Consider the following 56744-nt stretch of genomic DNA (forward strand, 5'->3'; position numbering starts at 1 on the left):
ATCGCGCGGCGGCGACTGATCGGGGTGGGCCACGACCCGGCCGTCGGGGACTCCGGCGGGTCGTACGTCCCGGCCACCGCCGTCCAGCATCGGCACACCCACGGCGACGGCGACCACGGCCGCGGCGGACGCGGCGACCCCGGCGATCCGGCGGGTACGACGCCTGCGGCGCAGCACGAACACCCGGTCCGCGAGGTTCGCGGCCGCGGGCTGCGCCTGTCCCGCCATCTCCTTCAGGGAGTCGCGTACCAGTTCCTCGACGTTCACGGACGCACCTCCACGGGCGAGAAGTCACGGGACGGCCGCTGGTCGTTGCCGTCCGGGCCGAACGAGGCCAGCTCGGGCGCGAGCGCACGCAGCCGGGCCAGGGAGCGGTGGGTGGTGGACCGTACGGTGCCGACGGAGCAGCCCAGCAGCCGGGCCACGTCCGCCTCGGGCAGGTCCTCGAAGTAACGCAGCACCAGCACGGTGCGCTGGCGGGCGGTGAGCCGGGACAGCGCGGTACGCAGCACGAGCCGCAGCTCGGCGGTGCCGGACGCGTCCGGGGCCGCGGCGGCCTCCGGCAGCTCGGCGACCGTGACCTCCCGGCGGCGCCACTTCAGCCGCCAGCGGCTGACCTGCTGCCGGTAGAGGATCCGCCGGACATAGGCCTCCGGCTCGTCGATCCGCTGCCACCGCCCGGCCGCCTTGACCAGCGCGTTCTGCAGCAGATCCTCGGCCGCGTGCTGGTCCCCGCCACTGAGCAGGACGGCCGTCTTCAGCAGCGCCGAGGACCTACCGGCCACGAACTGTCGAAAACTCTCCTGCGCTTGGGCATCCATCGTCACCTTCTCTTCCCCCGGGCCGACCTGCTGTCCGGGCCCTGTACCCCAAGTGACGTGCGGGACGGCCCGCCGCTATGCCTGCCCATGACAAAAAAATTCCGCAGCTCGCACGCCCGCGCCGCCCTACCGTGCCCCCGTGACCCGCCCCCTGCTGTTCCTGGATGTCGACGGCCCCCTGAACCCGTACGCGGCCAAGCCGGAACGCCGCCCCGCGGGCTGTACGACGATCCGGGCGTCCGTGCGCCCGGGCCGCCCCCTGCGCGTCTGGCTGAACCCGTCCCACGGCCCGGCGCTGCTGTCGCTCGGCTATGAGCTGTGCTGGGCGACGACGTGGATGGCGGAGGCCAACCGCTGGATCGCGCCGGTCGTCGGGCTGCCCGAGCTGCCGTACGTCGACTTCGGGGACAGCCTCTTCGTCGAGCGGCCGGACGATGGGGGTCCCCCCGCTCGAGCGAAGCCGAGAGTGGGGGAGCACTGGAAGACCGAGGCAATCGTGGCGTACGCGGCGGGTCGCCCCCAGCAGGACTTCGCGGCGCTGGCAGACGCCCTGGGTGGGCTCGTGACACGGCTGTGACAGTCGGCGGACAGCGCCATGACGTTATCGACCCAAACTCGAAGAAAGAGGGCGAAAAGCCGATATCGGACATTTGCCCACTGCTTCCGAGGACGCGAGCAGCGACGACCCAGTCGACCGCCTAAGGATCTCCCATGAGCCTCACCCTCACCACGGCGACCACCGAAGCCCCGGCCCCCGAGCTGGCTCCGCGTGAGCGGGAGACCCTGCGGCACATCGCCGCCGGCCGCACCTACCTGCAGACCGCCCGCCACATGGGACTCTCCAAGCACACGGTCGACGCCTACCTGCGCCGCATCCGCGCCAAGCTCAACATCAACAGCACGGCCGAGCTGACCCGGCTGGCCATCTCCATGGGCCTGTGACAGAGAGGGGAAACGAACGCAACGGCGGCCGCACACGCGGCCGCCGTTGATCGTCTGCGTCGCTAGACTCAGTTGTGGCTGTGCAGGATGTCGTTCAGACCGCCCCACACCGCGTTGTTCGGACGGGCCTCGACGACACCGGTGACCGAGTTGCGGCGGAAGAGGATGTTGGAGGCGCCGTTCAGCTCACGGGCCTTGACGATCTGGCCGTCGGGCATCGTCACCCGGGTGCCCGCGGTGACGTACAGGCCGGCCTCGATCACGCACTCGTCGCCGAGCGCGATGCCGACACCCGCCTCGGCACCGATCAGGCAGCGCTCACCGATGGAGATGATCACGTTGCCGCCACCGGACAGCGTGCCCATGGTGGACGCGCCGCCGCCGATGTCCGAGCCGTCGCCGACCACGACACCCGCGGAGATACGGCCCTCGACCATGGAGGTACCGAGCGTGCCGGCGTTGAAGTTCACGAAGCCCTCGTGCATGACCGTGGTGCCCGCGGCGAGGTGCGCGCCGAGGCGGACCCGGTCGGCGTCGGCGATCCGCACGCCCTTGGGGGCGACGAAGTCGGTCATCCGCGGGAACTTGTCGATCGAGGTGACCTGGAGGTGCAGACCCTCGGCACGGGCGTTCAGCCGCACCTTCTCGACGTCGTCCACGGCGACCGGGCCGAGCGAGGTCCAGGCCACGTTGGCGAGGTGCCCGAAGATGCCGTCCAGGTTCTGGCCGTGCGGCTTGACCAGGCGGTGCGAGAGCAGGTGGAGGCGCAGGTAGACGTCGTGCGCGTCGAGCGGCTTGTCGTCGAGGGAGGCGATGACCGTACGGACCGCGACCACCTCGACACCCCGGCGGGCGTCCGGGCCGACCGCCGCGGTGGCGCCGCTGCCGAGCAGCTCGGCGGCCTGCTCGGCGGAGAGCCGCTCGGTGCCGGCGGGGCCGGGCTCCACGGCCAGCTCGGGGGCCGGGAACCAGGTGTCGAGAACGGTGCCGTCGGAGGCGAGAGTGGCGAGACCGGCGGCGACGGCGCCGGTGGTACGGGAAGCAGTGTCGGTCATGAAGGAAACCTAACGCGGGGGAGGGCGTGGGAGCGAACCCGCGCGGGGGGCGTCTCAGGTGCCGGGCGCGGGTTCAGGGGATCACCCGAGCCAGCACGCCGCGCGCGTACTCCTCGTCGTAGGAACCGCCCGTCAGCAGCACCTGCAGACAGATGCCGTCCATCAGCGCGAGCAGGGCCCGGGCCGTCACCGGATCGGTGTGTTCGGCGAGCCGCGCGGCCGTCTCCTCGGTCCACTGGGCGGCGACGGGGCGCAGGGCGGGGCGCCTGAGGGCCGCGAGATACAGCTCGTACTCCAGCTCGACACCCGGCCGGTCCCCGCCCAGCCACTCGCCGAGGATCCGGGCGAGGCCCGCCGCCAGGTCGCCGTGGGCGTCCGCCAGCACCCCGCTGGCGTCGAGCACCCCGGCGAAGCCCTCGTTGGCCTGGTACAGGGCGGCCACCAGGAGGTCGTCCAGGGTGGCGAAGTGATAGGTCGTGGAGCCGAGCGGCACGTCCGCCTCGGCGGCGACGGTGCGGTGACTCAGCCCGGCGATGCCCTTCTCCCCCACGACCCGGATCGCCGCGTCGATGATCCGCTGGCGCCGCTCGGGGTCGTAACGGCGGGGCATCAGTGCGCCCCGCCCAGGTTCAGCACCACCACTCCCCCGACGATCAGCAGGATCCCGGTGACCTTGGCCGCGCTCAGCCCCTCCCCGAACAGCACCAGGCCGATGACGGCGATGGTCGCGGTGCCCACCCCGGCCCAGATCGCGTACGCCGTGCCGATCGACACGCTCTTCAGCGTCTGGGCGAGCAGTGCGAAGGAGACGACGTAGCCCAGCGCCGTCACGAGCGAGGGCCAGAGCCTGCTGAACCCCTCGCTGTACTTCATCGCCGTCGTGGCGGCGACCTCGGCGGCGATGGCGCCGGCGAGCAACAGGTATCCCATGAGGACAAGCGTACACAACGTTATGTACGACCGTACACAACAGGAAAGTTTCAGTTTCACAGAAACCGCTCGCTACACCACCCCGCTCCACTAATGTGCAGCCCCTCGGCACCACTTCGGCTTCACACGTCACTCACCTCACCCACACAACCCCCGGCCGCCGCCCCGGGCGGCGGTGGAGAACCGTATGCCTGAGAACACCCCCCACTCCCCGCAACGCCAGCCCTGGGAGAACGGCTGGACCCCGGACACCTCCCGGGCTCCCGGCACCCGAAGACTCTGGCTGGCCGGCGCACTTGCCGTGGCCACGATCGCAGCCTGTGTGACGGCGATAGCCGTCAACGACAGGACCCACGACCAGCAGGCCACCCCGCCCGCGACCGGAGCACCCACGGACAACGGCCCCGGCCTGCTCTCCTTCGCCTCCCCTTCGACGAGTACGACCGCTCCGCCGAAGGGCAGCACGAGCATGACCTCGCCGACCCCCTCCAGCACCGCGTCCCCCACGCCCACCCACACGGCCGACGCGAAGCCCACCCCCGCCAAGTCCCCGGCTCACCACGGAAGTTCCCGGAAGCCGGCCGCCGACCGGCGCTCGATCCAGTCCCTGAACTACCCCGACCGCTACTGGCACGTCGTCGGCGACTACGTGAAGCTCGACCCGGTCGACTCCCCCTCCGCCCGCCGCGCCGCCACCTTCACCCTGGTCAAGGGCCTGTCGGACGCCCGCTGTTACTCCTTCGCCACGGCCGACGGCGACTACCTCCGCCACCGCAACTTCGTCCTGCGCGCCGAACACGACGACGGCTCCCGCCTGTTCCGCCAGGACGCCACGTTCTGCCCCCGCACCTCCTCCGTCACCGGCGCGACCATGCTGGAGTCGGCCAACTACCCCGGCCGCTTCCTGCGCCACCAGAACTTCCAGCTGGAGCTGGACCCGTACCAGAACACGGACCTGTACCGGGCGGACTCGGCGTTCCGGCTGGTGGACGGGCTCGCCTGAGCCGACGAAGCCGGACACACGAAGCCGGACACACGGAAGCGGCGGCACCCGTCAGGTGCCGCCGCTTCACGTACGCGGATGTCTCAGACGTTGAACCCGAGCGCCCGAAGCTGCTCCCGGCCGTCGTCCGTGATCTTGTCGGGGCCCCACGGGGGCATCCAGACCCAGTTGATGCGGAGTTCGCTGACCAGGCCGTCCGTGGCGGACTTGGCCTGGTCCTCGATGACGTCCGTCAGCGGGCAGGCGGCGGAGGTCAGGGTCATGTCGATCGTCGCGATGTTCGCGTCGTCGATGTGGATGCCGTAGATCAGCCCGAGGTTGACCACGTCGATGCCCAGCTCGGGGTCGACGACGTCGTACAGCGCCTCGCGGAGTTCCTCCTCCGAGGCCGGCTTCATCTCAACGGTCTCGCTCATGCCGTCTTCCTTTCGGCGTCGGCCCCGCCCAGGGCCTGGGCCGTCGCGTCCTTCCACGCCATCCAGCTGAGGAGGGCGCACTTGACCCGGGCCGGGTACTTGGAGACACCGGCGAACGCGACCGCGTCCTCCAGCACCTCCTCCATCGCGTCGTCCGGCTCGATCCGGCCCTTGGACTGCATCAGCTCCAGGAAGGTCTCCTGGATCTTCTGCGCCTCGGCCAGTTCCTTGCCGACGAGGAGTTCGTTCAGCACGGAGGCCGAGGCCTGGCTGATGGAGCAGCCCTGGCCCTCGTACGAGACGTCCTCGATGGTCGTGCCGTCGTACTTCACTCGGAGGGTGATCTCGTCGCCGCACGTCGGGTTCACGTGGTGCACCTCGGCGTCGCCATCCCGGAGACCACGCCCGTGCGGGTTCTTGTAGTGGTCCAGGATGACTTCCTGGTACATGGAGTCCAGCTTCACGGTTTCAGCTCACGCCTCTCAGCCGAAGAAGTTCCGTACGTGCTCCAAGCCGTCGACCAGTGCGTCGATCTCGGCCGGCGTGGAGTACAGATAGAACGACGCTCGCGTGGTCGCAGGAATTCCGTAGCGGAGGCAGACGGGCCGCGCGCAGTGGTGGCCGACGCGGACCGCGATGCCCTGCTCGTCGAGGACCTGGCCCACGTCGTGCGGGTGGATGTCCCCGAGGGTGAAGGAGATCGCGGCGCCGCGGTCCTCGGCCGTGGTCGGGCCGATGATCCTCAGGTCCGGGACCTCCGCCAGGCGCTTGACCGCGTACTCCGTGAGCGCGTGCTCGTGGGCGAGGATCCTGTCCATGCCGATCGAGTTCAGGTAGTCGATCGCGGCGCCCAGGCCGACGGCCTGCGCGATCGGGGGCGTACCCGCCTCGAACTTGTGGGGCGCGGGAGCGTAGGTCGAGGAGTGCATCGACACCGTCTCGATCATCTCGCCGCCGCCCAGGAACGGAGGCAGGTCCTCCAGCAGCTCCTGGCGGCCCCAGAGGACGCCGATGCCGGTCGGGCCGCACATCTTGTGGCCGGTGAAGGCCACGAAGTCGGCCTGCAGGGCCTGCACGTCCAGCGGCATGTGCGGGGCGGCCTGCGAGGCGTCGATGCACACCAGCGCACCGACCTCCTGCGCCCGGCGCACTATCGCCTCGACCGGGTTGATCGTGCCCAGGATGTTCGACACCAGCACGAAGGAGACGATCTTCGTCTTCTCGGTGATGATCTCGTCGATGTTGGAGAGGTCGAGACGGCCGTCGTCGGTGAGGCCGAACCACTTCAGCTTCGCGCCCGTGCGCTGCGCCAGCAGCTGCCACGGCACGATGTTGGAGTGGTGCTCCATCTCCGTGATGACGATCTCGGTCTCGTGGTCCACCCGGTAGGGCTCGTCGGCCCAGCCCAGCATGTTCGCCACGAGGTTCAGCGACTCGGAGGCGTTCTTGGTGAAGATCACCTCGTCGCGGCTCGGCGCGTTGATGAACGCGGCGACCTTGTCACGCGCGCCCTCGTACAGCGCCGTGGCCTCCTCGGCGAGCACATGCACACCGCGGTGGACGTTGGCGTTGTAGCGCTCGTAGTACTCGCTCAGGGCGTCCAGCACCTGGCGCGGCTTCTGCGAGGTCGCCGCGTTGTCCAGGTACACGAGCTTCTTGCCGTCGTGGATCAGTCGGTCCAGGACGGGGAAGTCCTTGCGGATCGCCTCGGTGTCGAGGAGGCCCGGCAGCTGTGTCACTCGGATGCGCCACCCTTCGTGTACGACTCGTAGCCCTCGTCCTCCAGCTTGTCGGCGAGCTCGGCACCGCCGGACTCGACGATCCGGCCCGCGGAGAAGACGTGGACGTAGTCGGGCTTGATGTAGCGCAGGATGCGCGTGTAGTGCGTGATCAGCAGGGTGCCGACCTCGCCGGTCTCACGGACGCGGTTGACGCCCTCGGAGACGATGCGGAGCGCGTCGACGTCCAGACCGGAGTCGGTCTCGTCGAGGATCGCGACCTTCGGCTTGAGCAGCTCGAGCTGGAGGATCTCGTGGCGCTTCTTCTCACCGCCGGAGAAGCCCTCGTTGACGTTGCGCTCGGCGAAGGCCGGGTCCATGTTGAGGCGCTCCATGGCCTCCTTGACCTCCTTCACCCAGGTACGCAGCTTGGGGGCCTCGCCGCGGATGGCGGTGGCGGAGGTGCGCAGGAAGTTGGAGACCGAGACGCCGGGGACCTCGACCGGGTACTGCATCGCCAGGAACAGGCCCGCGCGGGCGCGCTCGTCGACGGACATCTCCAGGACGTCCTCGCCGTCGAGCAGCACGGTGCCGCCGGTGATCGTGTACTTCGGGTGACCCGCGAGCGAGTAGGCGAGGGTCGACTTGCCGGAGCCGTTGGGGCCCATGATGGCGTGCGTCTCGCCCTGCTTCACGGTGAGGTCGACGCCCTTGAGGATCTCCTTCGTGGCGTTGTCGGCCTCGACGGTGACGTGCAGGTCTCGGATTTCAAGCGTTGCCATGGGTGCCTCAGGACTCCTGGGTGAGGGAGACGAGAACGTCGTCCCCTTCGATCTTTACGGGGTAAACGGGGACGGGGCGCGTCGCGGGGAGGCCGGACGGCTTGCCGGTGCGGAGGTCGAAGCTGGAGCCGTGCAGCCAGCACTCGATCTGACAGTCCTCCACCTCGCCCTCGGAGAGCGAGACGTTCGCGTGGGAGCAGATGTCGTGGATCGCGAAGACCTCGCCCTCGGTCTGCACGATGGACACGGGCGTGCCGTCGAGTTCCACCCGCTTCGGGGTGTCCTCCTCCAGCTCGCTCAGCCCACAGGCGCGTACGAAGGTCATGCGACCGAAGCCTCCAGCTCCTGCTCGATCTTCGCGAGCAGGCGCTCCTCGATGTCCGTGACACCGATCTGCTGGACCAGCTCGGCGAAGAAGCCACGGACGACGAGACGGCGGGCCTCGTACTCCGGGATGCCGCGGGCCATCAGGTAGAAGAGCTGCTCGTCGTCGAAGCGGCCGGTCGCGGAGGCGTGGCCGGCGCCGACGATCTCGCCGGTCTCGATCTCCAGGTTCGGCACCGAGTCGACCCGCGCGCCGTCCGTGAGGACCAGGTTGCGGTTCATCTCGTACGTGTCCGTGCCCTCGGCCTTGGCCTCGATGAGCACGTCGCCGATCCACACCGCGTGCGCGTCGTCGCCCTGGAGCGCGCCCTTGTAGGCGACATTCGACTTGCAGTGCGGAGTGTTGTGGGTGACCAGCAGGCGGTGTTCCTGGTGCTGCCCGGCGTCCGTGAAGTACAGGCCGAAGAGCTCGGCCTCGCCGCCCGTGCCGGCGTACGTCACGCGCGGGTGCAGACGGACGAGGTCGCCGCCGAAGGTGACCACGAACGACTTGAAGGTGGCGTCCCGGCCGATCAGCGCGTTGTGCTGGCCGACGTGCACGGCCTTGTCGTCCCAGTCCTGGACGGAGACGACGGTCAGCTTGGCGCCGTCGCCCAGGATGTAGTCGACGTTGGCGGCGAGCACCGCGTCACCGGTGTGGTCGATGACGACGACGGCCTCGGCGAAGGCACCCAGTTCGATGACCTGGTGGCCGAAGGCGACCCCGCCCGCACCGTGCACGGCGATGCGGATCGGCTCGGTGAGCACCGTCTCCTTGGGGACGGTGACCACGCCGGCCTGCTCGAACGCCGAGTACGCCTGGGCGGCCACGCGGTCCACCGGGGTGCCCGCCTTGCCGACGCGCGCGTCGTCGCGGCCGACGGTCTCGACGGTGACGCCCTCGGGGGCCTCGACGGTGACCTTCACGCCCTCGCCGTTGGCGACGGCGGTGCCGTCGTGCAGCCCGCGCAGGCGCTCCAGCGGGGTGAACCGCCACTCCTCCTCGCGGCCGTGCGGGACCGGGAAGTCCGCGACGTCGTAGGACGGGGGCGCGCTCATGCGCGTGGCGACGGTCGACTCGGCGGCCACCGCGATCTGGCCGGCGGTGGTGGAGCCCACCGGGATGTTCTGAGCCTCAGCCATGGCTGTCGTAGTGCTCGCTTTCTGAGTAAGACGTGTGCTGACCGATGGGGCTGGCTTAGCCGACCGCGCCTTCCATCTGCAGCTCGATCAGCCGGTTGAGCTCAAGGGCGTACTCCATCGGGAGCTCCTTGGCGATCGGCTCGACGAAGCCGCGCACGATCATCGCCATCGCCTCGAACTCGGTCATGCCCCGGCTCATCAGGTAGAAGAGCTGGTCGTCGCTGACCTTGGAGACGGTCGCCTCGTGGCCCATGGACACGTCGTCCTCGCGGACGTCCACGTACGGGTACGTGTCGGAGCGGGAGATGGTGTCGACGAGCAGCGCGTCGCACAGCACGTTCGACTTGGAGCCATGGGCGCCCTCGCCGATCTCGACGAGACCGCGGTAGGACGTACGACCGCCACCGCGCGCCACCGACTTGGAGACGATGTTGGACGAGGTGTTCGGCGCCATGTGGACCATCTTGGAGCCGGCGTCCTGGTGCTGCCCCTCGCCCGCGAAGGCGATGGAGAGGGTCTCGCCCTTGGCGTGCTCGCCCATCAGGTAGACGGCCGGGTACTTCATCGTCACCTTGGAGCCGATGTTGCCGTCGATCCACTCCATGGTCGCGCCCTCGTAGGCCACGGCGCGCTTGGTGACCAGGTTGTAGACGTTGTTCGACCAGTTCTGGATGGTCGTGTAGCGGCAGCGGGCGTTCTTCTTGACGATGATCTCGACCACGGCGCTGTGCAGCGAGTCCGACTTGTAGATCGGGGCCGTACAACCCTCGACGTAGTGCACGTAGGCACCCTCGTCGACGATGATCAGGGTCCGCTCGAACTGGCCCATGTTCTCCGTGTTGATCCGGAAGTAGGCCTGGAGCGGGATCTCCACGTGGACGCCCGGCGGGACGTAGATGAAGGAGCCGCCCGACCACACGGCGGTGTTCAGCGACGCGAACTTGTTGTCACCGACCGGGATGACCGTGCCGAAGTACTCCTTGAAGAGCTCCGGGTGCTCCTTCAGCGCGGTGTCGGTGTCGAGGAAGATGACGCCCTGCTCCTCCAGGTCCTCGCGGATCTGGTGGTAGACGACCTCCGACTCGTACTGGGCGGCGACACCGGCGACGAGGCGCTGCTTCTCGGCCTCCGGGATGCCCAGCTTGTCGTAGGTGTTCTTGATGTCCTCGGGCAGGTCCTCCCAGGACTCCGCCTGCTTCTCCGTGGAGCGCACGAAGTACTTGATGTTGTCGAAGTCGATGCCCGACAGGTCCGAGCCCCAGTTCGGCATGGGCTTCTTCTCGAAGAGGCGCAGGCCCTTGAGGCGGAGCTTGGTCATCCACTCCGGCTCGGACTTCTTCCCCGAGATGTCCCGGACCACGTCCTCGTTCAGACCACGCTTCGCAGAGGCGCCGGCCTCGTCGGAGTCGGCCCAACCGTATTCGTACTTGCCCAGACCCTCGAGTTCGGGGTGGGCAGTCTCCGTGGGGAGAGTCATGCGGGGTTCCTCCCGGCCGTGCTAGCAGATGCGTTGTCGCTGGTCTTGGAAATCTTGGGGATGAACGTCGTGCAGACGCCGTCGCCGTGCGCGATGGTCGCCAGTCGCTGGACGTGGGTCCCCAGCAGCTCGGCGAAGATCTCCGTCTCCGCCTCGCACAGCTGCGGGAACTGTTCCGCCACGTGGGCGACCGGGCAGTGGTGCTGGCACAGCTGTTCGCCGACCGGTGCGCTACGCGCCGTAGCAGCGTACCCGTCCACGCTCAGGGCCTTGGCCAGCGCTTCGGTGCGCTCGTCGGGGCTGACGCTCTCGATCGCCTTGCGGTACGCGCCCGCCTGGGCGGCGATCCGGGCGCGGGCGAAAGCGGCGACCGCGTCGGCCCCGCCCTCCCGCTCGGCGATCCAGCGCAGGGCGTCCGCGGCGAGCTTGTCGTACGACTGGTCGAAGGCGTCCCGGCCGCAGTCCGTCAGCGCGAAGACCTTGGCCGGACGGCCACGCGTGCGCGTGCCGTACACCCGCTGCTCGCGCGCCTCGACGACGTCGTCCGCGACCAGCGCGTCCAGATGCCGTCGTACGGCCGCCGGGGTCAGGCCCAGGCGTCCGGCGAGTTCGGTGACGGTCGACGGGCCGTGGTCCAGGATGGACCGCGCGACCCGGTTGCGCGTCGAGCGCTCCCCAGTCGCGAGCTCCTCCTGAGGGGAACCCACCGGGGTCTCCCGAGCCTCGCCGACGTTTTTCACAACGCCATTGTTGCGTAATTCTTCGGAGCCTGACAAGCGCCGTCGGGATCATCAGGCGGTGCCCTGCGTCACTTAGGCATACCTAATCTGACCTGCGGAAATGATCTTCTGATCGATCATTCGGCGGTGGTCCGCCGATCGTCCGACCTGGGCCGGGACCGCAAAACGGTGGCGTCTTCCACGCCCGTCGGGAAGACTCCCGAACCATGTCCACACCCCCTCCGACCGGCCCTCTTGTCACTCGCGACACGGTCTCCACGCAGCTGCGGCTGCTGGGTGTCGAGACCGGCGAGATCCTCCTCGTACATTCCTCGCTGAGTTCCCTCGGCTGGGTCAACGGAGGCGCCGTCGCCGTCGTCCAGGGACTCCTCGACGCGCTCGGCCCCTCCGGCACGCTCGTCGTGCCCACCCAGACCGGCGGCCTGTCCGACCCGGCCGTGTGGGGCAGCCCTCCGGTGCCCGAGGAGTGGTGGGACCGGATCCGGGCCACGATGCCCGGCTACGACCCCCTGATCACCCCGTCGCGCGGGGTCGGGGTGATACCGGAGGCCGTCCGCACCTGGCCGGGTGCCCTGCGCAGCGCGCACCCGCAGACCTCCTTCGCCGCGCTCGGGCCCCGCGCCGCGGAGATAGTCGACGGCCACGCCCCCGACTGCCGGCTGGGCGAGCGCAGCCCGCTGGCCAGGCTGGAGCGGCTGGGCGCCCGGGTGCTGCTGCTCGGCGCGGGTTACGACGCCTGCACCAGCTTCCACCTGGCCGAGTACCGCATACCGTCGCCGCTGGTGCCGGTCGGCCGGCCGGCGCCGGGCGGTGGCTGGGAGACGGTGACCGAGGTGTCGATCACCTCGGACCGCTTCGACGAGCTGGGCCACGACTTCGAACGGGACCGTCCCGTCGTACGCGGCAAGGTGGGCGCGGCCGACGCCCGGCTGTTCCCGGTGGCGGACGCGGTGGCCTACGCCGAACGGTGGCTGGCCGTGCACCGCCCCCGTGAGGAGGAGTTCCCCTACCCGCCCGCCTGAACGGCCCAGCGCCTCCCTAGACTCTGGATCCATGCGAAGTGAGCCCGTGGTCCAGGTCCAGGCCCTGGTGAAGCGGTACGGCACGAAGACCGCGGTGGACGGCCTCGACCTGGCGGCCCAGGCGGGAGTGACCGCCGTACTCGGCCCCAACGGGGCGGGGAAGACGACCACGGTCGAGACCTGCGAGGGGTACCGGAAGCCGGATGCCGGCACGGTGCGCGTCCTGGGCCTCGACCCGGTACGGCAGGCCGCCGAGCTGCGTCCGCGCATCGGCGTGATGCTCCAGTCCGGGGGCGTGTACTCCGGCGCCAGAGCGGACGAGATGCTGCGCCACGTCGCCAAGCTGCACGCGCACCCGCTGGACGTGGACGCGCTGATCGAACGCCTCGGGCTCGGCTCCTGCGGCCGCACCAGCTACCGCCGGCTGTCCGGCGGCCAGCAGCAGCGGCTGGCGCTCGCCATGGCCGTCGTCGGGCGCCCGGAACTGGTCTTCCTCGACGAGCCGTCGGCCGGCCTCGACCCGCAGGCCCGCCGGGCCACCTGGGACCTGGTCAGGGACCTGCGCGCCGACGGCGTCTCGGTGATCCTCACCACGCACCACATGGAAGAGGCCGAGCAACTCGCCGACGACGTCGCGATCATCGACGGCGGCCGGGTCATCGCCCAGGGCTCCCCGGAGGAGCTGTGCAAGGGCGGCGCCGAGAACACCCTGCGCTTCACCGGCCGTCCCGGCCTCGACGTGGCCTCCCTGCTCAAGGCGCTCCCGGCCGACTGCACGGCCGCCGAGCTGACCCCGGGCAGCTACCGGGTCGTCGGCAAGGTCGACCCGCAGCTGCTGGCCACGGTGACCTCGTGGTGCGCCCAGCACGGGGTGATGCCGGACCGGATCTCGGTGGAGCGGCACACCCTGGAAGACGTTTTTCTTGAGCTGACCGGCAAGGAGCTGCGCTCGTGACGACCGCGACGGGTACGTACGCCCCCAAGCCGGGCGCGGCGCCCCTCCCCCGCATGATCGCGGCCCAGGCGGCGCTGGAGACCAAGATGCTGCTGCGCAACGGCGAGCAGCTGCTGCTGACGGTCGTGATCCCGACCCTGCTGCTGGTGCTCTTCGGCTCCGTGGACATCGTCGACACCGGCAAGGGCAAGGCGGTCGACTTCCTCGCGCCGGGCATCCTGGCCCTCGCCGTGATGTCGACGGCGTTCACCGGGCAGGCCATCGCGACCGGCTTCGAGCGCCGCTACGGCGTGCTGAAGCGGCTCGCCTCCTCCCCGCTGCCGCGCTGGGGCCTGATGGCCGCGAAGACGGCGTCCGTCCTGGTGACGGAGGTCCTCCAGGTGATCCTGCTGACGGTGATCGCCTTCGCGCTGGGCTGGTCCCCGCACGGCAACCCCCTCGCCGTCCTGCTCCTGCTGATCCTCGGCACGGCCGCCTTCTCGGGCCTCGGCCTGCTGATGGCGGGCACCCTGAAGGCGGAGGCGACCCTGGCCGCCGCCAACCTGGTCTTCCTGCTGCTGCTCGTCGGCGGCGGCGTGATCGTGCCGCTGGACAAGTTCGGCTCGGCGGGCCAGCAGATCCTCGGCCTGCTGCCCATCTCGGCCCTCTCCGACGGCCTGCGGGACGTGCTCCAGCACGGCGCCGGGATGCCGTGGGGCGACCTGGGCATCCTCGCCGTGTGGGCGGTCGTGGGGCTCGCGGCGGCCGGGAAGTTCTTCCGCTGGGAGTAACCGGGGAGCAGCCACGGAGGCGTGACCCTCGTGTTCGGGGTGCCCCTCGTGAAAGCGTGCACAAGCGGCGGCCTACGATGGTGCGCGTGCCAAAGCTGACCCCCGCCGACGCCGTGGCGGCCCTGCGCAACCCGCTCGCCTTCATCGCCGCACGCTGGACCCCGGATCCCCGGACGGTCCGGCGGGCGGCACTCGCCGCGCTCGTCATGTCGGTGGTCATCGTCGTCACCGGCGGTGCCGTACGCCTGACGGGCTCGGGCCTGGGCTGCCCGACCTGGCCCACGTGCACCGACGACTCGCTGACCACCACCAGCGCGATGGGCTTCCACGGAGCCATCGAGTTCGGCAACCGCATGCTGACGTACGTGCTGTGCGCGGCCGTCGGCTGGGCGATCATCGCCGCCCGCTCCGAGAAGCCGTACCGGCGCAGCCTCACCCGGCTCGGCTGGACGCAGTTCTGGGTGGTCATGGGCAACGCGGTGCTCGGCGGCATCGTGGTCCTGGTGGGCCTGAACCCGTACACGGTCGCCGCGCACTTCCTGCTCTCCACGGGCCTCATCACCGTCGCCACGGTGATGTGGCAGCGCACCCGCGAGGGCGACGGGGAGCCGCGGCCCCTGGTCGGCAAGGCCGTGCGGCAGCTGGTCTGGTTCCTGGTGACCGCGTCCGCGCTGCTCATCGCGGTCGGCACGGTGGTGACCGGGGCCGGGCCGCACGCGGGCGACTCCAGCGAGGTCGAGCGGATCCCGATCGACTGGGAGACGGTCAGCAAGCTGCACGCCGTGCTCGCCTGGATCGTGGTGACCCTCACCTTCGCCCTGTGGTTCGTGCTCAAGGCCGTCGACGCCCCCAAGGGCCCCCTCGACCGCACCCGCGAGCTGTTCCTGATCCTGCTCGCGCAGGGTGTCATCGGCTACGTCCAGTACTTCACGCACCTGCCCGAGGCGCTCGTCGGCCTCCACATGTTCGGCTCGTGCCTGGTGTGGATCGGTGTCCTGCGCGTCCTGCTGTCGCTGCGGGAACGCCCCGATGTGACGGCCGGTTTCCCCGCTCAGTCGCACGACGCCGTGAGCGCGTCGATCGCCGGGCCCAGGTAGCCCCGGGTCAGCAGGGCCCGACGCGCCGTCCACTCCTCGGTGGGCGGCGCGGAACCGCCGTAGCGGCGTCGGCGGATGTCCTCGACGACCTCGACGGGTGCGCCCAGGCCGGGCAGCAGGTCCAGGGCCTCGCGCTTGGAGATCAGCCGTCCGTCGCGCGCGGTGACGGTGGCACGGGCGAAGGTGACCATCCCCAGGTCGACCCACACGTCCTGCGTCCACAGCGGTGCCTTGTCGACGGCCGGCCGCCAGAAGTCCCGCTGGTCGCGTACGACGAAGTCGCCGAGTTCCCGGTCCGGCACCGGCGGCAGCAGCCCGGCGGGCACGCGCCCGTGCAGCACCCGCCCGAAGGAGTGCAGCTCACGCCGGGTCACCGGGGTGACCGTCCGCTTGAACAACTGCTCGTGCGCCCACGTCAGATGGCGGCGGGCGGCGTCGTCCACGGTGTCCGGGGTGAGGTAGGTGCAGTGCAGCGCGGCGGCGAGGGGCTGGGCCCGCATGCGGGCGTGCACGACGGCCACCTTCCATACGTCCCCCGGGGTCACGGGGTGGGGCAGCACCGCGATCAGATCCAGGTCGCTGCGGCCCTCCTGGTAGTCGCCCCCGGCGAGCGAGCCGTGCGCCCAGACGGCGACGGGCCTCAGTGCCGTCAGTTCACGGAGGAAGCGGTCCAGTAACGTCTCGGTCTCCATCCGCTCAGTCTGTACGGCTCACCCCAGCCCATAAACCCTGCGCGCGTTGTCCGCCGCGACCATCCGGGCCACCCGCTGCGCGTCCCCCAGGGACCACGCGCCCTCCGCCACCCAGCCGCCCAGCACCCGGCCCAGCGCCTCGCGGAACAGACGGGCCCCGGCCACGTGCAGCTCGGGCAGGCCGTGGGCGCCGCTGGAGAAGAGGATCTTGCCGAACGGGGCCAGCTCCAGGGTCTCGGCGAGGACCGTGGCCGCACGGGCACCGGTGCGGACGAGGGCCGCGCCCGAGTCGGCGTACACGTGCGGGAAGACGCCGGCCAGGTGGGCGGTGTGGCGGTGGTACGGGTAGCCGTGCAGCAGGACCAGATCCGTGCCGAGCCCGGCGGTTGCCCGGACGAAGTCGGTGAGCAGCACCGGGTCCGTACGGTCGATGCGCGAGCCGGGCTCGCCGAGACCGGAGTGCAGCTGGAGGGGCAGCCCCGAGGCGACCGCGATCCACAGCAGGTGCCGGAGCAGCACCGGGTCGCTCAGCTCGCCGCCGACCCGCCGCCCGGCCAGCCAGCGGCCCGCCGCGCCGCGCACCTCGCCCGGGCCGGGCGGTTCCGGCGCGAGCGCGAGGCCGTGCCGCAGACCTGCCACGGAGGTGAAGGCGACGGCGTTCGCGGCGGCTCCGTGCACCGACTCGGCGAGGTTGGCGAGAAACGACTCGACGGTGCCCGAGGTGTCGGCGACCTGCTCCGCGAGCAGTTCGAGCCGGACGATCTCGCAGGCCTCGGCGTCGCCCGTGGAGGCCATCTCGGCGGGGCCGGTGAGGTCGCCGGGCAGGCCCGTGTCGACGAGGTAGGTGGTGATGCCGCTGCCGCGCAGCAGCCTGCGGCCGGCTTCGAGTACGCCGAGTTCGCGGCGCCGGGCGAGATAGCGGGCCGGCGAGCAGTGGGGTTCCAGGCCGAGGAGGGGCGGGCACCAGCGGCGTACGGCGAAGCCGGTCTGGGTGTCGAAGAGGGTGGTGCCCGGGGCGGGCGGGCCCTCGGTGCGCGCGAGCTGGGCCTCGAACGTGCCGAGGCCCAGTTCCGTTCTCAGGACACCGTGGCAGTACTGGTCCACCAGGGACGGCGTTTCGATCATCCGGGCTCCCCGGGGCTGGACGTTCCTCACACGTCCTAACGGGTGAACCGGGTGTCAGGTGTTGCTGGTGTCAGGTGTTGCTGGTTCCGGTGTGGCCGGTTCAGGCGTTGCTCGGACCGCCGAGCTGGATCCCGGCCATCCGCTTCCACTCGTACGGCCCCGTCTTCACCTTCGCCGCGAACTCGCCGTCGAAGGACTCGTGGACCGTGATGCCCGCCTTCCGCACCGCCTGCTCGGCGATCTCGGTGCTGGGGGCCACCAGGTCGCCCCAGCCGCCGTCCTCGCCGACGAGGACGATCCGGGCGCCGCGCTCGCCGATGTGGGCCACCTGGCCCTCGGCGCCGCCGTGCGCCTTGGAGAAGGCGCTGATCTGCTTCGCGAGCCGGGCCGCCGTACGCTCGGCCTTCGGGTCAACCTGCTGCGTGTCTGCCATGGCCAGGATGCTACTCACGGGTAGATCGGCTGGCGAGAGCAGGGCCCTGTGACCTGTGCCGTACGGCGGCGCGTCAGCGCAGGAAGGGGTCCACCGCGACCGCGACGAAGAGGATCGACACGTAGGTGATCGACCAGTGGAACAGGCGCATCTCCTTGAGCTTGGCGCCGGTCACCTCGGCCTTCGCCCGGTTCTGCAGCCCGTGCGCCTCCCACAGCCAGAAGCCGCCGGCCGCGAGGGCGACCAGGGTGTAGAACCAGCCGGTGTAGCCGAGCGGGGTCAGCAGCAGGGAGACGGCGACCATCACCCAGCTGTAGATGACGATCTGCCGGGCGACCACCTTGTTGGAGGCGACGACCGGGAGCATCGGCACGCCCACGCGCGCGTAGTCCTCCCTGACCTTCATGGACAGCGGCCAGTAGTGCGGCGGCGTCCAGAAGAACATGACGAGGAAGAGGATGATCGGCGCCCAGGACATCGAGTCGGTGACGGCGGACCAGCCGATCAGCACCGGCAGGCAGCCGGCGATACCGCCCCACACGATGTTCTGCGACGTACGCCGCTTGAGGATCATCGTGTAGACGACGACGTAGAAAAGGAGCGCTCCGAGTGACAGCCAGGCGCTCAGCCAGTTGACGGTCAACCCGAACAGCAGCGTCGAGACGACCGCGAGGGTGATGCCGAAGGCCAGGCACTCGCGCGGGCTGACCATCCCGGTGACCAGCGGGCGCTGCGAGGTGCGGTCCATCAGGGCGTCGATGTCCCGGTCGATGTACATGTTCAGCGCGTTGGCGCCGCCCGCCGAGAGGTAGCCGCCGAGGCAGGTGAGCAGGACCAGCTTCAGGTCGGGTACACCCTGCTGCGCCAGGAACATCACCGGAACGGTGGTGATGAGCAGCAGCTCGATGATCCGCGGCTTGGTCAGAGCCACGAATGCCTTGACACGGGCCCCGAACGGCCGGTGAACCGGGCTTTGGCTCGTCCCGAGCGCACCCGCTGGACGGGATTCGACGGCCGTCACGCACACCCCTGACAGAGACATCCCAGCAAGCCTCCCCTGTGAAGTCCCGGTAAAGGCTCGCGCGTACCACGCCACTTTAGACGTTGCCCATACCTCGGCCTTCGCGGGGGTGGGGTCGTGTTGGCGACCGGCGCATTAGAGGGGTCCGAGGGCTCGATTGAGCAGTCAGATGAGCGGCTCCGTATTCATGTGCCGAATGCGTCCTCGGCCAGTCGGGAGGCGGATCTCCAAGAGTCCCGGCAGTCTGGAATCACTCGAAAAAATGCACGTCCTTACGGGGGTAGGCTCAACAGCGGCCGGTGGGCAGAAGTGCACCGGCGGCCGGGTGGGGGCATGCCCCGAAGACCGGCGACCGACATGTGGAGAGGAGCCCTGACCCAGGGTGAGCACCAAGCCGACCACCACAGACCTTGAGTGGACCGAGCTGGACCAGCGGGCCGTGGACACCGCCCGCGTCCTGGCCGCCGACGCCGTACAGAAGGTCGGCAACGGCCATCCCGGTACGGCGATGAGCCTGGCTCCGGCCGCCTACACCCTCTTCCAGAAGGTGATGCGGCACGACCCGGCCGACCCGGAGTGGGTCGCCCGCGACCGCTTCGTGCTGTCCGCCGGTCACTCGTCCCTGACCCTCTACACGCAGCTCTTCCTGGCCGGCTTCGGCCTGGAGCTGGACGACCTGAAGTCCTTCCGCACCTGGGGCTCGAAGACCCCGGGCCACCCGGAGTACGGGCACACCAAGGGTGTCGAGACCACCACGGGCCCGCTGGGCCAGGGTGTCGCCAACGCGGTGGGCATGGCCATGGCCGCCCGCTACGAGCGCGGTCTGTTCGACCCGGACGCCCCGCAGGGCGAGTCCCCCTTCGACCACTTCATCTACTGCATCGCCGGTGACGGCTGCCTGCAGGAGGGCATCTCCGCCGAGGCGTCCTCGCTCGCCGGCCACCAGGAGCTGGGCAACCTGATCCTGCTGTGGGACGACAACCACATCTCGATCGAGGGCGACACCGAGACGGCCGTCTCCGAGGACACCGCCAAGCGGTACGAGGCCTACGGCTGGCACGTGCAGCGGATCGCCCCGAAGCCGGACGGCGACCTCGACCCGCACGCCATCTACAACGCGATCGAGGCCGCGAAGAAGGTGACGGACAAGCCGTCCTTCATCGCGATGCGCTCGATCATCGCCTGGCCGGCCCCGAACGCGCAGAACACCGAGGCCGCACACGGCTCGGCGCTGGGCGACGACGAGGTCGCGGCCACCAAGCGCGTCCTCGGCTTCGACCCGGAGCAGTCCTTCGAGGTCTCCGACGAGGTGCTGGGCCACACCCGCCAGGCCGTCGAGCGCGGCCGTGAGTTCAAGGCGGAGTGGGAGAAGTCCTTCCAGCTCTGGCGCGACAACAACACCGAGCGCGCGGCCGAGTTCGACCGCATCAGCGCGGGCGAGCTGCCCACCGGCTGGGAGGAGAAGCTCCCGGTCTTCGAGCCGGGCAAGGGCATCGCGACGCGTGCCGCCTCCGGCAAGGTGCTGCAGGCGCTGGGCGCGATCGTCCCCGAGCTGTGGGGCGGCTCCGCCGACCTCGCCGGGTCGAACAACACGACCATCGACAAGGAGAGCTCGTTCCTGCCGGCGGACAACCCGCTGCCGGAGGCGGACCCGTACGGCCGCACCATCCACTTCGGTATCCGCGAGCACTCCATGGCCGCGGAGATGAACGGCATCACGCTGCACGGCAACACCCGTGTCTACGGCGGTACGTTCCTCGTCTTCTCCGACTACATGCGCAACGCGGTGCGCCTGTCGGCCCTGATGCACCTGCCGGTGACGTACGTGTGGACGCACGACTCCATCGGTCTGGGCGAGGACGGCCCGACCCACCAGCCCATCGAGCACCTGGCCTCGCTGCGCGCGATCCCCGGTCTGAACGTCGTCCGCCCCGCGGACGCCAACGAGACCGCGATCGCCTGGCGCGAGATCCTCAAGCGCTACACCAAGGAGTTCGGCAAGGGCGCCCCGCACGGCCTCGCGCTGACCCGCCAGGGTGTGCCGGTCTACGAGCCGAACGACGAGGCCGCGCGCGGTGGTTACGTGCTGTTCGAGGCCGACGGCGGCGAGCCGCAGGTGATCCTGATCGCCACCGGTTCCGAGGTGCACGTGGCCGTCGAGGCGCGCGAGCAGCTGCAGGCCGAGGGTGTGCCGACGCGGGTCGTGTCCATGCCGTCGGTGGAGTGGTTCGAGGAGCAGGACCAGGGGTACCGGGACTCCGTGCTGCCGCCGTCCGTGAAGGCCCGTGTCTCCGTCGAGGCGGGCATCGGCCTCACCTGGCACAAGTACGTCGGGGACGCCGGCCGCATCGTTTCCCTGGAGCACTTCGGTGCTTCCGCGGACGGCAAGGTCCTCTTCCGCGAGTACGGCTTCACTGCCGAGAACGTGGCCGCGAAGGCGCGGGAATCCCTCGCCGACACTCAGCGCTGACGCTCATATACGACACGTAGGAGATGTAATTCCATGACAGACGCACTCAAGCGCCTCTCCGAGGAAGGCGTCGCGATCTGGCTGGACGACCTGTCGCGCAAGCGGATCACGTCCGGCAACCTCGCCGAACTGATCGACCAGCAGCACGTCGTGGGCGTCACCACCAACCCGACGATCTTCCAGAAGGCGATCAGCAGCGGCGACGGCTACGAGCAGCAGCTCGCGGACCTCGCCGCCCGCAAGGTCACGGTCGAAGAGGCCATCCGCATGATCACCACGGCGGACGTCCGCGACGCCGCCGACATCCTGCGCCCCGTCTTCGACTCCACCGACGGCCAGGACGGCCGGGTCTCCATCGAGGTCGACCCGCGGCTGGCCCACAACACCCGGGCGACCGTCGCCGAGGCCAAGCAGCTGGCCTGGCTGGTCGACCGCCCGAACACCCTGATCAAGATCCCGGCCACCAAGGCGGGTCTGCCGGCGATCGCCGAGACGATCGGCAACGGGATCAGCGTCAACGTCACGCTGATCTTCTCCCTGGAGCGCTACCGCGCGGTCATGGACGCCTACATCACGGGCCTGGAGAAGGCGCGCGAGAAGGGCCTGGACCTCTCCCTGATCCACTCCGTGGCGTCCTTCTTCGTGTCCCGCGTGGACACCGAGATCGACAAGCGGCTGAACGCCCTCGGCACCGACGAGGCCAAGGCGCTGCGCGGCAAGGCCGCCGTCGCCAACGCGCGCCTCGCCTACCAGGCGTACGAGGAGGTCTTCTCCTCCGACCGCTGGAGCGCGCTGGAGAACGCGGGCGCCAACAAGCAGCGTCCGCTGTGGGCGTCGACCGGCGTGAAGGACCCGGCCTACCAGGACACCATGTACGTGACGGACCTGGTCGCGCCGAACACGGTCAACACCATGCCGGAGGCCACCCTGGAGGCCACCGAGGACCACGGCGAGATCACCGGCGACACCGTCGCCGGCACCTACGGGCAGGCGCGCGCCGACCTCGACGCGCTGGAGAAGCTCGGGATCTCGTACGACGACGTCGTCCAGGTGCTGGAGGACGAGGGCGTCGAGAAGTTCGAGGCGTCCTGGAACGACCTGCTGAAGTCGACCGAGGCGGAGCTGCAGCGCCTCGCTCCCTCGGAGGGCTGATTTGTCACCCCTTGCTGGTTCCGGAGCGAACCCGCTTCGTGACCCCGCCGACCGACGGCTCCCGCGTATCGCGGGGCCGTCGGGCCTGGTGATCTTCGGCGTCACGGGCGACCTGTCCCGCAAGAAGCTGATGCCCGCGGTGTACGACCTCGCGAACCGGGGTCTGCTGCCGCCGGGCTTCTCCCTGGTGGGCTTCGCCCGCCGTGAGTGGGAGCACGAGGACTTCGCAGCCGAGGTCCACGACGCCGTCAAGGCGCACGCCCGTACGCCGTTCCGTGAGGAGGTCTGGCAGCAGCTCATCCAGGGGATGCGCTTCGTCCAGGGCACCTTCGACGACGACGACGCCTTCGAGCGGCTGCGCGCCACCATCGAGGAGCTGGACAAGGCACAGGGCACGGGCGGCAACTTCGCCTTCTACCTGTCGGTGCCGCCGCGCTCCTTCCCCGTGGTCATCCAGCAGCTGAAGAAGCACGGACTGACCGACCAGACCGGCGGTTCCTGGCGCCGCGCGGTCATCGAGAAGCCGTTCGGCCACGACCTGGAGTCGGCCGAGGAGCTGAACAAGGTCGTGCACGAGGTGTTCGAGCCGGACCAGGTGTTCCGGATCGACCACTACCTCGGCAAGGAGACCGTCCAGAACATACTGGCGCTGCGCTTCGCCAACACGATGTTCGAGCCGATCTGGAACCGGTCCTTCGTGGACCATGTGCAGATCACCATGGCCGAGGACATCGGCGTCGGCGGCCGCGCCGGCTACTACGACGGCATCGGCGCCGCCCGTGACGTCATCCAGAACCACCTGCTCCAGCTGCTCGCGCTGACCGCGATGGAGGAGCCCGCCTCCTTCGACGCGGACGCGCTGGCCGCCGAGAAGACCAAGGTGCTCGGCGCCGTCCGGCTGCCGAGGGACCTCGGCCGCAGCACCGTCCGCGGCCAGTACGCGGCGGGCTGGCAGGGCGGCGAGAAGGTCATCGGCTACCTCGAAGAGGACGGCATCGACCCCAAGTCGAAGACCGACACCTACGCGGCCGTGAAGCTGGAGATCGACAACCGCCGCTGGGCGGGCGTCCCCTTCTATCTGCGCACCGGCAAGCGCCTCGGCCGCCGCGTCACCGAGATCGCCGTCGTCTTCCAGCGGGCGCCGCACTCCCCCTTCGACCACACGGCGACGGAGGAGCTGGGCTCGAACGCGGTGGTCATCCGCGTCCAGCCGGACGAGGGCATCACGGTCCGCTTCGGCTCGAAGGTGCCGGGCACCTCGATGGAGATCCGGGACGTGTCCATGGACTTCGCCTACGGCGAGTCCTTCACGGAGTCCAGCCCGGAGGCCTACGAGCGGCTGATCCTGGACGTGCTGCTGGGCGACGCCAACCTCTTCCCGCGCACGGAGGAGGTCGAGCTGTCCTGGAAGATCCTCGACCCGATCGAGTCGTACTGGGACAAGCACGGCAGGCCCGCGCAGTACCCGTCGGGCACCTGGGGCCCCGCCGAGGCGGACGAGATGCTCGGACGAGACGGACGGAGCTGGCGCCGGCCATGAAGATAGACCTGACCGGCACCACCGCCGGCAAGATCAACAAGGCGCTCGTCAAGGGCCGCCGGGCCATCGGCACCCCCGCCGTGGGCATGGTCCTGACCCTCGTCATCGTCACCGACGAGGAGAACGCCTACGACGCCCTCAAGGCCGCCAACGACGCGTCGCGCGAGCACCCCTCGCGCACGCTGGTGGTCATCAAGCGCGTCTCCCGCTCCCCGCGCGACCGTACGTCGTCCCGGCTGGACGCCGAGGTGCGGGTGGGCGCGGACGCGGGCACCGGAGAGACGGTGGTGCTGCGGCTGTACGGCGAGGTGTCCGACCACGCCGACTCGGTCGTCCTGCCGCTGCTGCTGCCGGACGCCCCGGTCGTCGTCTGGTGGCCGGTGAACGCCCCGCTGGACCCGGCCAAGGACCCCCTCGGCGCGCTCGCCCAGCGCAGGGTCACCGACACCTACGCCGCCGAGCAGCCGGTACGGGAGCTGTCCGCCCGTGCCGAGGCCTACACGCCCGGCGACACGGACCTGTCCTGGACCCGGATCACGCCGTGGCGCTCGATGCTGGCGGCGGCCCTGGACCAGGTGGTCTGCGAGGTGCAGACCGTCGAGGTGGAGGGCGAGGAGTTCAACCCGAGCTGCGAGCTGCTCGCGATGTGGCTCGCGGACCGCCTGGACGTGCCCGTCAAGCGCTCCCTGTCCTCGGGCCCGGGCCTGACCGCCGTCCGTATGGACACCAGCTGCGGCCCGATCGTCCTGGACCGGGCCGACGGCTCGCTGGCCACCCTGGCCATCGAGGGCCAGCCGGCCCGCGCGGTGGCGCTCAAGCGGCGGGACACCGCCGAGCTGATCGCGGAGGAGCTGCGCCGGCTCGACCCGGACGACACCTACGCGTCGGCGCTGCGCTACGGCGTGGAGCGGCTGAACACGGGTGCGGAGGCCGCCGCGGCTCAGCCGGTGGCCGAGGCCGAGGTCGCCGCGGCCCCTGCCAAGAAGGCGGCCGCCAAGAAGGCCCCGGCGAAGAAGGCGGCGGCGAAGTGAGCACTCCGCAACTGGTCGTGCACCGCGACAAGGAGCTGATGGCGCAGGCCGCCGCGGCCCGTCTGATCACGAAGATCGTGGACGCGCAGGCCTCCCGGGGCCACGCGTCCGTGGTCCTCACGGGGGGCCGCAACGGCAACGGCCTGCTCGCCGCGCTGGCGGCGGCCCCCGCCCGGGACACCGTCGACTGGAGCCGGCTCGACCTCTGGTGGGGCGACGAGCGCTTCCTCCCCGAGGGCGACCCGGAGCGCAATGTCACGCAGGCCCGCGAGGCCCTGCTGGACGCCGTACCGGTGGACCCGGAGCGTGTGCACGCCATGCCCGCGTCCGACGGGCCGTACGGTGCGGACGTGGAGGCGGCCGCGGAGGCGTACGCGGCGGAACTGGCGAAGGCGGCCGGCCCCGAGAACCACGGTGCCGTTCCCTCCTTCGACGTGCTGATGCTGGGCGTCGGCCCGGACACCCACGTGGCCTCGCTCTTCCCCGAGCTGCCCGCGGTCCGCGAAACCGAGCGCACGGTGGTCGGCGTCCACGGCGCCCCCAAGCCGCCGCCGACCCGGGTCTCGCTGACCCTGCCGGCGATCCGCTCGGCCCGCGAGGTCTGGCTCCTGGCGGCCGGCGAGGACAAGGCCCAGGCCGTGGCCATCGCCCTGTCGGGCGCGGGCGAGGTCCAGGCACCGGCGGCGGGAGCGTACGGCCGTCAGCGGACGCTGTGGCTACTGGACGCGGCCGCGGCTTCCCAGCTGCCCCGGTCGCTGTATCCGCCGGCGTCCCCGTAAGCCGGGGTGCCCACCGACCACCCGACTCGGTAGGCAGAAAAGCGGAGGTGCCATCCGGGACCTCCGCTTTTCCACTACTTCACCGAACCGGCCATCACCCCCTGCACAAAGTGCCGCTGGAACGCGAAGAACACCACCACCGGCACGATCAGGGACAGGAACGCCCCCGGCGCCAGGACATCGATGTTGCTGCCGAACTGCCGGATCTGGGACTGGAGTTCAACCGTCAGCGGCTGGGACGAGCTGTCGGCGAAGAGCAGGGCGACCAGCATGTCGTTCCAGACCCAGAGGAACTGGAAGATGGCGAGCGAGGCGATCGCGGGCCGGCCCACCGGCAGGACCAGCCGGGTGAAGATACGCCACTCACTGCCACCGTCCATCCGCGCCGCCTCCAGCATCTCCTTCGGCATCTCCGCGAAGTAGTTCCGCAGCAGGAACACCGCGAAGGGGAGGCCGTACGCGACGTGGAAGAGGACCACGCCGGGAATCGTGCCGAACAGCCCCAGCTGGCCGAAGAGTTTGGCCACCGGCAGCAGCCCGATCTGCACCGGCACCACCAACAGGGCCACCACCAGCAGGAAGAGCGGCTCGCGGCCGGGGAAGTCCAGCCAGGCGAAGGCGTATCCGGCGAGCGCCGCGATGACGACGACCAGGGTGGTCGCCGGCACCGAGATCAGCACGGTGTTCCAGAAGGCCTGCGTCATGCCGGCGTTCTTCAGCAGTGCCGAGTAGTTGTCGAAGGACAGCTGACCCGGACTGGCCAGCGCCGTCCACCAGCCGCCCTTGGCCGTGTCCCGCGCCGACCGCAGCGAGGACACGAACAGCCCCGCCAGCGGCGTCAGCCACACCAGGCCGATCACCACGAGGAACGCCTGCACGAGACCGTTGCCCAGGCCACGCCTGACCGCGTTCATCGCTGACTCCTTCGGAAACGGCGGACGTTGAAGACCATCGCGGGGATCACCAGGAGCAGGAGCAGCACACCGAGCGCACTGCCCAGGCCCTGGTTGTTGCCGCCGCCGAAGGACACCAGCCACATCTGGGTCGCGAGGACGGTGGCGTCCTCCTGCACCGGCCCCGGCGCGATGATGTAGACGAGGTCGAAGACCTTCATCACGTTGATCACGAGGGTCACGAAGACCACGGTGAGGACAGGGGCGAGCAGCGGGACGGTGATCCGGCGGAAGATCTGCCACTCGTTCGCCCCGTCCATCCGGGCCGCCTCCAGCGCGTCCCGGGGCAGCGTGGACAGACCCGCGCCGATCAGCACCATCGCGAAACCGGTCCAGATCCACAGGTACGCGCCGATGATCGCCGGTGTGACGAGCGTCGGACCGAGCCAGGAGACCCCCTGGTAGGGCGGCGCGAAGTTCGACGCGGGCAGCTTCACCGTGTACGAGCCCTGGTCGAGCCCCGAGAAGCGGAAGGCGCCGTCGGACGCGGTCGTCGTACTCGCGACCGTCTTCCCGTCGCGCAGCGCCTCGACCTTCAGGCCGGGCAGGCCGCTCTCCTTCGGGTCGACCCTGCCCTGCTTCCCTCCCCCGCCGGGCGTGAAGTCCAGGTAGACGACACCGCGCAGTTCACCGGCGCCGGCCTTGCGCCCGGCGGCCGGGTAGGCGGGCGAGGCGCCCTTCGGCAGGTCCTTGGGCAGGACGCCCACCAGGCCGAGGGCCACCGAGCGGCCCGGGGACAGGTCCGCGTCCGTCAGGTACGAGCCGTCCCGACCATGAGTGAGCCCCTGGCCGTCGCGCGCTCGCGCCGTCGGATACGACGAGGTCCCCGTGAAGGCGTCGTGGACGGAGACCACGGCGGCGTTGAGGACACCCTTGTTCGGGTCCTCGTCGTAGGCGAGCCGGAAGATGATGCCGGCGGCGAGGAAGGACACCGCCATCGGCATGAACAGCAGGAGCTTGAAGGCGGTGGCCCAGCGCACCTTCTCCACCAGGACGGCCAGGATCAGGCCGAGGCCGGTGAGCAGGGCCGGGGCAACGACCACCCAGATGACGGTGTTGCGGATGGCCTTCAGGGTCGCCGGGTCGCGGAACATCTCGGCGTAGTTGTCGCCGCCCACGAACCGGGTGCCGGAGGCGTCGAAGAAGCTGCGGCCGACGGAGAACAGCACCGGGTAGACGACGAGGGCGCCGAGCAGGAGCAGGGCGGGGAAGACGAAGAGCAGGGCGACGGTCCGGGCGCGCCGCCGGCCGCGGCGCCCGCGGGCCGCGCCGGCGGCCCGCGGACCCGCCTCCTTGTGCACGAGTGTGGTGGCGGTCATGGGTTCACTCAGTCCTGGTAGGCCTTGGCCGCCGCGGACTCCAGCTTCGCCGCGGTGCCCTTCGGGTCGGAGGGGTCGCGCAGGAAGTCCTGGAGCAGCTTCCACTCCCCCGCGCCCTTGGTGCCGCCGAAGGCCGCCGGTGCCTGGTCGGACATGTCGAAGCGGACCGAGTCGCCCGCGCCGACCAGCGACTTGGCGGTGGCCCGGGTGACGTCGTCGCTGTACGAGGAGAGGTCGAGCTTCTTGTTCGGGGACAGGAAGCCGCCCGCCTTCGCCCACACGGCGGCCGCCTCCGGGGTGGCCAGGTACTCCAGGAGCTTCATGCCGGCCTTGGCGTTCTTGCCGTCCTTGAGGACGACGGCCGCGTCGCCGCCGCTGACCACCGGTGCGGTGCCGCCGCCGACCGCGGGGAACGGGAAGAAGTCCGCGTCCTTGCCGATGGTCCTCTGGAACTGGTCGTGGGCCACCCCGGCGACGAAGTCGCCCTCGTAGACCATGCCGGCCTCGGGCTTGGGCCCGAAGACCTTCTCGACCGAGCTGGGGAAGTCGGTGTTCAGCGCCTCCTTCTGGCCGCCCGCGATGAGCTGCTTGTCCTTGAAGAGCTTGCCGAGCGTGGTCAGCGCCTGGACGACGGAAGAGTCCGTCCACTTCAGCTTGTGGGCGGCGAGGGCGTCGTACTTCTCGGGTCCGGCCTGGGAGAGGTAGATGTTCTCGAACCAGTCGGTGAGCGTCCAGCCGTCCTGCCCGGCGACGGCGAAGGCCGCGAGCCCGGAGTCGGAGACGGTGTGTCCGGCCTTGAGCATCGCGTCGTAGGTCTTCGGCGGCTTGACGCCGGCCTGGGCGAGGGCGTCGGGGCTGTACCAGACCGTCGACTTGTGGGCGGCCTTGAAGTAGAGGCCGTAGAGGGAGCCGTCGACGCTGCCGTACTTCTTCCACACGGGTGCGAAGTCGGCGTCGACCGTCTGCTCGGCGGTCGGGGACAGCGGCTTGAGCCAGCCCTTCTTCGCGAACTGCTGGAGCACGCCGACCTGCGGGACCATCACGACGTCGGGCGCGTTGCCGCCCTCGATCTTGCTGCCGACGACCGTGGAGACGTTGTCGCCGGTGGAGACGAACTGGGTCTTGGCGCCGGTCTTCGCGGTGAACGCGTCCAGCACCTTCTGGAAGTTCTTCTGCTCGCTGCCGGACCAGACACCGGCCACGGTGACCGTCTGGCCGCTGAGCGACTTGTCGCCACCGCCCGCGGTGACCGGGCCGCCGCCACAGGCGGTCGCGCCGAGGGCCAGGGCGAGGGCGGTGCAGCTCGTGAGCAGGGTGGTACGGCGTCGCATCATCGTTGATGTCCCTTCGAGGGGTGGGAGTTGACGGAGGCTCAGAGCGCGGAGTCGCTGAGCCACCAGGCGGCCGTGGAGCCGGGCAGCACCCCGGCCGGGCAGGGACCGCTGGACAGCAGGGGCGTACCGGAGGCCGGCGCGGGCGTGGGGGACGTACCGAAGTTGACGGCGCAGACGAGGCCGTCACCGCGGGCGAAGGCGAGCACGCCCGGCGGGGTGTCCAGCCAGTGCAGCGTGCCCTCGCCCAACTGGGGCAACGAGGAGCGCAGTTGCAGGCCATCGCGGTACAGGTGCCAGAAGGAGCGGGTGTCGGCGAGGGCGCGGTCGGTGGCGTACTCGGCGAAGTAGGCGGGCTGCGGCAGCCAGGGCTTGGCGCTCTCGGCGCCGGAGGTGAAGCCGAACGGGGAGGCCTGCCCGGACCACGGCAGCGGCACCCGGCAGCCGTCGCGGATGCGGGCACGGCTTCCGGTGCGGTGGAAGATCGGATCGGTGAGCACGTCGTCCGGCAGGTCGACGACCTCCGGCAGACCCAGCTCCTCGCCCTGGTAGATGTACGCGGCTCCGGGCAGCGCCAGCATCAGCAGCGCGGCGGCGCGGGCGCGGGCGGCGCCGAGGCCGCTGCCCTGCGGGGTGGGTTCGCCGTAGCGGGTGACGGTGCGGACCTGGTCGTGGTTGTTGAGGACCCAGGTGACCGTCGAGCCCGTGCCGGCTATGTCCTGCATGGCCTCGGAGATGACCTTGCGGAAGGAGTCGGCGTCCCAGGGGGCGCTGAGCAGGTCGAAGAAGAAGGCCTGGTGGAGTTCGTCCGGGCGGACGTACTGGGCGTGTTCGCGGGCGGTGGGGACGGAGACCTCGCCGACGAGGAGGCGTTCACGGCCGTCGCGGGCCGCGTACTCCTCGCACAGCGAGCGCCAGCGCCGCCACACGTCGTGCACCTCGGGCTGGTTCCAGGCGAGCGGGTTGACCGAGTCGCGGGTGCGGGCGTCGGCCTCCGGGTCGTCGGAGTCGGGCAGTTCGGGGTGCTTGTAGAGGCCGGCGGCGACGTCGATGCGGAAGCCGTCCACACCCCGGTCCAGCCAGAAGCGCAGGACCCGGTCGAACTCGGCGGGGATCTCGGGGTCGCGCCAGTTCCAGTCGGGCTGTTCGGGCGTGAACATGTGCAGGTACCACTGGCCGTCGCCCACTCTGGTCCAGGCCGGGCCGCCGAACATGGCGTGCCAGTTGTTGGGCGGCTCGGAGCCGTCGGGACCACGTCCGTCGGCGAAGTGGAAGCGGGCGCGGGCCGGGCTGCCCGGCTCGGCGGCGAGGGCCTCGCGGAACCACGGGTGCTCGCTGGAGCAGTGGTTCGGGACGATGTCCAGGAGCACCCTGATCCCGAGCCGCCGGGCGGCCGCCATCAGCAGGTCGAACTCGGCGAGATCGCCGAAGAGCGGGTCGACACCGCAGTAGTCGGCGACGTCGTAACCGTGGTCGTGCTGGGGCGAGGGATAGAAGGGGCTCAGCCAGATCCCGTCGACGCCGAGCTTCTTCAGGTACGGCAGTCCCGCGCGGACCCCGGCCAGATCGCCGATGCCGTCGCCGGTGCTGTCGAGGAAGCTGCGGACGTAGACCTGGTAGATCACCGCGTCACGCCACCAGTGGTACTTACTCAGCATGCATGCATGTTAGGTAGGCGTGTCGCGAGGGTGTCAATGAAAAGAACGGAGACTACTGGTGAGTTGGGGTAACGAATATGGACTTATCGGGGCACTCTGAAGACAGATGAGATGTCCGCGTTACCTAACATGTAACTAGAGATGTAGCCCGCGAAGAAGCTAGCGACCGGAAACGGCGGCCAGCTCGCGCGCCAGCCGCCGCACCGCCGCCGCAGGCGTCTCGTGCCCGGTCAGCGCGTCCTGCACGACCGCCTGCACCACCAGACTGACCTGGTCGTAGTGCGGGCTCTTGGGGCGCGGAGCGGCCGTGAGGACGGCCGTGCGCAGGGTCGGCAGATAGGGGAACCGCCGTACGAGCGTGGGGTCTTCGTAGAGCGCGGCGCGCACGGGCGGCAGTGAGCCCCGCGTGAGCACCTGGCGCTGGACGCCCTCGCTGGTGAGGTACGCGATCAGACGCGCGGCCGAGTCGGGGTGCCGGGCGTGGGTGTTGACGGCCAGGTTGGAGCCGCCGAGGACGCTCTTCCCCGGCCCGTCGGGCCCGGGCAGCGGTACGGCGCCGATCCGGCCGGCGACCTTGGAGCCCTTGGCCGAGGCCAGGGCGTAGGCATAGGGCCAGTTGCGCAGGAAGAGCAGCCGGCCGTCCTGGAAGGCCTGCTTGGACTCCTCCTCCTTGTACGTCAGCGCCGCCTTCGGGATCCAGCCCTCGCGCAGGCCGCGGGCGAGGAAGCCGATGCCCTCACGGGCCGCGTCCGAGTCGACGGTGACGCGGGTGCCCTCGTCGCCGAGGATGGTGCCGCCCGCCGAGTACACGGCCTCGGCCGCGTTGACGGTCAGACCCTCGTAGGGCAGGAACTGGCCCGCGTACCCGTCCAGGCCGTACCTGGGCGCGATGGTCTTCGCGTCGTGCTCCAGCTCGGCCCAGGTGCGCGGCGGCGGCACGCCCTCCTTGGCGAGGACGTCCTTGCGGTACAGCAGCAGTCCGGCGTTGGTGACGTACGGCACGGCGTACAGCCGCCCGTCGTACGTGGCCGTGTCCACGACCGGTGGCAGGAAGCTCTTCAGCGGGAAGCGGTCGCGGGGCAGCGGGCGGATCCAGCCGGCGGCCGCGAACTCCGAGGTCCAGTTGACGTCGATGTTGAGGACGTCGAACCGGCCCCGGTCGCCGCCGCGCAGGTCGGTGGTCATCTGCGCGTGGGTCTCGTCGGCGGAGTCCGGCAGCTCGACGAGGGTGACCTTCTCGGCGGGATGCGTACGGTTCCAGCCCTCGAGGAGCGGGCCGAGGTACCCGGTGAGGTCACCGGCGGTGGCCAGGGTGAGCGGACCGCGCCGGTCACGCTCGTCGGCGTGCGCGCCGGACGCCATGTACCCGCTCATGACCACGGCGAGAACCAGGAGCCCCCTACCGGCGGCGCGTATCCACCGCATAGGTTCCTCCCTGAACACGTACACCCGGCCACGGGCACCCTCGCCCGGCGGTCAGAGGCCATGTATACCTGTTAGGTATGGGCGATACTAGGGCCTGGAGCACATTGAGCAGACAGGAGGACAGCACGAGTGCGCCTGCCCCTCCTGGCACTCCTCGCGCGCGGCCCGGCCCACGGCTACGAGCTGAAGCAGGACCTTGAGCTACTGCTGGGTGCCGCGTACCCTCAGCCGAACGTCGGCCAGATCTACGTGACCCTCGGCCGCCTCGAGAAGTCGGGACTGATCGAGGGCGAGGACGTCGAGCAGTCCAGCCGGCCCAACAAGAAGGTCTACCACCTCACCGACGCCGGGCGAGAGGCGCTGCACGCCTGGTTCGAGGAGACCGAGGACGAGCCGCGGGTCCGGGACGAGTTCTTCATGAAGCTCGCGCTCGCCCCGCAGACCGGTCTCGCCGAGCAGATCGCCCTCATCAACAGACAGCGGCGCCAGTACCTCAACACCATGCGCAACCTGTCGAAGCTGGCCGCGGCCGAGAACCGGGACAACCGAATCGCCCATCTGCTCATCGAGGGCGCGATGCTGCACCTGCAGGCCGACCTGGACTGGCTGGAGCGGTGCCAGGAGGAACTGGAGGAGCTGGAGTGAGTGACGGCTCTGCTGTTCCCCTGCTGCGCGCCGAGGGTCTGGTGAAGACCCACCACGGCGAGGGCGCGCCCGCGCGTGCCGTCCGCGGGGTCGACCTGAGCGTCGCCCGGGGCGAGTTCGTGGCGATCACCGGACCGTCCGGCGCCGGCAAGTCCACGCTGCTGCACCTGCTCGGCGGCCTGCAGCGGCCGGACGAGGGCAGCGTCTGGCTCGACGGCCGCTGCACGGACTCCTTCAGCGAGGCGCGCTGGGCGGTGGAGCGCAGGAAGGCCATCGGGATCGTCTTCCAGTTCTTCAACCTGGTGTCGAACCTGTCGGTCGCCGACAACGTCGAGCTGCCCGCCCTCCTCGCCGGCGTCCCGCCGAAGCGGGCCCGGGCCGAGCGCGAGACGCTCCTGGCCGAGCTGGGTCTGGAGGGCAAGGAGCGCAGCATGCCGGGCGAGCTGTCCGGCGGCGAGCAGCAGCGGGTCGCGCTCGCCCGCGCCCTGGTCAACCATCCGCCGCTGCTGCTGGCGGACGAGCCCGCCGGCAGCCTCGACAGCAAGGGCACCCGCGAGGTGATGCGGCTGCTGTCCCGCTTCCACGGGCGCGGGCAGAGCATCGTACTTGTCACCCACGACGCCCGGCTGGCCAGCGCGGCCGACCGGGTGATCAGCTTCTTCGACGGCCGGATAGCCGACGACGCCGCGCTGGACGGCACCCCGTCCCGCAAGCCCGGGACCTCGGGTGTGCTGGAGCTGAGGGACTGATGGCGCGCCGACTGCCCGGGGCCGGGGACTGAGCCGTGCGAGCCACCCTGCGCTGGGCCCACTCCGATCTGCGCACGCACCGCGGCGAGGCGCTGTTCATCACGCTCGCCACCGCCGGCATCGTCGCCTCGCTGCTGCTGGCCGCCGCCCTCTTCGGCTACGCCACCAACCCCTGGCAGCGGACCTTCACCCAGGCCCGCGGGGCCCATGTCTGGATCCACACGGCCGCCTCCGCCGACGCCCACCGGCTCGCCGGGCTGGACGGCGTCGAGTCGGTGGCCGGCCCCTACCGCACCGAGTCCGTCACCGTCGCCTCCCGCGGCACCCGTGCCTCCGTGGAGCTGCGCGGCACCCCGCAGCTGCCCTCCGTCGGGCGCCCGCTGCTCACCTCGGGACACTGGCTGGACCCGGCCGAGCCGGACGGCGTGGTCCTGGAGGGCCGGCTGGCCCGGGCCCTGCTGGCCGAACCCGGCGACACCCTCACACTGCCCGGCACCGCCCGCACGCTCACCGTCGAGGGCATCGCCGACAGCGCGGAGCCCGGCTACAGCCCGGGCGCACAGCCGGGGCTCGTCTGGGCGCTGCCGTCCGCCGTACGGGCCCCCGGCGGCCAGGTGACCGGGCTGCGTCTGAAGGACCCGGCCGACACGGACTACGCGGTCCAGCGTGCCGTCACCGTCCTGGGCGCGGGCGCGGTCGGCGAGGTCTCCACCTGGCAGCAGGCGCGGGCCGACGCCCAGGGCGAGAACCGGCTGCTCGGCCAGGTGCTCGGCCTGTTCGGGCTCGGCGCCCTGGTCGCCGCGGGTTTCGCCGTGCACGGGGCGATCGGCACCCGCATCCGGGGCCACCTGCGGGACATCTCGGTGCTGAAGGCGATCGGCTTCACGCCGGGCCAGGTCGTGCGGATCTTCCTGCTCCAGCACCTGGCGTACGCCGTGCTGGGGGCGGTGGCCGCGGCCGCGGTGACCGAGGGTCTCGGCACCCGGATCCCGGGGCGGCTCGGCGACGCGGTGGGCGTGTGGCAGGGGTTGCCGGGGCACACCGCGGCGCTGTCCGCCGTGCCCGTGGCGGCGGTGCTGCTCATCGGCCTGACCACGGGACTCGCGGCCTGGCGGGCGGGCCGGGTGCCACCGGTGCCGGTGCCCCGCCCGGCGGCTCCGGCGGGCGGCCGGCTGACCGGACTGGCCCGCCGTGCCCTGGGGCTGCGGCTGCCGGCCGCGCTGGTCCTGGGCTGCCACAAGGCGTTCGCGGGCCGCGGCCGGTCACTGGCCGGCGTGGCCCGGCTGGCACTGCCCCTGCTGCTGATCGTGGTGGCGCTCAGCGCGTGGACCACCATCGACCGCTTCCACAGCAGCCCGGAACGGGTGGGCCTGCCGACGGCGCTCACCCTCCGCTCGGACGGCGGGCTCGGCGACCCGGACGTACGGGCTCTGCTGGCGGCGAACCACCAGGTCACCGCCGCCTACCCGGGCGTCGAGATCGCCGCGCTGGTTCCCGGCCAGACCGGGACCATCGCCCTGCGCGGCCTCGGCACGCGCACCCGGCCCTACCCCTACACCCTCGCCGAGGGCCGGGCCGCGCACGGACCGGACGAGGCCGTGGCCGGCCAGGGCCTGCTGGACCTGCTGCACGTGCGGGTCGGGGACTGGGTGCGGATGACGGTGGGCGAGGAGCCGCAGATCCTGCACATCGTGGGCCGCAGCATCGAACCGCAGAACGCGGGCCGGGTCGTGACGACCTCCCTGGACACCCTGCGCGAGAACGACCCGCGGCTGTCCCCGGCCTTCTACCAGCTGCGGCTGCGCCCGGGCGCCGACCCGCAGCGGGTCGCCTCCGCCCTGACCACGGCCGGCCGCGGACACCTGGACGTGCACGCCGTGACCAACCCGGCCGACGGGCTGTCCCCGCTGCGCGCGGTCGTCGCCGGACTGATCGCCGTGCTCGCCCTCATCGGGCTCGTCGAGCTGCTCACCGCGATCGGCGGGAGCGTCCGGGAGGGCGAGCGGGACATGCTCGCCCTCCGGGCGATCGGCATGTCTCCCCGGCAGATCACCGCGATCACCGTCACGGCGACGACCTGTACGGCCCTGGCCGCGGTCCTCGCCGGTACGGCCCTGGGGCTGCCGCTGGCGCACCGGCTGATCGACGCCCAGGGCAGCTCCAGCGGCATCGGCGCCGGTATCGCCCAGTCGCCCTCGCCCGGCCTGCTGCTCCTGCTGGGCGCGGGCGCCGTGCTGGGGGCCGGGGCCCTGGCCGCGCTGCCCGCGGCCCGGGCGGCGCGCCGACGGCTGGCGGACACGCTGAGCGCGGTGGCCTGAGCTACTCCCCCGGGCCCGCCCCGAGCTGCTCGGCCCCTGGGGGTCCTCGGCGCCGCCCGCTCGTTCGTACACCTTCTGGGAGGTGGTCACGAACGAGCGGTACTTCATGGTCCTGACGGCCGAGTCGAAGGCCGGACTACGCAGCCCGTGGATCCGCCCTGCCAGCCTGAGCAGGTAGGCGTCGGTGAAGCCGTCGACGCTCTCGGCGGGCTGGGTGGCGTAGAGCAGGTCGTGGTGCTCGGCGAACTTGCCCGCGTCCAGCGCGGCCCGCAGGGCGTTGACCGCCTTCCCGGAACCACTGCCGCCGAGCCGGTCGTCCAGGAAGGAGGCGAGGGTGAACTCCGTCTTCGCCTTCCGCCGGATGGTTGCCGCGCGCAGCTGCGGGGCGCCCCCGGTGCTTTCGAACTCCTCGCACACCGGGCACCGCGGATCCTCGTACAGGTGCACCGTCACCCTGGCGTCCGGGCCGCCCACGGTGACGGTCGTCCCGTCGGCCTCCAGCCGCTCCGGCACATCCGCCAGACCGGAGTAGGCCGGCTTGACCTCCGCCATGACCGCGGGCGTCCGCGACCGCCGCAGCGCCCCCCTACGTCCCGTGCATGTCCTCCCCTGAATTCAGCGGAACCCCAGGGGGCGCGCACAGAAAACGCACAGGAAAATCGTCGCCGCGGCGGCGGGCGGTCAGCTCCGGCCGCGCAGCTCCCGGTACCTGGCGACCAGCGCCTTCGTGGAGGCGTCCAGGCCGGGGACCTCCGCACCCTCGGTCAGGGCCGGTTCGACGCGCTTGGCGAGGACCTTGCCCAGCTCCACGCCCCACTGGTCGAAGGAGTCGATGTTCCAGACCGCGCCCTGGACGAACACCTTGTGCTCGTAGAGGGCGACGAGCTGGCCGAGCACGGACGGGGTCAGCTCGCGCGCGAGGATCGTGGTCGTCGGCCGGTTGCCCGGGAACGTCTTGTGCGGGACCAGCTCCTCCGGCACGCCCTCCGCACGGACCTCCTCGGCCGTCTTGCCGAAGGCCAGCGCCTGGGTCTGGGCGAAGAAGTTGGCCATCAACAGGTCGTGCTGGGCCTTGAGTTCACCGCTCAGCTCGGCGACCGGCTCGGCGAAGCCAATGAAGTCCGCCGGGATGAGCTTGGTGCCCTGGTGGATCAACTGGTAGTAGGCGTGCTGCCCGTTGGTGCCGGGCGTACCCCACACCACCGGACCGGTCTGCCACTCGACCCGCTTGCCGTCCCGCGCCACGTACTTGCCGTTGGACTCCATGTCCAGCTGCTGGAGATAGGCGGTGAACTTGGAGAGGTAGTGGCTGTACGGCAGCACCGCGTGCGACTGGGCGTCGTGGAAGTTGTCGTACCAGATCCCCAACAGGCCCAGCAGCAGCGGCACGTTGGCCTCGGCGGGCGCGGTGCGGAAGTGCTCGTCGACGAGATGGAAGCCGTCCAGCATCTCCCGGAACCGCTCCGGGCCGATGGCGATCATCAGCGAGAGGCCGATCGCGGAGTCGTACGAGTACCGTCCGCCGACCCAGTCCCAGAACTCGAACATGTTGTCCGGGTCGATACCGAACTCGGCGACCTTCTCGGCGTTGGTCGACAGGGCCACGAAGTGCCTGGCCACCGCGGACTCGGCACCGAGCGCGTCGAGCAGCCAGGTCCGGGCCGAGGTGGCGTTGGTGATCGTCTCGATGGTGGTGAAGGTCTTGGAGGCGATGATGAAGAGCGTCTCGGCCGGGTCCAGGTCGCGGGTGGCCTCGTGCAGGTCGGCGCCGTCCACGTTGGAGACGAAGCGGACGGTGAGGTCGCGGTCGGTGAAGCTGCGCAGCACCTCGTAGGCCATCGCGGGGCCCAGGTCGGAGCCGCCGATGCCGACGTTGATCACGTTCCTGATGCGCTTGCCGGTGTGCCCCGTCCATTCACCCGAACGCACGCGCTCCGCGAAGCCGCTCATCTTGTCCAGCACGGCGTGCACGGCCGGGACGACGTTCTCGCCGTCGACCTCGATCACGGCGTCCCGGGGAGCACGCAGCGCGGTGTGCAGCACCGCCCGGTTCTCGGTGACGTTGATCTTCTCGCCGCGGAACATGGCGTCCCGCAGCCCGAAGACGTCCGTCGCGGCGGCCAGCTCGCGCAGCAGCCGCAGCGTCTCGTCGGTGACCAGGTGCTTCGAGTAGTCGATGTACAGGTCACCGACCTGGAGGGTGTACCCGGCGCCGCGCTCCGGATCGGCGGCGAACAGGTCCCGCAGATGGGTGTCGGCCAGCTCCTCCCGGTGCTTGGTGAGAGCGGTCCACTCGGGCGTCTGGTTGAGCCTGGTACGGCCGTCTGCGTTCATATCCGACTTCAGCCTTCTTTCCTGCGACCTGTCCTGCTGCGTACCTTGCCCCGCTGCCGGATCCAACCTAGTTGATCAGCGAGTGTCACGAGCTGTTGTGATGCCGTCCTGCGGGGCAACAACAGGTACGTCCGGCTTGCGCGCGGGTATCAGCGCGGCCGTGAGCAGCGGCGGGGTGTAGAGGCCAAAGGCGGTCACGACGGCACCGCCCAGCAGGGCACCCAGGGGCACTCCGGCGCCGGCCAGGGTCCGCAGGGCCGCGCCGACCCGGCCGAGCAGCTCGGCGGGGCTGCGCTGCTGCATCAGGGTCATCGTGTTGACGTTCCACACCATGCCCATGACCCCGAAGACGGCGAACACCCCCACCAGCCGGCCGGTCACCAGGACGACCAGGGTGGCGGAGGGCCGCTCCGGCGGCGATCAGCGGCGGCGGGCAGCGAGGCGGCCGGCAGTGGCAACGCGGCCGTACGCAGCGCGTCACCGAAGCTGGAGAGCACCGCGGCACTCCACAACCGCCCTGGTCCCCCGCGCCACGCGGGCGCACCTGACCGTGCCGCCTCGACCGCCGTCACAACTCCCCCTCGCGGTTCACGCCTTCACGAAAACCGTAGGGGGTGCCACTGACAATCGGCCGGGCGCAAGGGGAGGAACGCTTCGGCCAGGCACCCTGGGGTACCCGGCCGATGACAAGTCCTAGATCTCGCCGCGCAGTTTGGCGAGCGCCTCGGCGAGGATCGCCTCGCCGTCCGCGTCGCTGCGCCGCTCCCGTACGTACGCGAGGTGGGTCTTGTACGGCTCGGTGCGCGGCGGGTCCGGCGGGTTGTCCCGGTCCTGGCCGGCCGGGAAGCCGCAGCGCGGGCAGTCCCAGGTCTCGGGCACCTGTGCGTCGCTGGCGAAGCTCGGCTGCGTCTCGTGCCCGTTGGAGCACCAGAAGGAGATGCGCAGACGCGGCGCGGACTCGCCGCGCTCGGCCTCGCCCATCGGCCCCGCCCCGACCCGACTTCCTCGGATCGCGTTGCCACTTGCCACGGTGTAACTCCCTGCGTGATGGTGCCGCGAAGCGAGTCGGCGTTCCGCTTCGCCGCGAGCGCCTCAGTCTACGTAAGGCCCAACGCGCGTCCAGTGATTGGAGTTACAGCCCCCACACCTAGACGCAAGCCCCATGATAGGCCGCGCTCACGAGCGCGTACCGAACATGGGGCCTTACGTACGGAATGTATGTGCTTGCGAGACGCCGCTCAGCTGTTCGTCTTCATCAGGATGCCGAGGACGACGATGCTCGCGAACCACAGCAGACCGATCACGACGGTGATGCGGTCGAGGTTGCGCTCGGCGACCGAGGAGCCGCCGACGGACGACTGCATGCCGCCACCGAACATGTCGGAGAGGCCGCCGCCCTTCCCCTTGTGCATCAGCACCAGCAGCATCAGCAGCAGGCTGAAGACGATCAGGGCGATCGAGAACCCCAAAACCACGGCTGGACCAACTTCCTCGGATTCGGATGGACGACGGGGGCACCGCACCACGGCTGTGCCCCCGCCAGGGTACGACGAATCGCGTCTAGCGCATACTCACTGGTCGCGGAAGCGCACGATCTTGACGAACTCGTCGGCGTCCAGCGACGCGCCGCCCACGAGGGCGCCGTCGATGTCGGCCTTCGCCATGATCTCGGCGACGTTGCCGGACTTCACGGAGCCGCCGTACTGGATGCGGACCTGGTCGGCCAGCTCCTGGGAGTACAGCTCGGCGATCTTGGCGCGGATGGCGGCGCAGACCTCCTGGGCGTCCTCGGCGCCGCAGACCTTGCCGGTACCGATGGCCCAGACGGGCTCGTAGGCGATCACGACGGTCTCGGCCTGCTCGGCCGGGAGGTCCTTCAGACCGCCCTCGACCTGGGCGAGCGTGTGCGTGACGTGGTTGCCCGCCTCGCGGACGTCCAGCTCCTCGCCGACGCACAGGATCGGGGTCAGGCCGTGCTTGTAGGCGGCCTTGACCTTGGCGTTCACCAGCTCGTCGGTCTCGTTGTGGTACTGGCGGCGCTCGGAGTGGCCGATCACCACGTAGGTGCACTTCAGCTTGGCCAGCATCGGGCCGGAGATCTCGCCGGTGTAGGCGCCGGAGTCGTGCTGCGAGATGTCCTGGGCGCCGTACTTGATCTTGAGCTTGTCGCCGTCGACCAGGGTCTGCACGGAGCGCAGGTCGGTGAAGGGCGGCAGGACGGCGACCTCGACGGCCTCGTAGTCCTTGTCGGCCAGGGCGAAGGCGAGCTTCTGGACGTGCGCGATGGCCTCGAGGTGGTTGAGGTTCATCTTCCAGTTGCCCGCCATGATCGGCGTGCGCGTGCTCATAAAGGGTCAGTCCTCCAGTGCGGCGAGGCCGGGGAGCGTCTTGCCCTCGAGGTATTCGAGGGAGGCGCCGCCACCGGTCGAGATGTGGCCGAATGCGTTCTCGTCGAAGCCGAGCGTACGCACGGCCGCGGCGGAGTCGCCGCCGCCGACGACGGTGAAGCCGTCGGATTCCACGAGGGCCTGGGCGACCGCCTTGGTGCCCTCGGCGTAGTCGGGGTGCTCGAAGACGCCCATGGGGCCGTTCCAGAAGACGGTCCGGGCGTCGGCGAGCTTCGAGGCGTACAGCTCTCGGGTCCTGGGGCCGATGTCCAGCCCCTCCTGGTCGGCGGGGATCTTGTCCGCGTCGACCACGGTGTTCTCGGTGGGAGCCTTGGCCTTCAGGTCCGGGAACTCCGGGGAGACCACGACGTCCACGGGGAGCAGCAGCTCGACGCCCTGCTTCTCGGCGCGCGCCATGTACTCGGTGACGACCGGGACCTGGTCCTCCTGGAGGAGGGAGATGCCGACCTCGTAGCCCTTGGCCTTGAGGAAGGTGTAGGCCATGCCGCCGCCGATGAGCAAGCGGTCGGCCTTGCCGAGCAGCTCGTCGATGACGGCGAGCTTGTCGGAGACCTTGGCGCCGCCGAGCGCGACGACGTAGGGGCGCTTGACGTCCTCGGTGAGCTTCTTCAGGACGCCGACCTCGGTGGCGATCAGGTAGCCGGCGTAGTGCGGCAGGCGGGCCGGGAGGTCGTACACGGAGGCGTGCTTGCGGTGCACGGCGCCGAAGCCGTCACCGACGTAGACGTCGGCGAGAGCCGCGAGCCGGTCGGCGAACTCGCCGCGCTCGGTGTCGTCCTTGGAGGTCTCGCCGGCGTTGAAGCGCAGGTTCTCGATGACCGCGACCTGGCCGGGCTGGAGGCCGTTCACGGCGTCGTGGGCGGCGGGGCCGACGGTGTCCTGGGCGAACGCGACCGGCGCGCCGAGGAGTTCACCGAGCCGCTCGGCGGCGGGCAGCAGCGAGAAGGCGGGGTCCGGGGCGCCCTTGGGACGGCCCAGGTGCGAGGCGACGACCACCTTGGCGCCCGCCTCGGCGAGGGCCTTGACGGTGGGCAGGACGGCGCGGATGCGACCGTCGTCGGTGATGACGCCGTCGGCGAGCGGGACGTTGAGGTCGGCGCGGACGAAGACCCGCTTGCCGTCCACACCCGCGGTGAGAAGTTCGTCGATGGTCTTCATGAGAGGGGACTCCTGAGGAGGGCTCTTGTTCCTACGAGGGCCGATCTTCGCAGGTCGGCCGGGGCGGCCTGCACGCGCATCAGGGCTCGGACAGCGCGACGCTGCGCTGCCCGAGCCCTGTGTGACGCATCAGTTGCCTGCTACGGCCGATCAGAGCTGGTTGCCGACGAAGACCGTGAGGTCCACGAGGCGGTTGGAGTAGCCCCACTCGTTGTCGTACCAGCCGAGGATCTTCACCGAGTTGCCCTCCTGGACCATGGTCAGGGAGGAGTCGAAGGTGCAGGAGGCCGGGTCGCCCACGATGTCCGAGGAGACGATCTGGTCCTCGGTGTAGGACAGGTAGCCCTTGAGGTCGCCGTCCTCGGAGGCCTTCTTGAACGCGGCGTTGACCTCGTCCTTGGTGACCTCGCGCTGGAGGGTCACCACCAGGTCGGTGGCCGAGCCGGTCGGGACCGGAACGCGCATGGCGATGCCGTCCAGCTTGCCCTTGAGCTGCGGGAGGACCAGGGCGGTGGCCTTGGCGGCGCCCGTGGTGGTCGGGATGATGTTCTCGGCGGCGGCGCGGGCACGGCGCAGGTCCGAGTGCGGGAAGTCCAGGATGCGCTGGTCGTTGGTGTACGCGTGGACCGTCGTCATCAGGCCCTTGACGATGCCGAAGTTCTCGTCGAGGACCTTCGCCATCGGCGCCACACAGTTGGTGGTGCAGGAGGCGTTGGAGATGACGTGGTGGTTCGCCGGGTCGTACTTGTCCTGGTTGACGCCCATCACGATGGTGATGTCCTCGTCCTTGGCCGGAGCCGAGATGAGGACCTTCTTGGCGCCGCCGGCGATGTGCTTCGCGGCGTCGTCCTTCTTCGTGAAGATGCCGGTGGACTCGATGACGATGTCGACACCCAGCTGACCCCAGGGGATGTCGGCCGGGTTGCGCTCGGAGAGCACCTTGATGGTGTGACCGTCGACGGTGATCGTGTCGGCGGTGTGGGAGACCTCCTGCTTGAGGCGACCCAGGATGGTGTCGTACTTCAGCAGGTGAGCGGTGGTCGCGGTGTCACCCAGGTCGTTGACAGCCACAACCTCGATGTCGGCACCCTGCTCCAGCAGTGCGCGGAAGTAGTTACGCCCGATACGGCCGAAGCCGTTGATGCCTACGCGGATCGTCACGAACCGATCTCCTCGTTGGTACGCCGGCCATGCGGTGCCGGCGAGCTGTATTTGGGATGTCCCCGACCACCCCCGACCCTACCCCTCTGGGGGCCCCTGAGTGACATCGAGATGCCGCATACACGGGCAGGCGGTCCGTACCCGTCAGTAGGGTACGGACCGCCCGGAATCGGGGGTCGTTTCGCGCCTCTTTGTTATGTAATGCCGATGCCCGCGGACCCACTTTTCACTCGTTCGTGAGCGGGTCGGCTCACCTGATGCGTGACGCTTTCGCGCACCGTTGAGAGGGGGTCCCGCTCACCTGTTGAGCGGGACCGTCTCATCCGTCGAGCGCCGTCTCATCCTTCGAGCGAGGCGAACGCCTTCTTCAGCAGCGCCGCCCGGTCGGCCGCCGACGGCACCTGCTCCAGGCCGAAGCCGAGCAGCACGGTGTCCTCGGTGGTGACCGCTCCGAAGGTCTGGAAGAGCGTTCCGGTGCGCGTCCAGTCCTTGAGGACCGCCGGGCTGCCCGCGGGCGGCCCGGCCGCCTTCCAGGCACCCAGGGACGACTCGAAGCCCTCGGTGTCCTTCGCCGTACCGCCGACCACGAGCGAGGCGTCGTCGGCGAGGACGCCGTGCCCGCCGCTGCCCGGGTCGGTGATGTAGCTGATGGAGACCTCGACGGACTTGCCGGCGTACGCGCTCAGGTCGAAGCTCACCTGCTGCCAGCCGCCGGAGCTGCCGGTGAGGCTGTGCCACGAACCGGTGGTGCCGGTCGCGGTGCAGGCGTTGTCCGCGAGCGTGAGGTAGTGCCTGAGCCAGGGGTGCTCGCCGATCAGGAACCCGGCCCCGCACTCGGCCGGTACGGCCGTCTTCGTGGCCCCGCCGGCCTCCGGGAGGGTCGTCCAGTCGTCGGCGCCCACGGTGTGGGCCTCGACGACCGCGTGGTCGTAGCCGGGCTCGGTGTCCCACAACAGCCGGGTGCGCAGGGCGGGCTGGCCGGCGGCAGCGACTCCGGTGAGGTCGATGGTGCGGGTGAGGCGCTTGTAGGCGTCGTCGGTGTGCAGGGCCGCGGCCATGTAGGAGCCGGAGTACGGTCCGTACGGGCTGACGGTCCCGGCGAACCGGCCCGCGCCCGCGCTCTTGAACTGCGGGTACGTGTCGGCGGGCAGCTCGTCCGAGGTGATGCCGTAGGTGCCGGCCTTGTCGAGCGGGTTGCCGGGCGCGTCACCGACGGCGCCCGTGTAGCCGTCGAGGGCGCCGGAGCCGGTGAAGGCGGTGGCTCCCTTGGTCGACGTACGGCTGTAGGCGCCCAGGTAGTACTGGCTGAAGTCGTCCGAGAGGGTGCCGTCGCCGAGGTCGACGCTGCCGCCGGCCAGCTCGCCGGCCTCGATCAGCCGGCCGCCCTCGTTGAGGTAGGCGCGCAGCTGGAGCTGGGTGGCGTTGGCCGGTCCGCTCGCGCCCGAGTAGTGCACGACGGTCCTGAAGTGCTTCAGCACGCCGAGCGCGTCGGGCGCGCCCTGGGTGGCGACGTCCCACACGAGCGCCCGGTGCCCGGCCGCCTTCAGCGCGTCCACGTAGGTGTGCGCCTGCGCGGCGGCCGCGCCCTCCTCGGCGACGACGAGGGTGTCGGCCCTGGGCCGCTCGGCGACGGTGTAGGTGAAGTGGGAGCTGGAGACCTTCTTGCCGCTCCTGGTCCTGCCGGTGAACCACACCTCGACCTTGTCGCCCGGTTCGCCGTCCCGGACCTTGGCCCGGTACTCGTCGAAGTAGAGGTCGTCCTCACCGCCGTAGGTCTCGCCGCCCTTCCAGTGCCTGAGCGCCCTGTCCCGGGTACGGCCGCCGTTGACGCGGTACTTGAGTTCCTTGTCGCGCACGGACTTCCGTACGACGACCGAGACCTCCTGGTCCGCGCCCCGCGCGTACGACATGGAGAATGCGGCCGGGGTGAAGTCGGCGGCGCTCAGGCCGACCGACGAGACCGGCCGGTCGGGGTGGGCGGCGGTCTCGGCGACGGAGAGCGCGAACGGGATGTTCTTCTCGAACTCCTGCTGGATCAGCTTCGCGTCGTCGGGGAAGTTGAAGACCGACTGGCAGTCGGCGGCGTTCCAGGCGTCGTTCGGGTCGATGTCCGACGCGGTCTGGCAGGTCGACATCTCGGGGGTGAACATCGCCATGCCGTTGACGTTCGAGGCGTGGCCGTCCGCTTCGCCGTTGGTCGTGTACAGCTCCGAGGAGACCTGCGAACGGTAGCCCGGGATGGCCGGGTTGTCCGGGGTGCCGGCGAGCGCCTTGTAGAGCACGTCGTCCGGGGTGGGGGTGGCGACCTGCCAGCCGACGCCGTAGAGGAGGAGTTCGGCGGCGGAGTGGTAGTTGATGCCGTAGGTGAAACCGATGCGCTTCTCGAAGGCGTCGAGGGCCTTGGTCTCCGGCTCGGACTCCGGGCTCGCGCCGCGGTAGGTCTGGCTGGTGGGGTTCGGGGACGAACCCTCGTCGTCGTAGCCCCACTTGTAGGGGAAGTTGCGGTTGAGGTCGACGCCGTCACCCGTGCCGATGACGCCGTCGCCGTTGACGTCCCGCAGGTTCTTGCGCCACAGGCGGGTGGTGGAGTCCTTGAACGTGTAGTCGTAGCCGTCGGGGTTGGCCGAGATGACGAACCACAGCTCGGTGGAGTCGACGATCTTCTTGACGCGCTTGTCGGTCTTGTAATGGTCCAGGTAGTAGTGCATCAGACGCCGGGTCATCTCCGGTGTGATCCACTCGCGCGCGTGCTGGTTGGACATGTACAGCACGGCGGGCTTGGAGCCGTCCTTCGACTTCTTCGCGTTCCCGGTCAGTTTGAGCGCGAGGATGTCCTGGCCATTGATCGTCTTGCCGATGGACTCGACCTTGGCGAGATCCGGGTGGGCCTGCCCGGTCCGGACGATCTCCTGTTCCAGACCTCCGCTGCCGCCGTAGGGCCGGAACACGCCCTGGGCGGCGCCCTCGACGCGGGCCTCGGCCCTGGCCGAGAGGGTGTGCTCGGCGAGGTGGACGCCCTGCTTCTCGAGCTTTCTCGCCTGCTCGTCGGTGAGGTAGACCTCGACGGTGGTCTTCCCGTGCCCGGCCACCTGCTCGCCGAGTTCATGGCCGTCCTGCCCGGCCTTGAGGAGCAGGGGAATCTGCTTCTGGGTGACGTCCGCTCGGAAGACCTTGACCTCGTCGGGGTCGGACGGGGCGGGACTTCCGCTCTGCGCCTGGGCGATGGGCGCAAGGCTCGCTCCCCCGATCAGGAGCGCGCCGACAGCGAGGATCGATCTCGCTCTGTGTCTCATGAACCCCCCTACCGGTAGTCCGCCACAGCGGCGAACAGGTTGCCAGGCTCATGTCACATCATGATCGAGTCAAGACCGCCTCATGGACACGCAAACGCCGGTGCCGACCACCCGAATGGACGTCGGCACCGGCGAGTTGACGGTGTTTCGGGTCAGCCCGCCAGGTTGTCGGCCAGCTCCTCGCTGAGGTTGGCCTCCGTGCCCGGGATGCCCAGGTCGGCGGCGCGCTTGTCGGCCATCGCCAGCAGACGGCGGATACGGCCGGCGACCGCGTCCTTGGTCAGCGGCGGGTCGGCGAGGGCGCCCAGCTCCTCCAGGGATGCCTGCTTGTGCTCCATGCGCAGCTGGCCCGCGGCCGCGAGGTGCTCGGGCACCTCGTCGCCGAGGATCTCCAGGGCGCGCTGGACGCGGGCACCGGCCGCCACGGCGGCGCGGGCCGAGCGGCGCAGGTTGGCGTCGTCGAAGTTCGCGAGCCGGTTGGCGGTGGCCCGCACCTCGCGCCGCATCCGGCGCTCCTCCCAGGCCAGCACGGACTCGTGCGCACCGAGCCGGGTCAGCAGGGCGCCGATCGCGTCACCGTCGCGCACGACGACCCGGTCCACCCCGCGCACCTCGCGGGCCTTCGCCGCGATGGACAGCCGGCGTGCGGCACCCACCAGCGCGAGCGCGGCCTCCGGGCCCGGGCACGTCACCTCCAGGGAGGAGGAACGGCCGGGCTCGGTCAGCGAGCCGTGCGCCAGAAAGGCCCCGCGCCAGGCCGCCTCCGCATCACAGGTGGCCCCGGAGACCACCTGCGGGGGCAGGCCGCGGATCGGGCGGCCCCGGCCGTCGACGAGGCCCGTCTGGCGGGCCAGCTGGTCGCCGCCCGCGACCACGCGCACGACGTAGCGCGAGCCGCGGCGCAGGCCGCCGGGCGCCATCACGATCAGTTCCGAACTGTGGCCGAAGATCTCCAGGATGTCCCGCTTGAGCCGGCGGGCCGCCATCGCGGTGTCCAGCTCCGCCTCGATCACGATGCGCCCGCTCACCAGGTGAAGGCCGCCGGCGAACCGCAGAATGGCGGAGACCTCCGCCTTCCTGCAGCAGGTCCGGGTGACGGGGAGCCGGGAGATCTCGTCCTTCACCGCTGCCGTCATCGCCATGGGCCGATCCTTCCATGCATCCGAAAAATACGGTCGTACGCGGCGGCCAGCAGCTCCGGGTCGTGCCGGGGGCTGCCGTCGGTCCGGGCCACCGGCGCCAGCTCGACCGCGGCTCCCAGCCTCTTGGCGGCCTCGGTGAGCGAGTCGCGGTCGGGCACCGCGGCCTCGTCGGCCAGCACCACGTCCAGGGCGAGTTTAGGGGCGTGTCGGCCCAAAACCTCCAAATGACGCTGCGGGGAGAAGCCCTCGGTTTCTCCGGGCTGCGGGGCGAGGTTCAGGGACAGGACCTTGCGCGCCTTGGTCTCGGTCAGGGCGTCCAGCAGCTCCGGGACGAGCAGGTGCGGGATGACCGAGGAGAACCAGGAGCCGGGGCCGAGCACCACCCAGTCCGCGTCCAGGACCGCGGCGACGGCCTCGGGAACGGCGGGCGGGTCGTGCGGCACGAGGTGCACCGACTGCACCTCGCCGGGGGTGAGGGCGACGGTCGCCTGCCCGCGCACGGTGTCCACGTCCTCGGGGCGCTCCGGATCGTGCCCCTTGACCAGGGCCTGCAGCTCCAGCGGTACGGCGGACATGGGGAGCACCCGGCCGTGCGCGCCGAGCAGCTTGCCGACCAGGTCCAGGGCCTGGACGTGGTCGCCGAGCTGCTCCCACAGGGCCACGATCAGCAGGTTGCCGACCGCGTGGTCGTGCAGGTCGCCCTGGGACTGGAAGCGGTGCTGGATGACCCGGGCCCAGGTCTGGCCCCAGTCGTCGTCACCGCACAGCGCGGCGAGGGCCTTGCGCAGATCGCCCGGGGGCAGCACGCCCAGCTCGTCGCGCAAGCGCCCGCTGGAGCCGCCGTCGTCGGCCACCGTGACGACGGCGGTGAGGTCGCCGGTGATCCGGCGCAGCGCGGCGAGCGAGGCGGACAGGCCCATGCCACCGCCGAGGGCGACGACCTTGGGCTGTGCGCCGCGCCGGCGGGCCCGGCCGCCGCGGACCTCAGCGGGGCGAGCCGCCCGCGCAACGGCCGCGGCACGGCTCGAGCGACCCTCCGGCACCACCCGGCGCAGCCTGCTCAGCCGCGGTGTACGTTCCGTCATTCCCGTCCCATGTCCCGGTGTACGAGCACCGTCTCCACGCCCTCGGCCGCGAGTCGCGCGGCGAGCTTCTCCGACACCGCGACCGAGCGGTGCTTGCCGCCGGTACAGCCGATGGCGATGGTCACATACCGCTTGCCCTCGCGCCGGTAGCCGGCCGCGATGAGCCGCAGCAGCTCGGCGTACCGGTCGAGGAACTCCTTGGCTCCGGGCTGGTTGAAGACGTAGGCGGAGACCTCCTCGTTGAGGCCGGTGTACGGGCGCAGCTCCGGGACCCAGTGCGGGTTGGGCAGGAACCGCATGTCCGCGACCAGGTCGGCGTCGACCGGCAGGCCGTACTTGAAGCCGAAGGACATCACGGTGGCCCGCAGCTCGGGCTCCTCCTCGCCCGCGAACTGGGCGTCCATCTTGGCGCGCAGCTCGTGCACGTTGAGGCTGGAGGTGTCGATCACCAGGTCGGCGTCGCCGCGCAGCTCACGCAGCAGCTCGCGCTCGGCGGCGATGCCGTCGACGATGCGGCCGTCGCCCTGGAGGGGGTGCGGGCGGCGCACCGACTCGAAGCGGCGCACCAGGGCGTCGTCCGAGGACTCCAGGAAGACGATCCGGCGCGTGACGGCCCGGCTGTCGAGGTCGGCGAGGGACTCGCGCAGGTTGTCGAAGAAGCGCCGCCCGCGTACGTCGACGACGACCGCGATCCGCGCCACGTTGCCCTGGGAGCGGGCGCCCAGCTCCACCATGGTGGGGATCAGGGCCGGCGGGAGGTTGTCCACGACGAACCAGCCGAGGTCCTCCAGACACTTCGCGGCCGTCGACCGGCCCGCTCCGGACATGCCGGAGATGATCACCAGCTCGGGGATGGCCGCTTCGGGGGCCCCGGCCGGAGTGGCATCCGTACTCACCTGTGCTCCGTTTTCCTGAGCCGCCTGCTGCGGCTCCCCCGCGGCCGTCTGATCTCGGTCCGCTGTGGGCTGTGCGTCGTGCTCGGTCATCTCTCCTGCCCCCGTCGTTCGTCCGGGAGACCCGCGGACACGGGCTCCCCCGAGGAACCCGCCGTCGTATCGGGTTCCTCGTCATCAATGATCTCTCCGGTCGCCGTGTTCACGGCGGGTGCGGCCGGAGCCGCCTGGGCGAGGGCCACGGCAATCGTCTCGGCCGTCTTCCGGCCTATCCCGGGCACCTCCTGGATCTGCTCGATTGTGGCGGACCGCAGCTTCTTCACCGAGCCGAAATGCTTGATGAGCGCCTGTTTGCGGGTCTCGCCGAGGCCGGGCACGTCGTCCAGGGGGCCGGCACGGAAGCGCTTGGCACGCTTGGTGCGCTGATAGGTGATCGCGAAGCGGTGCGCCTCGTCGCGGACGCGCTGGAGCAGATAGAGGCCCTCGCTGGTGCGGGGCAGGACCACCGGATCGTCGTCGCCGGGTACCCAGACCTCCTCCAGGCGCTTGGCGAGGCCGCACACGGCGATGTCGTCGATGCCCAGCTCGTCCAGCGCCCGCCGGGCCGCCGCGACCTGCGGCTGCCCGCCGTCCACCACGACGAGCTGCGGCGGGTAGGCGAACTTCCTGGGGCGGCCGTCGTCGTCCTTGAGGGAGCTGGTGAGGGGTTCGCCGTCGCCGAGGACGTCCTCGCCGTCGGTGAGCGCACCCTCGCCGTCGGTCCACTCCCCCGTCTTCTCCTTCTCGGCGAGGTAGCGACGGAAGCGGCGGGTGATCACCTCGTGCATGGAGCGGACGTCGTCCTGGCCGGCGAAGCCCTTGATCTGGAAGCGCCGGTACTCGCTCTTGCGCTGCAGGCCGTCCTCGAACACGACCATGGACGCGACCACATCGTCACCCTGCAGGTGCGAGATGTCATAGCACTCGATCCTGAGCGGGGCGCTGTCCAGGTCGAGGGCGTCGGCGATCTCCTCCAGCGCCCGGGAGCGCGTGGTCAGGTCGGAGGCGCGCTTGGTCTTGTGCAGGGCGAGGGCCTGCAGGGCGTTGCGCTGCACGGTCTCCATGAGCGCCTTCTTGTCGCCGCGCTGCGGGATGCGCAGCGACACGTTCGACCCGCGGCGGCCGGTCAGCCACTCCTGGGCCGGCTCGACCGGCTCGGGCAGGGCCGGGACCAGGACCTCCTTGGGAACGGCGTCCCCGGTCTCCTCGCCGTACAGCTGCTGCAGAGCGTGCTCGACGAGGGCGCCGGTGGTGACCTCCTCGACCTTGTCGGTCACCCAGCCGCGCTGGCCGCGCACCCGGCCGCCGCGCACGTGGAAGATCTGCACGGCCGCCTCCAGCTCGTCCTCGGCGACGGCGATGAGGTCGGCGTCGGTCGCGTCGGCGAGGACGACCGCGCTCTTCTCCATGGCCTTCTTCAGGGCCTCGATGTCGTCGCGCAGGCGGGCGGCCCGCTCGTACTCCATCTCCTCGGCCGCCTCCATCATCTGCTTCTCCAGACGGCGGAGGTAGGTGCCGGTGCGGCCGGCCATGAAGTCGCAGAACTCCTCGGCCAGGTCCCGGTGGTCCTCGGGGGTGATCCGGCCGACGCAGGGGGCGGAGCACTTGCCGATGTAGCCCAGCAGGCAGGGGCGGCCGGTGCGGGCGGCGTTCTTGAAGACACCCGCCGAGCAGGTGCGCACCGGGAAGACCCGCAGCAGCAGGTCGACGGTGTCCCGGATGGCCCAGGCGTGGCCGTACGGGCCGAAGTACCTGACGCCCTTCTTCTTGTGACCGCGCATCACCTGGACGCGCGGGAACTCCTCGTTCATCGTCACCGCGAGGTACGGGTAGCTCTTGTCGTCGCGGTACTTGACGTTGAACCGGGGGTCGTACTCCTTGATCCAGGAGTACTCCAGCTGCAGCGCCTCGACCTCCGTGGACACCACGGTCCACTCCACGGACGCGGCGGTGGTCACCATCGTCCGGGTGCGCGGGTGCAGGTTCGCCAGGTCCTGGAAGTAGTTCGCCAGACGCTGGCGCAGGCTCTTCGCCTTTCCGACGTAGATCACCCGGCGGTGCTCGTCACGGAACCTGTACACCCCCGGAGAGTCCGGGATCTCACCCGGCCTGGGGCGGTAGCTGGAGGGGTCGGCCATGTCTCACACCCTACTGGCGAGCACCGACACCGCGTCGGGGCTGTGGACAACGCCCACCGGCGCGGATCCCCCGCCCGGCGCCGGTCGGTGCCGTCCCCTGGCTGTGCTGCCCCCCCGGGGGGCGGCATTTCCGGCCATGCTGCCCCCTCCTGCCCCGTCCGGCGGGGCACCCCGGTCGGTACTCCTGCGGACCTGACGGCCCCGGACCGCGCGACCGGGGGTCGCGGCTCGGCCAGGAGTGCGCCGTGACCGGGTCCAGGGTGTTGTCGGGGCCTGGTCAACACGCTTCAATGCGGGGGAACTCGGGGCCGTGCACGCCGGGGTACGGACGCGGTGTGCGCGCATACGGGCGTCTCCCTGCGCCCACGGGGGTGCCCCGTACGCCTGCGCCAACGGTCTGACCAGCCGTCGCGACACCTCACAGAAAGGCCCCTGTGCATGCGGCACGCCACCGAGCACGCGGACGTCCCCACCGCGGAACTGGACACGGCCCTGCGGGGCGGCCCCTTCCACGTGGCGCTGCGCGCCGCAATCGCCGCCCGCGGACTGCCGCTCCAGCGCGTGCAGCACCATCTGACGCGCCATGGGGTCAAGGTCGGTGTCACCAGCCTGAGTTACTGGCAGCAGGGCGCCCGGCGCCCGCAGCGCCCCGAGTCTCTGCGCGCCGTACGGGCCCTGGAGGAGATCCTCCGTCTGCCGGACGAGTCCCTGATCCGGCTGCTCACCGAGTCCGGCGAGCCCAACTCCGCCGGCCGCCCCTCGGCCCGCTCCTACCGCTCCCTGGTCGAGGCCTCCGACGTCCTGAACCAGCTCCAGGGCGACCTGGGCTGGTCCCTCGACGGCGGACTGCACACTCTCGGCCACCACGAGCGTGTCCGGATCGGCGCCCGCCGCGAACTGGCGGGCCTCGAGTCCCACCACATCGTGCGGGCCCACCGCGACGGCGTCGACCGCTTCCTCGCCGTCCACCACGGCGACCCCGGCAGCAGCCCCCGCGCCATGGTGGTGCACGCCCTGGAGAACTGCCGGACCGGGCGCGTCCGCCTGGACCAGGACACCGGTGTCCTCGTGGCCGAACTCCTCTTCGGCACCCGGCTGCGCTCCGGCGACACCTTCCTCTTCCGGTACGCCATCGAGGACGGCACGGCGGGGGTCTCCCGCGAGTACATCCACCCGTTCGGCTTCCCGGGCGGCCAGTACGCACTCCAGGTGCGCTTCGACGGGGCCGCGCTGCCGGCCCGCTGCCACCGCTTCACCCAGCACTCCCCCGCGGCCCCGCGCAGCGGCCGTCATGAGCTGCCGATCAGCGGGCCGCACCACAGCGTCCACGTGGTCGAACCCCGGATACGGCCGGGTCTGGTCGGCATCGCCTGGGACTGGGAGTGACGCAGGGCCCGGCACGCCCGGAGCCGGCGTGACGGGGGCGGGAGTGAGCGGCTGACCGCCGCTCGGCCGTGCGGGCCGGTCAGGCGCCCGGACCGGCGATGATCCTGCCGTTCGACGTCTTCACCGGCAGCTCGTTCAACGGCTCGGTGGCCGGCGTCTGGACCACCTTGCCCGTCACGGCATCGAACTGGCTGCCGTGGCAGGGGCAGATCAGGGTCGTCCCCTGGAGCTTGTTGATGGGGCACCCCGCGTGCGTGCAGATCGTGCTGTACGCCTTGAGGGCTCCGCTCCCGTCCCGGCTGACCACCACGTTGTGGTCCCGGTAGAGCTTCGCGCCGCCCTTCGCGACCTCGCTCTCGGCACCGAGGTCGACCGGCGCGGTCGGGGTCGCGTCGGCCGAGGTACCGCCCGGGGCCGAGCAGGCGGCCAGCCCGAGCCCGGCCACCGGAGCCACGGCGGCTCCTCGAAGGACGGTACGGCGACTCGCAGACGGACGGGTCGATCGGGCGGGCATCGAGTCTCCACTGGTCAGGGGATGTGCAGGCCGACGATACCCGGGCGGAAAGGTCGGCTCCGGGGCGGGGGCGGGGGTGGGGCGGCGAGTGGGGATCGAGTGGCGAGCGGGGTGGATCCGGGCGCGTAAACGCTTGCGTAAGCGTTTACGTGGGGGTGATGGATGGGGTACGTTCCCGGCGTCCAGCGGGTTGGCGGCTCAGCGCGTTGGCGGGTCTGCGGGTCTGCGGCTCAGGGAGAGGAAATCGCGATGGCCACCATGGCGGACGTCGCTCGGAGCGCCGGTGTCTCCGTGGCGACCGTCTCCCACGTGCTCAACGGCACGCGTCCGGTGCTGCCCCACACCCGCCAGGCCGTGCTGGACGCCGTCGACGCCCTCGGCTACACGCCCAACACCCTCGCCCGCTCCCTGGTCACCTCTCGCACCCGCTCCATCGGCCTCGCGGTGTCTGCGATCAGCAACCCGTACTTCACGGAGATCCTCCAGGGCGTCGAGGCGGCCACCCTGGAAGCGGGCTACAGCCTGCTGATCGCCGACCCGCACGACGACCCCGCGCACGAGCGGAAGGTCGTCCAGCTCCTCCACGAGCGCCGGGTGGACGGCATGATCGTCGCTCCCTCCGCGCACCCGCACGACCTCGTCGCCTACCTCGGCCGCCACGAGGTTCCGACGGTGTTCCTGGACCGGGTGCTCCCCGAGCAGGCGCGTTTCGATCAGGTGTGTGCCGAGAACGCCGACCCGATGGCCCGCCTCGTCACCCATCTCGCCGGGCTCGGCCATCGCCGGATCGGCCTGGTCGCGGGCCTGCCCGGGCTCAGCACCACCAGTGAGCGCATCACCGGCTACCAGCAGGGTCTCGCCGCCGCCGGGCTGGCCCACGACGAGGACCTCGTGGTGTCCGGCAACTCCGAGTCGGTCGGCGCCGAGCGGGCCACGGCCGCCCTGCTCTCCCTGTCCGATCGGCCGACAGCGCTCGTCACCGCCAACAACGCCATGACCATCGGCGCCCTGCGCGCCCTGCGCCGCGAGGGCCTGGCCGTCCCGGACGGCATCGCCCTGTGCTGCTTCGACGACTTCGCCTGGGCCGACCTGTTCTCGCCCCGGCTCACCGCCATCGCCCAGCCCAGCAGGGAGATCGGCGCCCAGGCCATCCGGGTGCTCCTGGAGCGGCTGGCCGCCCCCGACCGGCCCGCCCGGACCGTCCGGCTGCCCTGCGCCTTCGTCCACCGCACCTCCTGCGGGTGCCCGGAGGACCGGGACCAGGCCGCGGGCCCCCGGCCGGCCGAGCCCGACGGGAAGACCGAACCGTCTGCATTCCCCACGCTGTCCGCACTGCCCGAGAAGGGAACCGCCTCGTGATCGTCGTCGCCGGTGAGGCACTGATCGACCTGGTACCGCACGGCCCGGGTGCCCTCGCGGACCTGAAGCCGGCGCTCGGCGGCGGCCCGTACAACACCGCCGTGGCCCTCGGCCGCCTCGGCTCCCCGACCGCCTTCTGCTCCCGGACGTCCCACGACGCCTTCGGTGAGGCCCTCCTCGACGGGCTGCGCCGGGCCGGGGTGGACGTGTCCGGCGTGCAGCGCGGCCCCGAGCCGACCACCCTCGCGGTCGCGACGATCGACGGCGACGGCTCGGCCGCCTACTCCTTCTATGTCGACGGCACCGCCGACCGCCTCTTCGGCATCCCCGCCGGTCTCCCGGCCGGCACGCGCGCGGTGTCCTTCGGAACCTGCTCGCTCGTCCTGGAGCCGGGGGCGAGCGCCTACGAAGAGCTGATGCGGACCGCGGCCGCACAGGGTCTGTTCACCGCCCTCGACCCCAACATCCGGGCGGGTCTCATCCCCGACGCGGACGCCTACCGGGCGCGTTTCAAGAGCTGGCTGCCCTCGGTGACGCTGCTGAAGCTGTCCGCGGAGGACGCCGAGTGGCTGGGCGGCACCCCGCGCGAGTGGCTGGCCGCGGGACCGGCGGCCGTCGTGGTCACCCGGGGCGGCGACGGTCTCACCGTCCACACCCGGGACGGCGCGGAGTACTCCGTCCCGGGCGAGAAGGTCGAGGTCGTGGACACCATCGGCGCCGGTGACACGGTGAACGCGGCTCTGCTGCACGGCCTGTCCGCTCAGGACGCGCTGTCGCCGGAGGGACTCGCCGCCCTGGGGCGGGACGGCTGGCGGCGACTGCTGCGGTTCGCGGCACGTGCGGCGGCGATCACCTGCTCACGCGCGGGTGCGGAGCCGCCGTACGCGGCCGAGCTGGGCGAGTTGTGAGCGGTCTCTTTCCTCTGTGCTCGTGTCAAGGTTCAGCCTGACCCGCGGTTCGTGGGACGGCCGATCCGCGGAGCCGGGGTGGCTGATGGTGGAACGAGCGGCGCCCCGCGGGGAGTTCCCGCGGGGCGCCGCTTTTTTGATGACGTGTCAGGGCATGACCCGAACCGGCCTCAGGCCTTTCGGGCCCGCGTCGTCTTCTTCGCCGGTGCCGTCTTCTTCGTGACCGAGGCGGCCTTCTTGGTCGCCGTGTTGTTGGCCTTGGCCGTCACCGTCTTCTTCGCCGTGGACCTGGCCGCGGCCGTCTTCTTGGCCGCCGCGCCACGCGGTGCCTTCACCGGTGCCGCGTCGCTGATGCGGTCGGCGCCGAGGATCTCGCGCAGGAACTTGCCGGTGTGGCTGGCCGGAACGCCGGCGACCTCCTCGGGCGTGCCCTCGGCGACCACGAGGCCACCGCCGGCGCCGCCCTCCGGACCCATGTCGACGACCCAGTCGGCGGTCTTGATCACGTCGAGGTTGTGCTCGATGACGATGACCGTGTTGCCCTTGTCGACGAGGCCGGCGAGGACCTTCAGCAGCTTGCTGATGTCCTCGAAGTGCAGACCGGTGGTCGGCTCGTCCAGGACGTAGACCGTGCGTCCGGTGGAGCGCTTCTGCAGCTCGCTGGCGAGCTTCACACGCTGCGCCTCACCACCGGACAGGGTGGTCGCGGACTGGCCGAGCCGGACGTACCCGAGGCCGACGTCCTTCAGCGTCCTCAGGTGCCGGGAGATGGCCGGGACCGCCTCGAAGAACTCGGTCGCCTCCTCGATCGGCATGTTCAGCACGTCGGCGATGGACTTGCCCTTGTAGTGGACCTCCAGGGTCTCCCGGTTGTACCGGGCGCCGTGGCAGACCTCGCACGGGACGTAGACGTCCGGGAGGAAGTTCATCTCGATCTTGATGGTGCCGTCGCCCGCGCAGTTCTCGCAGCGGCCGCCCTTGACGTTGAAGGAGAACCGCCCGGGCAGATAGCCGCGGACCTTCGCCTCGGTGGTCTCGGCGAACAGCTTGC

At 70.7% G+C, this 56744-nt stretch carries 52 protein-coding genes and 3 pseudogenes (2 of these 55 cut by a window edge); 18 read left to right on the plus strand and 37 right to left on the minus strand.

Annotated features, from left to right (window positions below; genetic code table 11):
* On the minus strand, positions 1-267 hold the 5' end (the start) of the coding sequence (locus BEK98_RS03030) for a WD40 repeat domain-containing protein (RefSeq protein WP_094214777.1). The gene continues 945 nt to the left of window position 1, outside the view; 267 of the gene's 1212 nt are visible here — the first part of the coding sequence; it begins with the start codon at positions 265-267; its stop codon lies off the left edge, out of view.
* Positions 264-821, minus strand: coding sequence for a SigE family RNA polymerase sigma factor (locus BEK98_RS03035; RefSeq protein WP_094214778.1), 558 nt, complete (start codon positions 819-821; stop codon positions 264-266). The genes BEK98_RS03030 and BEK98_RS03035 overlap by 4 nt, the downstream gene beginning before the upstream one ends.
* 139 nt (positions 822-960) lie before the next feature.
* On the opposite strand from BEK98_RS03035, the pseudogene BEK98_RS03040 reads away from it, so the two are divergent.
* Together BEK98_RS03040 and BEK98_RS03045 are read left to right on the plus strand one after the other, a co-directional pair.
* Positions 961-1341: pseudogene (locus BEK98_RS03040) on the plus strand (hypothetical protein); the annotation flags it as partial.
* Positions 1342-1532: 191 nt separating this feature from the next.
* Positions 1533-1763: a response regulator transcription factor gene (locus BEK98_RS03045; protein WP_094214779.1), complete on the plus strand. Its 231-nt coding sequence runs from the start codon at positions 1533-1535 to the stop codon at positions 1761-1763.
* Between the two features lie 68 nt (positions 1764-1831).
* On the opposite strand, the gene dapD is transcribed toward BEK98_RS03045, so the two are convergent.
* The 3 genes from dapD to BEK98_RS03060 all read right to left on the minus strand — a co-directional run bounded on the left by dapD (position 1832) and on the right by BEK98_RS03060 (position 3748).
* Positions 1832-2818, minus strand: a complete 987-nt coding sequence (dapD, locus tag BEK98_RS03050) for a 2,3,4,5-tetrahydropyridine-2,6-dicarboxylate N-succinyltransferase (RefSeq protein ID WP_094214780.1) — start codon at positions 2816-2818, stop codon at positions 1832-1834.
* A 73-nt stretch (positions 2819-2891) separates the two neighbouring features.
* A complete protein-coding gene (locus BEK98_RS03055; RefSeq protein WP_094214781.1) occupies positions 2892-3428 on the minus strand; it encodes a TetR/AcrR family transcriptional regulator in 537 nt (178 codons plus the stop codon).
* Entirely contained in the window at positions 3428-3748 is a 321-nt protein-coding gene (locus BEK98_RS03060) for a DMT family transporter (RefSeq protein WP_094214782.1), read from the minus strand. Before BEK98_RS03060 ends, BEK98_RS03055 begins: the two co-directional genes overlap by 1 nt.
* A gap of 187 nt (positions 3749-3935) precedes the next feature.
* On the opposite strand from BEK98_RS03060, the gene BEK98_RS03065 reads away from it, so the two are divergent.
* Positions 3936-4751 (plus strand): AbfB domain-containing protein, encoded by an 816-nt coding sequence (locus BEK98_RS03065; protein ID WP_094214783.1) that lies wholly within the window; start codon positions 3936-3938, stop codon positions 4749-4751.
* Between the two features lie 83 nt (positions 4752-4834).
* On the opposite strand, the gene BEK98_RS03070 is transcribed toward BEK98_RS03065, so the two are convergent.
* Genes BEK98_RS03070 through BEK98_RS03105 form a run of 8 tightly spaced genes read right to left on the minus strand, consistent with a single transcriptional unit; the run spans position 4835 to position 11390 of the window.
* Positions 4835-5167: a metal-sulfur cluster assembly factor gene (locus BEK98_RS03070; protein WP_094214784.1), complete on the minus strand. Its 333-nt coding sequence runs from the start codon at positions 5165-5167 to the stop codon at positions 4835-4837.
* Complete coding sequence (gene sufU, locus BEK98_RS03075) at positions 5164-5631, minus strand: Fe-S cluster assembly sulfur transfer protein SufU (RefSeq protein ID WP_094214785.1); 468 nt, start codon at positions 5629-5631, stop codon at positions 5164-5166. Before sufU ends, BEK98_RS03070 begins: the two co-directional genes overlap by 4 nt.
* 18 nt (positions 5632-5649) lie before the next feature.
* A complete protein-coding gene (locus BEK98_RS03080) occupies positions 5650-6906 on the minus strand; it encodes a cysteine desulfurase (RefSeq protein ID WP_094214786.1) in 1257 nt (418 codons plus the stop codon).
* Entirely contained in the window at positions 6903-7667 is a 765-nt protein-coding gene (gene sufC / locus BEK98_RS03085) for a Fe-S cluster assembly ATPase SufC (RefSeq protein ID WP_094214787.1), read from the minus strand. The genes BEK98_RS03080 and sufC overlap by 4 nt, the downstream gene beginning before the upstream one ends.
* A gap of 7 nt (positions 7668-7674) precedes the next feature.
* Positions 7675-7992: a non-heme iron oxygenase ferredoxin subunit gene (locus tag BEK98_RS03090; protein WP_094214788.1), complete on the minus strand. Its 318-nt coding sequence runs from the start codon at positions 7990-7992 to the stop codon at positions 7675-7677.
* On the minus strand, positions 7989-9173 hold the full coding sequence (sufD, locus tag BEK98_RS03095) for a Fe-S cluster assembly protein SufD (RefSeq protein WP_094214789.1): 1185 nt from the start codon (positions 9171-9173) through the stop codon (positions 7989-7991). The genes BEK98_RS03090 and sufD overlap by 4 nt, the downstream gene beginning before the upstream one ends.
* A gap of 55 nt (positions 9174-9228) precedes the next feature.
* Positions 9229-10650 (minus strand): Fe-S cluster assembly protein SufB, encoded by a 1422-nt coding sequence (gene sufB / locus BEK98_RS03100; protein WP_094214790.1) that lies wholly within the window; start codon positions 10648-10650, stop codon positions 9229-9231.
* A complete protein-coding gene (locus BEK98_RS03105; protein ID WP_094214791.1) occupies positions 10647-11390 on the minus strand; it encodes a helix-turn-helix transcriptional regulator in 744 nt (247 codons plus the stop codon). The genes sufB and BEK98_RS03105 overlap by 4 nt, the downstream gene beginning before the upstream one ends.
* 206 nt (positions 11391-11596) lie before the next feature.
* Between BEK98_RS03105 and BEK98_RS03110 the strand changes: the two genes are divergently transcribed.
* The 4 genes from BEK98_RS03110 to BEK98_RS03125 all read left to right on the plus strand — a co-directional run bounded on the left by BEK98_RS03110 (position 11597) and on the right by BEK98_RS03125 (position 15234).
* Positions 11597-12412: an AAC(3) family N-acetyltransferase gene (locus BEK98_RS03110; RefSeq protein ID WP_094214792.1), complete on the plus strand. Its 816-nt coding sequence runs from the start codon at positions 11597-11599 to the stop codon at positions 12410-12412.
* A 31-nt stretch (positions 12413-12443) separates the two neighbouring features.
* On the plus strand, positions 12444-13367 hold the full coding sequence (locus BEK98_RS03115; protein ID WP_094214793.1) for an ABC transporter ATP-binding protein: 924 nt from the start codon (positions 12444-12446) through the stop codon (positions 13365-13367).
* A gap of 53 nt (positions 13368-13420) precedes the next feature.
* Complete coding sequence (locus BEK98_RS03120; RefSeq protein ID WP_244201724.1) at positions 13421-14137, plus strand: ABC transporter permease; 717 nt, start codon at positions 13421-13423, stop codon at positions 14135-14137.
* Positions 14138-14214: 77 nt separating this feature from the next.
* Positions 14215-15234 (plus strand): COX15/CtaA family protein, encoded by a 1020-nt coding sequence (locus tag BEK98_RS03125; protein WP_094214795.1) that lies wholly within the window; start codon positions 14215-14217, stop codon positions 15232-15234.
* Here the strand turns inward: BEK98_RS03125 and BEK98_RS03130 are convergent.
* The 4 genes from BEK98_RS03130 to BEK98_RS03145 all read right to left on the minus strand — a co-directional run bounded on the left by BEK98_RS03130 (position 15189) and on the right by BEK98_RS03145 (position 18526).
* Positions 15189-15926: a nucleotidyltransferase domain-containing protein gene (locus tag BEK98_RS03130; protein ID WP_094214796.1), complete on the minus strand. Its 738-nt coding sequence runs from the start codon at positions 15924-15926 to the stop codon at positions 15189-15191. The genes BEK98_RS03125 and BEK98_RS03130 overlap by 46 nt on opposite strands.
* Positions 15927-15944: 18 nt before the next feature.
* Positions 15945-17051, minus strand: coding sequence for an amidohydrolase family protein (locus BEK98_RS03135; RefSeq protein ID WP_094214797.1), 1107 nt, complete (start codon positions 17049-17051; stop codon positions 15945-15947).
* Between the two features lie 100 nt (positions 17052-17151).
* Positions 17152-17484, minus strand: coding sequence for a hypothetical protein (locus tag BEK98_RS03140; protein WP_094214798.1), 333 nt, complete (start codon positions 17482-17484; stop codon positions 17152-17154).
* 73 nt (positions 17485-17557) lie between these two features.
* Positions 17558-18526 carry a heme o synthase gene (locus BEK98_RS03145; RefSeq protein ID WP_425276581.1) on the minus strand — a complete coding sequence of 323 codons (969 nt, stop codon included), beginning with the start codon at positions 18524-18526 and terminating at the stop codon, positions 17558-17560.
* Between the two features lie 361 nt (positions 18527-18887).
* On the opposite strand from BEK98_RS03145, the gene tkt reads away from it, so the two are divergent.
* The 5 genes from tkt to pgl are packed head-to-tail and all read left to right on the plus strand — an operon-like array spanning position 18888 to position 25477.
* Positions 18888-20975, plus strand: a complete 2088-nt coding sequence (gene tkt / locus BEK98_RS03155) for a transketolase (RefSeq protein WP_094214800.1) — start codon at positions 18888-18890, stop codon at positions 20973-20975.
* A 33-nt stretch (positions 20976-21008) separates the two neighbouring features.
* A complete protein-coding gene (gene tal / locus BEK98_RS03160; protein ID WP_094214801.1) occupies positions 21009-22127 on the plus strand; it encodes a transaldolase in 1119 nt (372 codons plus the stop codon).
* 1 nt (position 22128) lies between these two features.
* On the plus strand, positions 22129-23667 hold the full coding sequence (gene zwf / locus BEK98_RS03165) for a glucose-6-phosphate dehydrogenase (RefSeq protein WP_094214802.1): 1539 nt from the start codon (positions 22129-22131) through the stop codon (positions 23665-23667).
* The gene (opcA, locus tag BEK98_RS03170; RefSeq protein ID WP_094214803.1) at positions 23664-24698 is read left to right on the plus strand and encodes a glucose-6-phosphate dehydrogenase assembly protein OpcA; all 1035 of its coding nucleotides are present in this window, start codon (positions 23664-23666) and stop codon (positions 24696-24698) included. The genes zwf and opcA overlap by 4 nt, the downstream gene beginning before the upstream one ends.
* Positions 24695-25477: a 6-phosphogluconolactonase gene (gene pgl, locus BEK98_RS03175; RefSeq protein ID WP_094214804.1), complete on the plus strand. Its 783-nt coding sequence runs from the start codon at positions 24695-24697 to the stop codon at positions 25475-25477. The genes opcA and pgl overlap by 4 nt, the downstream gene beginning before the upstream one ends.
* Before the next feature lie 74 nt (positions 25478-25551).
* Here pgl and BEK98_RS03180 read toward each other — a convergent pair whose 3' ends face one another.
* The 5 genes from BEK98_RS03180 to BEK98_RS03200 form a co-directional block, all read right to left on the minus strand.
* Entirely contained in the window at positions 25552-26391 is an 840-nt protein-coding gene (locus BEK98_RS03180; RefSeq protein WP_094214805.1) for a carbohydrate ABC transporter permease, read from the minus strand.
* Positions 26388-27749 carry an ABC transporter permease gene (locus tag BEK98_RS03185; RefSeq protein ID WP_094214806.1) on the minus strand — a complete coding sequence of 454 codons (1362 nt, stop codon included), beginning with the start codon at positions 27747-27749 and terminating at the stop codon, positions 26388-26390. Before BEK98_RS03185 ends, BEK98_RS03180 begins: the two co-directional genes overlap by 4 nt.
* 8 nt (positions 27750-27757) lie before the next feature.
* Positions 27758-29083, minus strand: a complete 1326-nt coding sequence (locus BEK98_RS03190; protein WP_094214807.1) for an ABC transporter substrate-binding protein — start codon at positions 29081-29083, stop codon at positions 27758-27760.
* Between the two features lie 38 nt (positions 29084-29121).
* Positions 29122-30738 carry a glycoside hydrolase family 13 protein gene (locus BEK98_RS03195; protein WP_208642988.1) on the minus strand — a complete coding sequence of 539 codons (1617 nt, stop codon included), beginning with the start codon at positions 30736-30738 and terminating at the stop codon, positions 29122-29124.
* Positions 30739-30897: 159 nt separating this feature from the next.
* On the minus strand, positions 30898-32163 hold the full coding sequence (locus BEK98_RS03200) for an ABC transporter substrate-binding protein (RefSeq protein WP_094214808.1): 1266 nt from the start codon (positions 32161-32163) through the stop codon (positions 30898-30900).
* 129 nt (positions 32164-32292) lie between these two features.
* On the opposite strand from BEK98_RS03200, the gene BEK98_RS03205 reads away from it, so the two are divergent.
* Genes BEK98_RS03205 through BEK98_RS03215 form a run of 3 tightly spaced genes read left to right on the plus strand, consistent with a single transcriptional unit; the run spans position 32293 to position 35875 of the window.
* Complete coding sequence (locus BEK98_RS03205; RefSeq protein WP_094214809.1) at positions 32293-32808, plus strand: PadR family transcriptional regulator; 516 nt, start codon at positions 32293-32295, stop codon at positions 32806-32808.
* The gene (locus tag BEK98_RS03210) at positions 32805-33557 is read left to right on the plus strand and encodes an ABC transporter ATP-binding protein (protein WP_094214810.1); all 753 of its coding nucleotides are present in this window, start codon (positions 32805-32807) and stop codon (positions 33555-33557) included. The genes BEK98_RS03205 and BEK98_RS03210 overlap by 4 nt, the downstream gene beginning before the upstream one ends.
* 35 nt (positions 33558-33592) lie before the next feature.
* A complete protein-coding gene (locus BEK98_RS03215; protein WP_094214811.1) occupies positions 33593-35875 on the plus strand; it encodes an FtsX-like permease family protein in 2283 nt (760 codons plus the stop codon).
* Positions 35876-35944: 69 nt separating this feature from the next.
* Here BEK98_RS03215 and BEK98_RS03220 read toward each other — a convergent pair.
* The 13 genes and pseudogenes from BEK98_RS03220 to uvrC all read right to left on the minus strand — a co-directional run.
* Positions 35945-36427 (minus strand): annotated as a pseudogene (locus BEK98_RS03220) (DsbA family protein); the annotation flags it as partial.
* Between the two features lie 129 nt (positions 36428-36556).
* Positions 36557-38209 (minus strand): glucose-6-phosphate isomerase, encoded by a 1653-nt coding sequence (gene pgi, locus BEK98_RS03225; protein ID WP_094214812.1) that lies wholly within the window; start codon positions 38207-38209, stop codon positions 36557-36559.
* A 75-nt stretch (positions 38210-38284) separates the two neighbouring features.
* Positions 38285-38584, minus strand: a pseudogene (locus BEK98_RS03230) (MFS transporter); the annotation flags it as partial.
* 318 nt (positions 38585-38902) lie between these two features.
* Positions 38903-39190, minus strand: a complete 288-nt coding sequence (locus BEK98_RS03235; RefSeq protein WP_007448238.1) for an RNA polymerase-binding protein RbpA — start codon at positions 39188-39190, stop codon at positions 38903-38905.
* A 257-nt stretch (positions 39191-39447) separates the two neighbouring features.
* A complete protein-coding gene (gene secG / locus BEK98_RS03240; protein ID WP_208642990.1) occupies positions 39448-39678 on the minus strand; it encodes a preprotein translocase subunit SecG in 231 nt (76 codons plus the stop codon).
* A gap of 102 nt (positions 39679-39780) precedes the next feature.
* Positions 39781-40557 carry a triose-phosphate isomerase gene (gene tpiA / locus BEK98_RS03245; RefSeq protein WP_094214814.1) on the minus strand — a complete coding sequence of 259 codons (777 nt, stop codon included), beginning with the start codon at positions 40555-40557 and terminating at the stop codon, positions 39781-39783.
* 6 nt (positions 40558-40563) lie between these two features.
* A complete protein-coding gene (locus tag BEK98_RS03250; protein ID WP_094214815.1) occupies positions 40564-41775 on the minus strand; it encodes a phosphoglycerate kinase in 1212 nt (403 codons plus the stop codon).
* Positions 41776-41925: 150 nt separating this feature from the next.
* Positions 41926-42936, minus strand: a complete 1011-nt coding sequence (gene gap / locus BEK98_RS03255) for a type I glyceraldehyde-3-phosphate dehydrogenase (protein WP_094214816.1) — start codon at positions 42934-42936, stop codon at positions 41926-41928.
* 338 nt (positions 42937-43274) lie between these two features.
* Positions 43275-46229, minus strand: coding sequence for a M14 family metallopeptidase (locus tag BEK98_RS03260; RefSeq protein WP_094214817.1), 2955 nt, complete (start codon positions 46227-46229; stop codon positions 43275-43277).
* A 152-nt stretch (positions 46230-46381) separates the two neighbouring features.
* A complete protein-coding gene (gene whiA, locus BEK98_RS03265; RefSeq protein ID WP_094214818.1) occupies positions 46382-47371 on the minus strand; it encodes a DNA-binding protein WhiA in 990 nt (329 codons plus the stop codon).
* On the minus strand, positions 47362-48456 hold the full coding sequence (locus BEK98_RS03270; protein WP_094214819.1) for a gluconeogenesis factor YvcK family protein: 1095 nt from the start codon (positions 48454-48456) through the stop codon (positions 47362-47364). Before BEK98_RS03270 ends, whiA begins: the two co-directional genes overlap by 10 nt.
* Positions 48453-49442 carry an RNase adapter RapZ gene (gene rapZ / locus BEK98_RS03275; protein ID WP_094214820.1) on the minus strand — a complete coding sequence of 330 codons (990 nt, stop codon included), beginning with the start codon at positions 49440-49442 and terminating at the stop codon, positions 48453-48455. Before rapZ ends, BEK98_RS03270 begins: the two co-directional genes overlap by 4 nt.
* Positions 49439-51526: an excinuclease ABC subunit UvrC gene (uvrC, locus tag BEK98_RS03280; RefSeq protein ID WP_094214821.1), complete on the minus strand. Its 2088-nt coding sequence runs from the start codon at positions 51524-51526 to the stop codon at positions 49439-49441. The genes rapZ and uvrC overlap by 4 nt, the downstream gene beginning before the upstream one ends.
* Before the next feature lie 438 nt (positions 51527-51964).
* On the opposite strand from uvrC, the gene BEK98_RS03285 reads away from it, so the two are divergent.
* Entirely contained in the window at positions 51965-52912 is a 948-nt protein-coding gene (locus BEK98_RS03285; RefSeq protein WP_094214822.1) for a hypothetical protein, read from the plus strand.
* 79 nt (positions 52913-52991) lie between these two features.
* On the opposite strand, the gene BEK98_RS03290 is transcribed toward BEK98_RS03285, so the two are convergent.
* Positions 52992-53426: a QcrA and Rieske domain-containing protein gene (locus BEK98_RS03290; protein WP_094214823.1), complete on the minus strand. Its 435-nt coding sequence runs from the start codon at positions 53424-53426 to the stop codon at positions 52992-52994.
* 249 nt (positions 53427-53675) lie between these two features.
* Between BEK98_RS03290 and BEK98_RS03295 the strand changes: the two genes are divergently transcribed.
* Both BEK98_RS03295 and BEK98_RS03300 read left to right on the plus strand, forming a co-directional pair.
* The gene (locus BEK98_RS03295; protein WP_094214824.1) at positions 53676-54785 is read left to right on the plus strand and encodes a LacI family DNA-binding transcriptional regulator; all 1110 of its coding nucleotides are present in this window, start codon (positions 53676-53678) and stop codon (positions 54783-54785) included.
* Positions 54782-55693 (plus strand): carbohydrate kinase family protein, encoded by a 912-nt coding sequence (locus BEK98_RS03300; RefSeq protein WP_094214825.1) that lies wholly within the window; start codon positions 54782-54784, stop codon positions 55691-55693. The genes BEK98_RS03295 and BEK98_RS03300 overlap by 4 nt, the downstream gene beginning before the upstream one ends.
* Before the next feature lie 170 nt (positions 55694-55863).
* On the opposite strand, the gene uvrA is transcribed toward BEK98_RS03300, so the two are convergent.
* A protein-coding gene (gene uvrA / locus BEK98_RS03305) for an excinuclease ABC subunit UvrA (RefSeq protein ID WP_094214826.1) crosses the window boundary here: on the minus strand, positions 55864-56744 show its 3' portion. Its footprint extends 2146 nt past the window's final position; only the last 881 of its 3027 coding nucleotides appear in the window; the start codon falls outside the window, past its right edge; the stop codon is at positions 55864-55866.

This window comes from Streptomyces diastatochromogenes, from assembly GCF_002242805.1.
GTDB classification, from domain to species: Bacteria; Actinomycetota; Actinomycetes; order Streptomycetales; family Streptomycetaceae; genus Streptomyces; species Streptomyces diastatochromogenes.

Coding starts and splice junctions, on each gene's coding strand:
- rapZ (WP_094214820.1), bottom strand. CDS start 49,442: ATGACCGAGCACGACGCACAGCCCACAGCGGACCGAGATCAGACGGCC.
- BEK98_RS03235 (WP_007448238.1), bottom strand. CDS start 39,190: ATGGGCGAGGCCGAGCGCGGCGAGTCCGCGCCGCGTCTGCGCATCTCC.
- sufC (WP_094214787.1), bottom strand. CDS start 7,667: ATGGCAACGCTTGAAATCCGAGACCTGCACGTCACCGTCGAGGCCGAC.
- sufB (WP_094214790.1), bottom strand. CDS start 10,650: ATGACTCTCCCCACGGAGACTGCCCACCCCGAACTCGAGGGTCTGGGC.
- BEK98_RS03195 (WP_208642988.1), bottom strand. CDS start 30,738: ATGCTGAGTAAGTACCACTGGTGGCGTGACGCGGTGATCTACCAGGTC.
- whiA (WP_094214818.1), bottom strand. CDS start 47,371: ATGGCGATGACGGCAGCGGTGAAGGACGAGATCTCCCGGCTCCCCGTC.
- BEK98_RS03185 (WP_094214806.1), bottom strand. CDS start 27,749: ATGACCGCCACCACACTCGTGCACAAGGAGGCGGGTCCGCGGGCCGCC.
- BEK98_RS03120 (WP_244201724.1), top strand. CDS start 13,421: ATGATCGCGGCCCAGGCGGCGCTGGAGACCAAGATGCTGCTGCGCAAC.
- BEK98_RS03140 (WP_094214798.1), bottom strand. CDS start 17,484: ATGGCAGACACGCAGCAGGTTGACCCGAAGGCCGAGCGTACGGCGGCC.
- BEK98_RS03135 (WP_094214797.1), bottom strand. CDS start 17,051: ATGATCGAAACGCCGTCCCTGGTGGACCAGTACTGCCACGGTGTCCTG.
- BEK98_RS03065 (WP_094214783.1), top strand. CDS start 3,936: ATGCCTGAGAACACCCCCCACTCCCCGCAACGCCAGCCCTGGGAGAAC.
- uvrC (WP_094214821.1), bottom strand. CDS start 51,526: ATGGCCGACCCCTCCAGCTACCGCCCCAGGCCGGGTGAGATCCCGGAC.
- BEK98_RS03295 (WP_094214824.1), top strand. CDS start 53,676: ATGGCCACCATGGCGGACGTCGCTCGGAGCGCCGGTGTCTCCGTGGCG.
- pgi (WP_094214812.1), bottom strand. CDS start 38,209: ATGAACGCAGACGGCCGTACCAGGCTCAACCAGACGCCCGAGTGGACC.
- tal (WP_094214801.1), top strand. CDS start 21,009: ATGACAGACGCACTCAAGCGCCTCTCCGAGGAAGGCGTCGCGATCTGG.
- BEK98_RS03115 (WP_094214793.1), top strand. CDS start 12,444: ATGCGAAGTGAGCCCGTGGTCCAGGTCCAGGCCCTGGTGAAGCGGTAC.
- BEK98_RS03060 (WP_094214782.1), bottom strand. CDS start 3,748: ATGGGATACCTGTTGCTCGCCGGCGCCATCGCCGCCGAGGTCGCCGCC.
- BEK98_RS03180 (WP_094214805.1), bottom strand. CDS start 26,391: ATGAACGCGGTCAGGCGTGGCCTGGGCAACGGTCTCGTGCAGGCGTTC.
- BEK98_RS03270 (WP_094214819.1), bottom strand. CDS start 48,456: ATGACGGAACGTACACCGCGGCTGAGCAGGCTGCGCCGGGTGGTGCCG.
- BEK98_RS03070 (WP_094214784.1), bottom strand. CDS start 5,167: ATGAGCGAGACCGTTGAGATGAAGCCGGCCTCGGAGGAGGAACTCCGC.
- BEK98_RS03145 (WP_425276581.1), bottom strand. CDS start 18,526: ATGTCTCTGTCAGGGGTGTGCGTGACGGCCGTCGAATCCCGTCCAGCG.
- BEK98_RS03045 (WP_094214779.1), top strand. CDS start 1,533: ATGAGCCTCACCCTCACCACGGCGACCACCGAAGCCCCGGCCCCCGAG.
- BEK98_RS03035 (WP_094214778.1), bottom strand. CDS start 821: ATGGATGCCCAAGCGCAGGAGAGTTTTCGACAGTTCGTGGCCGGTAGG.
- BEK98_RS03250 (WP_094214815.1), bottom strand. CDS start 41,775: ATGAAGACCATCGACGAACTTCTCACCGCGGGTGTGGACGGCAAGCGG.
- opcA (WP_094214803.1), top strand. CDS start 23,664: ATGAAGATAGACCTGACCGGCACCACCGCCGGCAAGATCAACAAGGCG.
- BEK98_RS03290 (WP_094214823.1), bottom strand. CDS start 53,426: ATGCCCGCCCGATCGACCCGTCCGTCTGCGAGTCGCCGTACCGTCCTT.
- BEK98_RS03200 (WP_094214808.1), bottom strand. CDS start 32,163: ATGCGGTGGATACGCGCCGCCGGTAGGGGGCTCCTGGTTCTCGCCGTG.
- BEK98_RS03125 (WP_094214795.1), top strand. CDS start 14,215: ATGGTGCGCGTGCCAAAGCTGACCCCCGCCGACGCCGTGGCGGCCCTG.
- BEK98_RS03260 (WP_094214817.1), bottom strand. CDS start 46,229: ATGAGACACAGAGCGAGATCGATCCTCGCTGTCGGCGCGCTCCTGATC.
- BEK98_RS03285 (WP_094214822.1), top strand. CDS start 51,965: ATGCGGCACGCCACCGAGCACGCGGACGTCCCCACCGCGGAACTGGAC.
- BEK98_RS03090 (WP_094214788.1), bottom strand. CDS start 7,992: ATGACCTTCGTACGCGCCTGTGGGCTGAGCGAGCTGGAGGAGGACACC.
- dapD (WP_094214780.1), bottom strand. CDS start 2,818: ATGACCGACACTGCTTCCCGTACCACCGGCGCCGTCGCCGCCGGTCTC.
- BEK98_RS03110 (WP_094214792.1), top strand. CDS start 11,597: ATGTCCACACCCCCTCCGACCGGCCCTCTTGTCACTCGCGACACGGTC.
- sufD (WP_094214789.1), bottom strand. CDS start 9,173: ATGGCTGAGGCTCAGAACATCCCGGTGGGCTCCACCACCGCCGGCCAG.
- BEK98_RS03190 (WP_094214807.1), bottom strand. CDS start 29,083: ATGATGCGACGCCGTACCACCCTGCTCACGAGCTGCACCGCCCTCGCC.
- tpiA (WP_094214814.1), bottom strand. CDS start 40,557: ATGAGCACGCGCACGCCGATCATGGCGGGCAACTGGAAGATGAACCTC.
- BEK98_RS03130 (WP_094214796.1), bottom strand. CDS start 15,926: ATGGAGACCGAGACGTTACTGGACCGCTTCCTCCGTGAACTGACGGCA.
- BEK98_RS03055 (WP_094214781.1), bottom strand. CDS start 3,428: ATGCCCCGCCGTTACGACCCCGAGCGGCGCCAGCGGATCATCGACGCG.